53 protein-coding genes (2 of these 53 cut by a window edge) are annotated in these 57,671 nt (G+C 64.1%); 24 read left to right on the plus strand and 29 right to left on the minus strand.

All coding sequences use genetic code 11. The features are described 5' to 3' along the window. On the plus strand, positions 1–51 hold the final stretch of the coding sequence (locus tag M1D97_RS13105; protein WP_456268171.1) for a SlyX family protein. Its footprint begins 186 nt before the window's first position; 51 of the gene's 237 nt are visible here — the last part of the coding sequence; its start codon lies off the left edge, out of view; its stop codon occupies positions 49–51. A gap of 83 nt (positions 52–134) precedes the next feature. Here the strand turns inward: M1D97_RS13105 and trxB are convergent, their stop codons facing one another. Together trxB and M1D97_RS13115 are read right to left on the minus strand one after the other, a co-directional pair. Further along, the gene (gene trxB, locus M1D97_RS13110; RefSeq protein ID WP_456268172.1) at positions 135–1,112 is read right to left on the minus strand and encodes a thioredoxin-disulfide reductase; all 978 of its coding nucleotides are present in this window, start codon (positions 1,110–1,112) and stop codon (positions 135–137) included. 161 nt (positions 1,113–1,273) lie between these two features. Then, positions 1,274–1,426: a CPXCG motif-containing cysteine-rich protein gene (locus tag M1D97_RS13115; protein WP_456268173.1), complete on the minus strand. Its 153-nt coding sequence runs from the start codon at positions 1,424–1,426 to the stop codon at positions 1,274–1,276. A 308-nt stretch (positions 1,427–1,734) separates the two neighbouring features. Here M1D97_RS13115 and acnA point away from each other — a divergent pair, with 308 nt between their 5' ends. Then, positions 1,735–4,473: an aconitate hydratase AcnA gene (gene acnA / locus M1D97_RS13120; protein WP_456268174.1), complete on the plus strand. Its 2,739-nt coding sequence runs from the start codon at positions 1,735–1,737 to the stop codon at positions 4,471–4,473. Positions 4,474–4,548: 75 nt separating this feature from the next. On the opposite strand, the gene M1D97_RS13125 is transcribed toward acnA, so the two are convergent. Together M1D97_RS13125 and M1D97_RS13130 are read right to left on the minus strand one after the other, a co-directional pair. Further along, positions 4,549–5,196, minus strand: a complete 648-nt coding sequence (locus tag M1D97_RS13125; RefSeq protein WP_456268175.1) for a hypothetical protein — start codon at positions 5,194–5,196, stop codon at positions 4,549–4,551. 165 nt (positions 5,197–5,361) lie between these two features. Then, entirely contained in the window at positions 5,362–6,579 is a 1,218-nt protein-coding gene (locus tag M1D97_RS13130) for a YeeE/YedE family protein (RefSeq protein ID WP_456268176.1), read from the minus strand. 181 nt (positions 6,580–6,760) lie between these two features. Between M1D97_RS13130 and M1D97_RS13135 the strand changes: the two genes are divergently transcribed. Continuing rightward, positions 6,761–8,779 (plus strand): S9 family peptidase, encoded by a 2,019-nt coding sequence (locus tag M1D97_RS13135; RefSeq protein ID WP_456268177.1) that lies wholly within the window; start codon positions 6,761–6,763, stop codon positions 8,777–8,779. Between the two features lie 108 nt (positions 8,780–8,887). Here M1D97_RS13135 and M1D97_RS13140 read toward each other — a convergent pair whose 3' ends face one another. Then, positions 8,888–9,469, minus strand: coding sequence for a bactofilin family protein (locus tag M1D97_RS13140; RefSeq protein WP_456268178.1), 582 nt, complete (start codon positions 9,467–9,469; stop codon positions 8,888–8,890). A 227-nt stretch (positions 9,470–9,696) separates the two neighbouring features. Between M1D97_RS13140 and M1D97_RS13145 the strand changes: the two genes are divergently transcribed. Beyond that, on the plus strand, positions 9,697–10,293 hold the full coding sequence (locus tag M1D97_RS13145) for a polymer-forming cytoskeletal protein (protein ID WP_456268179.1): 597 nt from the start codon (positions 9,697–9,699) through the stop codon (positions 10,291–10,293). 58 nt (positions 10,294–10,351) lie between these two features. On the opposite strand, the gene trpS is transcribed toward M1D97_RS13145, so the two are convergent. The 7 genes from trpS to radC form a co-directional block, all read right to left on the minus strand. Then, positions 10,352–11,365: a tryptophan--tRNA ligase gene (trpS, locus tag M1D97_RS13150; RefSeq protein ID WP_456268180.1), complete on the minus strand. Its 1,014-nt coding sequence runs from the start codon at positions 11,363–11,365 to the stop codon at positions 10,352–10,354. A gap of 111 nt (positions 11,366–11,476) precedes the next feature. Then, on the minus strand, positions 11,477–11,821 hold the full coding sequence (locus M1D97_RS13155; RefSeq protein ID WP_456268181.1) for a putative signal transducing protein: 345 nt from the start codon (positions 11,819–11,821) through the stop codon (positions 11,477–11,479). 7 nt (positions 11,822–11,828) lie between these two features. After that, positions 11,829–13,019, minus strand: coding sequence for a class I SAM-dependent rRNA methyltransferase (locus M1D97_RS13160; RefSeq protein WP_456268182.1), 1,191 nt, complete (start codon positions 13,017–13,019; stop codon positions 11,829–11,831). A 93-nt stretch (positions 13,020–13,112) separates the two neighbouring features. Next, positions 13,113–13,928 (minus strand): bifunctional DNA-formamidopyrimidine glycosylase/DNA-(apurinic or apyrimidinic site) lyase, encoded by an 816-nt coding sequence (gene mutM, locus M1D97_RS13165; RefSeq protein WP_456268183.1) that lies wholly within the window; start codon positions 13,926–13,928, stop codon positions 13,113–13,115. Positions 13,929–14,058: 130 nt separating this feature from the next. Continuing rightward, positions 14,059–14,214 (minus strand): 50S ribosomal protein L33, encoded by a 156-nt coding sequence (rpmG, locus tag M1D97_RS13170; protein ID WP_456268184.1) that lies wholly within the window; start codon positions 14,212–14,214, stop codon positions 14,059–14,061. Between the two features lie 64 nt (positions 14,215–14,278). Continuing rightward, on the minus strand, positions 14,279–14,515 hold the full coding sequence (gene rpmB, locus M1D97_RS13175; RefSeq protein WP_456268185.1) for a 50S ribosomal protein L28: 237 nt from the start codon (positions 14,513–14,515) through the stop codon (positions 14,279–14,281). Between the two features lie 184 nt (positions 14,516–14,699). Beyond that, on the minus strand, positions 14,700–15,374 hold the full coding sequence (gene radC, locus M1D97_RS13180; protein WP_456268186.1) for a RadC family protein: 675 nt from the start codon (positions 15,372–15,374) through the stop codon (positions 14,700–14,702). 137 nt (positions 15,375–15,511) lie between these two features. Between radC and M1D97_RS13185 the strand changes: the two genes are divergently transcribed. After that, a complete protein-coding gene (locus M1D97_RS13185; protein WP_456268187.1) occupies positions 15,512–16,528 on the plus strand; it encodes a zinc-dependent alcohol dehydrogenase family protein in 1,017 nt (338 codons plus the stop codon). 48 nt (positions 16,529–16,576) lie between these two features. On the opposite strand, the gene M1D97_RS13190 is transcribed toward M1D97_RS13185, so the two are convergent. Beyond that, positions 16,577–17,455: a 5'-nucleotidase, lipoprotein e(P4) family gene (locus tag M1D97_RS13190; protein ID WP_456268188.1), complete on the minus strand. Its 879-nt coding sequence runs from the start codon at positions 17,453–17,455 to the stop codon at positions 16,577–16,579. 120 nt (positions 17,456–17,575) lie between these two features. Between M1D97_RS13190 and M1D97_RS13195 the strand changes: the two genes are divergently transcribed. The 5 genes from M1D97_RS13195 to slmA all read left to right on the plus strand — a co-directional run bounded on the left by M1D97_RS13195 (position 17,576) and on the right by slmA (position 22,541). After that, positions 17,576–18,937: a bifunctional phosphopantothenoylcysteine decarboxylase/phosphopantothenate synthase gene (locus tag M1D97_RS13195; RefSeq protein WP_456268189.1), complete on the plus strand. Its 1,362-nt coding sequence runs from the start codon at positions 17,576–17,578 to the stop codon at positions 18,935–18,937. Beyond that, complete coding sequence (gene dut / locus M1D97_RS13200) at positions 18,934–19,419, plus strand: dUTP diphosphatase (RefSeq protein ID WP_456268190.1); 486 nt, start codon at positions 18,934–18,936, stop codon at positions 19,417–19,419. The genes M1D97_RS13195 and dut overlap by 4 nt, the downstream gene beginning before the upstream one ends. Before the next feature lie 23 nt (positions 19,420–19,442). Beyond that, the gene (locus tag M1D97_RS13205) at positions 19,443–20,825 is read left to right on the plus strand and encodes a phosphomannomutase/phosphoglucomutase (protein WP_456268191.1); all 1,383 of its coding nucleotides are present in this window, start codon (positions 19,443–19,445) and stop codon (positions 20,823–20,825) included. 123 nt (positions 20,826–20,948) lie between these two features. Next, positions 20,949–21,863 carry an acetylglutamate kinase gene (gene argB, locus M1D97_RS13210; protein ID WP_456268192.1) on the plus strand — a complete coding sequence of 305 codons (915 nt, stop codon included), beginning with the start codon at positions 20,949–20,951 and terminating at the stop codon, positions 21,861–21,863. A gap of 81 nt (positions 21,864–21,944) precedes the next feature. Beyond that, a complete protein-coding gene (slmA, locus tag M1D97_RS13215; RefSeq protein WP_456270226.1) occupies positions 21,945–22,541 on the plus strand; it encodes a nucleoid occlusion factor SlmA in 597 nt (198 codons plus the stop codon). Here slmA and M1D97_RS13220 read toward each other — a convergent pair. The 5 genes from M1D97_RS13220 to ftsY all read right to left on the minus strand — a co-directional run bounded on the left by M1D97_RS13220 (position 22,525) and on the right by ftsY (position 28,550). Beyond that, a complete protein-coding gene (locus M1D97_RS13220) occupies positions 22,525–24,030 on the minus strand; it encodes a putative bifunctional diguanylate cyclase/phosphodiesterase (protein WP_456268193.1) in 1,506 nt (501 codons plus the stop codon). The two genes, slmA and M1D97_RS13220, sit on opposite strands and share 17 nt — an antisense overlap. 183 nt (positions 24,031–24,213) lie before the next feature. Continuing rightward, a complete protein-coding gene (gene rpoH, locus M1D97_RS13225; protein WP_456268194.1) occupies positions 24,214–25,086 on the minus strand; it encodes an RNA polymerase sigma factor RpoH in 873 nt (290 codons plus the stop codon). A gap of 114 nt (positions 25,087–25,200) precedes the next feature. Further along, positions 25,201–26,196, minus strand: coding sequence for a permease-like cell division protein FtsX (ftsX, locus tag M1D97_RS13230; protein ID WP_456268195.1), 996 nt, complete (start codon positions 26,194–26,196; stop codon positions 25,201–25,203). Continuing rightward, on the minus strand, positions 26,193–26,861 hold the full coding sequence (gene ftsE / locus M1D97_RS13235; protein ID WP_456270227.1) for a cell division ATP-binding protein FtsE: 669 nt from the start codon (positions 26,859–26,861) through the stop codon (positions 26,193–26,195). The genes ftsX and ftsE overlap by 4 nt, the downstream gene beginning before the upstream one ends. A gap of 12 nt (positions 26,862–26,873) precedes the next feature. Beyond that, positions 26,874–28,550 carry a signal recognition particle-docking protein FtsY gene (gene ftsY, locus M1D97_RS13240; RefSeq protein ID WP_456268196.1) on the minus strand — a complete coding sequence of 559 codons (1,677 nt, stop codon included), beginning with the start codon at positions 28,548–28,550 and terminating at the stop codon, positions 26,874–26,876. Between the two features lie 199 nt (positions 28,551–28,749). Between ftsY and rsmD the strand changes: the two genes are divergently transcribed. Both rsmD and M1D97_RS13250 read left to right on the plus strand, forming a co-directional pair. Next, positions 28,750–29,373 (plus strand): 16S rRNA (guanine(966)-N(2))-methyltransferase RsmD, encoded by a 624-nt coding sequence (rsmD, locus tag M1D97_RS13245; RefSeq protein ID WP_456268197.1) that lies wholly within the window; start codon positions 28,750–28,752, stop codon positions 29,371–29,373. A 118-nt stretch (positions 29,374–29,491) separates the two neighbouring features. Further along, a complete protein-coding gene (locus tag M1D97_RS13250; protein ID WP_456268198.1) occupies positions 29,492–29,719 on the plus strand; it encodes a cell division protein ZapB in 228 nt (75 codons plus the stop codon). A 22-nt stretch (positions 29,720–29,741) separates the two neighbouring features. Here M1D97_RS13250 and M1D97_RS13255 read toward each other — a convergent pair whose 3' ends face one another. The 7 genes from M1D97_RS13255 to prfB all read right to left on the minus strand — a co-directional run bounded on the left by M1D97_RS13255 (position 29,742) and on the right by prfB (position 36,377). Next, a complete protein-coding gene (locus M1D97_RS13255; protein ID WP_456268199.1) occupies positions 29,742–30,194 on the minus strand; it encodes a GNAT family N-acetyltransferase in 453 nt (150 codons plus the stop codon). Further along, a complete protein-coding gene (locus tag M1D97_RS13260; RefSeq protein WP_456268200.1) occupies positions 30,184–31,086 on the minus strand; it encodes a hypothetical protein in 903 nt (300 codons plus the stop codon). Before M1D97_RS13260 ends, M1D97_RS13255 begins: the two co-directional genes overlap by 11 nt. 90 nt (positions 31,087–31,176) lie before the next feature. Then, positions 31,177–31,518: a BolA family protein gene (locus M1D97_RS13265; protein WP_456268201.1), complete on the minus strand. Its 342-nt coding sequence runs from the start codon at positions 31,516–31,518 to the stop codon at positions 31,177–31,179. Positions 31,519–31,598: 80 nt separating this feature from the next. Next, positions 31,599–32,996, minus strand: a complete 1,398-nt coding sequence (locus M1D97_RS13270; RefSeq protein ID WP_456268202.1) for a DHA2 family efflux MFS transporter permease subunit — start codon at positions 32,994–32,996, stop codon at positions 31,599–31,601. A 126-nt stretch (positions 32,997–33,122) separates the two neighbouring features. Beyond that, positions 33,123–33,506 carry a hypothetical protein gene (locus tag M1D97_RS13275; protein WP_456268203.1) on the minus strand — a complete coding sequence of 128 codons (384 nt, stop codon included), beginning with the start codon at positions 33,504–33,506 and terminating at the stop codon, positions 33,123–33,125. A 127-nt stretch (positions 33,507–33,633) separates the two neighbouring features. Then, a complete protein-coding gene (lysS, locus tag M1D97_RS13280; RefSeq protein ID WP_456268204.1) occupies positions 33,634–35,151 on the minus strand; it encodes a lysine--tRNA ligase in 1,518 nt (505 codons plus the stop codon). 127 nt (positions 35,152–35,278) lie between these two features. Further along, positions 35,279–36,377 (minus strand): peptide chain release factor 2 gene (gene prfB, locus M1D97_RS13285; protein ID WP_456268205.1). Its coding sequence is split into 2 segments (ribosomal slippage): positions 35,279–36,301 and positions 36,303–36,377, totalling 1,098 coding nucleotides; the frame shifts between segments, so codons are not numbered across the junction. 250 nt (positions 36,378–36,627) lie between these two features. Between prfB and M1D97_RS13290 the strand changes: the two genes are divergently transcribed. The 12 genes from M1D97_RS13290 (at position 36,628) to M1D97_RS13345 (ending at position 52,472) form a co-directional block, all read left to right on the plus strand. Continuing rightward, entirely contained in the window at positions 36,628–38,211 is a 1,584-nt protein-coding gene (locus tag M1D97_RS13290; RefSeq protein ID WP_456268206.1) for a peptide ABC transporter substrate-binding protein, read from the plus strand. A 218-nt stretch (positions 38,212–38,429) separates the two neighbouring features. Further along, positions 38,430–40,010 carry a peptide ABC transporter substrate-binding protein gene (locus M1D97_RS13295; protein WP_456268207.1) on the plus strand — a complete coding sequence of 527 codons (1,581 nt, stop codon included), beginning with the start codon at positions 38,430–38,432 and terminating at the stop codon, positions 40,008–40,010. 76 nt (positions 40,011–40,086) lie between these two features. Beyond that, positions 40,087–41,664 (plus strand): peptide ABC transporter substrate-binding protein, encoded by a 1,578-nt coding sequence (locus M1D97_RS13300; RefSeq protein ID WP_456268208.1) that lies wholly within the window; start codon positions 40,087–40,089, stop codon positions 41,662–41,664. 68 nt (positions 41,665–41,732) lie between these two features. Further along, positions 41,733–43,352, plus strand: coding sequence for a peptide ABC transporter substrate-binding protein (locus M1D97_RS13305; protein WP_456268209.1), 1,620 nt, complete (start codon positions 41,733–41,735; stop codon positions 43,350–43,352). A 42-nt stretch (positions 43,353–43,394) separates the two neighbouring features. Then, positions 43,395–44,321 (plus strand): oligopeptide ABC transporter permease OppB, encoded by a 927-nt coding sequence (gene oppB, locus M1D97_RS13310; RefSeq protein ID WP_456268210.1) that lies wholly within the window; start codon positions 43,395–43,397, stop codon positions 44,319–44,321. Between the two features lie 12 nt (positions 44,322–44,333). After that, positions 44,334–45,299 (plus strand): ABC transporter permease subunit, encoded by a 966-nt coding sequence (locus M1D97_RS13315; protein WP_456268211.1) that lies wholly within the window; start codon positions 44,334–44,336, stop codon positions 45,297–45,299. 10 nt (positions 45,300–45,309) lie between these two features. After that, on the plus strand, positions 45,310–46,908 hold the full coding sequence (locus M1D97_RS13320) for an ABC transporter ATP-binding protein (protein ID WP_456268212.1): 1,599 nt from the start codon (positions 45,310–45,312) through the stop codon (positions 46,906–46,908). A 141-nt stretch (positions 46,909–47,049) separates the two neighbouring features. Next, positions 47,050–47,358, plus strand: a complete 309-nt coding sequence (locus M1D97_RS13325; RefSeq protein WP_456268213.1) for a hypothetical protein — start codon at positions 47,050–47,052, stop codon at positions 47,356–47,358. A 17-nt stretch (positions 47,359–47,375) separates the two neighbouring features. After that, positions 47,376–48,533 carry a porin gene (locus M1D97_RS13330; protein ID WP_456268214.1) on the plus strand — a complete coding sequence of 386 codons (1,158 nt, stop codon included), beginning with the start codon at positions 47,376–47,378 and terminating at the stop codon, positions 48,531–48,533. Between the two features lie 141 nt (positions 48,534–48,674). Continuing rightward, a complete protein-coding gene (locus tag M1D97_RS13335) occupies positions 48,675–49,121 on the plus strand; it encodes a MerR family transcriptional regulator (RefSeq protein ID WP_456268215.1) in 447 nt (148 codons plus the stop codon). Further along, on the plus strand, positions 49,114–51,897 hold the full coding sequence (locus M1D97_RS13340) for a heavy metal translocating P-type ATPase (RefSeq protein WP_456268216.1): 2,784 nt from the start codon (positions 49,114–49,116) through the stop codon (positions 51,895–51,897). Before M1D97_RS13335 ends, M1D97_RS13340 begins: the two co-directional genes overlap by 8 nt. Positions 51,898–52,040: 143 nt before the next feature. Then, the gene (locus M1D97_RS13345; protein ID WP_456268217.1) at positions 52,041–52,472 is read left to right on the plus strand and encodes a VOC family protein; all 432 of its coding nucleotides are present in this window, start codon (positions 52,041–52,043) and stop codon (positions 52,470–52,472) included. Positions 52,473–52,500: 28 nt separating this feature from the next. On the opposite strand, the gene M1D97_RS13350 is transcribed toward M1D97_RS13345, so the two are convergent. From M1D97_RS13350 to M1D97_RS13365, 4 genes are all read right to left on the minus strand, one after another. Then, positions 52,501–53,115: a YitT family protein gene (locus M1D97_RS13350; RefSeq protein ID WP_456268218.1), complete on the minus strand. Its 615-nt coding sequence runs from the start codon at positions 53,113–53,115 to the stop codon at positions 52,501–52,503. A gap of 118 nt (positions 53,116–53,233) precedes the next feature. After that, positions 53,234–55,036: a single-stranded-DNA-specific exonuclease RecJ gene (locus M1D97_RS13355; protein ID WP_456268219.1), complete on the minus strand. Its 1,803-nt coding sequence runs from the start codon at positions 55,034–55,036 to the stop codon at positions 53,234–53,236. Between the two features lie 117 nt (positions 55,037–55,153). Then, positions 55,154–56,551, minus strand: a complete 1,398-nt coding sequence (thrC, locus tag M1D97_RS13360; protein ID WP_456268220.1) for a threonine synthase — start codon at positions 56,549–56,551, stop codon at positions 55,154–55,156. Between the two features lie 17 nt (positions 56,552–56,568). Continuing rightward, positions 56,569–57,671, minus strand: partial view of a homoserine dehydrogenase gene (locus tag M1D97_RS13365; protein WP_456268221.1) — the 3' portion only. Its footprint extends 214 nt past the window's final position; only the last 1,103 of its 1,317 coding nucleotides appear in the window; its start codon lies beyond the right edge, outside the window; the stop codon is at positions 56,569–56,571.

Consider the following 57,671-nt stretch of genomic DNA (forward strand, 5'->3'; position numbering starts at 1 on the left):
CTCGAATCCCTGCAGGCCGACAGTGCCGAAGAGCGCCCGCCCCACTATTGAATCGGACATCGGGGCAATGGACACAAAAAAGGGGAAGGCCGAAGCCTCCCCCCTGATCACATCGCGGTCGTGACCGCTGTCACTTACCAGGCCGAATGCGGCACGCTCGGGTCGAGCCCGTCGAGATAGCGCTCGGCATCGAGCGCCGCCATGCAGCCGCTACCGGCCGAGGTAATCGCCTGACGATAGATTTGGTCGGCCACGTCACCGGCGGCAAAGACGCCCGGAATGCTGGTGGCGGTCGCATTGCCATGAAGGCCCGACTTGACCGTGATATAGCCGTCCTTCATGTCGACCTGCCCCTGGAACAACTCGGTATTGGGGCGATGCCCGATGGCCACGAACAGTCCCGGCGCCTCGAGCTCGCGCGTACTGCCATCCGTCATGGATTTGAGCCGGACACCAGTGACGCCGGAGTCATCGCCGAGCACTTCCTCGACCGTGGTGTTCCACTCGATCGCCATGTTGCCATTGTCGACCTTGTCGAACAGCTTCTGCTGCAGAATCTTCTCGGCCCGCAGGCTGTCGCGGCGGTGCACCAGCGTGACCTTCGAGGCAATGTTGGAGAGATAGAGCGCCTCTTCAACCGCGGTGTTGCCACCGCCCACGACCACCACTTCCTTGTTGCGATAGAAGAAACCATCGCAGGTGGCACAGGCGGAGACGCCCTGCCCCTTGAACCGCTCCTCGGACTCGAGACCGAGATACAGCGCGCTGGCGCCGGTGGCCACAATCAGGGCATCACAGGTATAGCTGCCGTTTTCACCCTTCAAACGGAAGGGGCGTTCGGTCAGTGTCACTTCATTGACGTGGTCGATGCGGACATCGGTATCGAAGCGTTCGGCATGACGACGCATGCGCTCCATGAGCTCGGGGCCCTGCACACCGCTGTCATCACCCGGCCAATTGTCGACATCCGTGGTGGTGGTCAGCTGCCCCCCCATCTCCATCCCGGTCAACAGCATCGGAGACAGATTGGCGCGGGCCGCATAGACCGCCGCGGAATAGCCGGCCGGGCCGGAGCCCAGAATAATCAGCGGATGATGGCTGGCATCACTCATGACATACCTCGGTAGAAATCGACAGGAATTGAATGGCGCCCAGTGTAACACTAGCCATGACGTGCTTCAGTGCCCGGGCGAACATGATGAAATGTGGCGTATTGTGGGCCCCCGTGCGGCCTGCAGCCAATCGGCGATGGCAATGACATTCATTGCCCGGCTCAGGCATCGTCATCACGTCCGAGCGTGACCGACTCCAGGGTGTCATCAAAGGGGGATATCGTCACCGTGACGACCATCGGTGCGCAGCACCATTGGCAGTCCACCCAGGTCACGTGAGAGCCCTGACTGGTGTCGATATCGATATCGTTCATGGCGTCGCAGTAGGGACAATCGTCCTGCCATGATATTAGCCATTGGTCGTACATAAAGGGCTTTCGCCTTGAAATACTTGAACGAAACGCGCGCTGAACTGTTATGCTGATACCATGCAGTTTGTCGACAATGTAGGCAGGCCGACACAAGGTCATCTTGCAGGTATGCTTACTATACTCATCAGGAAACCGATGGAACGCCCATCCGTTTTCTGATGCCGCGTACCGGCCATGCGGTATCCCCTTTTGATGGCGAAGGTGATGCGGTCGCATGGCACGGGTCCGGAATACGATGATGAGGAGGCCTCATGAGCCCTGATAACAGCAACGGCACGCTCAGCGAGCTGAAGGTAGGTGACAACACCTACCACTACTATAGTCTCAAAAAGGCGGCGGAGCAGTACGGCGATTTTACGCGTTTGCCCTTTACCCTCAAGGTGCTGCTTGAAAACCAGCTGCGCTTTCAGGACGGCGAGACCGCCACTGAAGAGGACATCCAGGCGCTGGTGGACTGGCAGAAGGAAGGTCGCTCCACGCGCGAGATCGGCTATCGCCCGGCCCGCGTTCTGATGCAGGACTTTACCGGTGTTCCCGGTGTCGTGGATCTTGCTGCCATGCGCGATGCGGTGGCCAAACTGGGTGAAAAGCCCTCCCGCATCAATCCTCTGTCGCCGGTGGATCTGGTCATCGACCACTCGGTCATGGTGGATGATTACGGCAACCCCCAGGCGTTTGAAGATAACGTCAAGATCGAGATGCAGCGCAACCTCGAACGCTACGAGTTCCTGCGCTGGGGCCAGCAGGCCTTTGACAACTTCAGCGTCGTACCGCCGGGTACCGGCATCTGCCACCAGGTCAACCTCGAGTATCTGGGCAAGTCGGTCTGGACCAAGGAAGAAAACGGCAAGACCTTCGCCTTCCCCGACACGCTGGTCGGCACCGACTCCCACACCACCATGATCAACGGTCTGGGCGTTCTGGGCTGGGGCGTTGGCGGTATCGAGGCCGAAGCCGCCATGCTGGGCCAGCCGGTCTCCATGCTGATTCCCGAGGTCATCGGCTTCAAGCTCGACGGCAAGCTCAGGGAAGGCATCACGGCCACCGATCTGGTGCTGACCGTGACCCAGATGCTGCGTCAAAAGGGTGTGGTCGGCAAGTTCGTCGAGTTCTACGGCGACGGGCTCAAGGATCTGCCGCTGGCCGATCGCGCCACCATCGCCAACATGGCCCCGGAGTACGGCGCGACCTGCGGCTTCTTCCCGCTGGACGAAGAAACCCTGAACTACATGAAGCTCACCGGGCGCAGCCAGGAGCAGATCGAGCTGGTCGAGGCCTATGCCCGCGAGCAGGGTCTGTGGCGCGAGCCGGGCCACGAGCCGATCTTTACCGACACGCTGCAGCTCGACATGAACGACGTCGAGGCGAGCCTGGCCGGCCCCAAGCGTCCGCAGGACCGCGTCGCCCTGACCGACATGAGCGCCACCTTCGAAAAGCTGCTGTCCGATCAGGAAAAGGATGCGCCGGCGAAGGAAGAAGGCCGCTGGCAGAGCGAAGGCGGCAACACGGCGCCCTTTGTCGACAACAGCTTCAGCGAAGATCCCAACATCGAGCACCGCGGGCACAGGTTCCGCCTGCAGGATGGTGCCGTGGTCATCGCCGCCATCACCTCCTGCACCAACACCTCCAACCCGAGCGTGCTGATGGCTGCCGGTCTGGTGGCCAAAAAGGCCGTCGAGAAGGGCCTGACCAGCAAGCCGTGGGTCAAGACTTCACTGGCACCGGGCTCCAAGGTCGTCACCGACTATCTGGCCACGGCCGGTTTCCAGGAGCCGCTCAACGAGCTGGGCTTCAACCTGGTGGGCTACGGCTGCACCACCTGCATCGGCAACTCCGGGCCGCTGCCCGAGCAGATCGATCAGGCCATCCAGGACGACAACCTGACGGTCGCCTCGGTCCTGTCGGGCAACCGTAACTTCGAAGGCCGCATTCATCCGCTGGTCAAGACCAACTGGCTGGCGTCACCGCCCCTGGTGGTCGCTTATGCGCTGGCCGGCAACGTCCGTCTGGACCTGTCGCAGGAGCCGCTGGGCAACGACAAGAGCGGCAACCCGGTCTATCTCAAGGATATCTGGCCGTCCCAGAAAGAGATCGCCGAGGCCGTCGAGCGCGTTCGCAGCGACATGTATCGCAAGGAGTACGCCGAGGTCTTCGACGGTGATGAAGCCTGGCAGTCCATCGATATCACGCCCGGCGAAGTCTACGAGTGGTCGAAGGACTCCACCTACATCCAGCACCCGCCCTTCTTTGAAGGCATGGGTCGCGAACCGGAGCCGATCCAGGACGTCGAAAACGCCAGCGTACTGGCCAAGCTCGGCGACTCGGTGACCACCGACCACATCTCCCCGGCCGGCGCCATCAAGCCCGACAGCCCGGCGGGTCGTTACCTGCAGGACAACGGGGTCGAGGTCAAGGACTTCAACTCCTACGGGTCGCGCCGCGGCAACCACGAAGTGATGATGCGCGGCACCTTTGCCAACGTGCGTATCCGCAACGAGATGCTCGACGGCGTCGAAGGCGGCATGACCCGCCACGTGCCTTCCGGTGAAGAGATGGCCATCTACGATGCCGCCATGAAGTACGCCGAGGAAGGCACCCCGCTGGTCGTCATCGCCGGCAAGGAGTACGGCACCGGGTCATCGCGTGACTGGGCTGCCAAGGGTACCCGTCTGCTGGGCGTGCGCGCCGTCATCGCCGAATCCTACGAGCGTATTCACCGCTCCAACCTGATCGGCATGGGCGTTCTGCCGCTGCAGTTCCCCGAAGGCGAGGATCGCAACTCGCTGGGCATGACCGGTGAAGAGAGCGTCAGCATCTCGGGTCTGGCGGATCTGGCACCGGGTGCCAGCGTGACGGTCTCCATCACGTTTGCCGACGGCAACACGAAGGAGCTCGACGCGCTGTGTCGTATCGACACCGCCAACGAGCTGGAGTACTACCGTCACGGCGGTATTCTTCACTACGTACTGCGCAGCATGCTGCCCAACTAAGCGGCGGACCCTGCGACACCAAAAGGCCCCATCCTCGGATGGGGCCTTTTTCATGATGCCCTGTCAGAGCACTGCTCAGGCGTATGCAGTTACCTGCCGCCGCGCCCAGAGCCACAGCTCGACAATCGCCAGCAGCATCAGCGCATAGCCCAGCGTCTCGATACCCTCTTCCACCGTGGACTTGATTTCGTAGATGTACTGCGCCTTCATGATGGCCTCCCAGAAGATGCCGCGACCCATCAGGCGCGAGAAGACGTAAAGCGTCAGCATACCGCTCAGAAAAAGGCCAAAGGACATCTGCTGCATATAGCGGCAGCATTCATCCAGCACGCGCAGGCGGTGGCGGATCAGATAGACCAGAGCCGGTACCAGCACCAGCGTCACCAGCCACTGCCACAGCCCGTCGAACACGCGCTCAAGCAGAAAATCCTGCTCGCGGATCAGGGATGCCAGCAAAAAGGCAAACATCAGCACAACACCGTGGCGATAGACGCCCATCGCGCGGACTTTCCAGAGCAACACCAGACTGACCATCAGCATGACGGTCTGGGAAATTTCGGCAAAGGAGGCTTCACTGAACTGATCATCCAGCGCTCTGGGCAGGGCATCCCAGTACATGCACTGACAGATGAAGGCGATGAAAAAGAGGTAGGCAACAAAACGATAGATGCTGTTGAGCGTCTGCCGACGTTCAGCAGGGGTCGACAGGATGGGTTCTGACATTGGGCTTCCAGAAATCATAAGCGTGTTAACGAGTCATTATAACGCTTCCTGCATCAGGAAAGGATGAAAAATTCATATCGCTGTAACATGAATAAACAAATCAGTGGCCGACCGACCCATGAGAAGGCCCCGGGCATCCCCGGGACCCCTTTGGGCGACGCCGTCTCAGCAGCCGCTGACGGCCGGTCGGGCGGGCCTTTCAAAAAAGAAGGGACGCAGCTTCACACCGACCATGTTGCCGGCGAAGGCAAAGACCATCCAGACCCAGCCGTGCAGACTGCCCGAGGCGATGCCGCTGAAATAGGCACCGATGTTGCAGCCAAAGGCGATGCGCGCGCCGTAGCCCAGCAGCACGCCGCCAATGACACAGGCGGCCAGCGAGCGCGCCGGAATCCTGAGGCCGGGGCGAAACCGGCCGGCCAGCGCCGCCGCCAGCATGGCCCCCAGGATGATGCCGATGTTCATGACGCTGGTCACGTCATGCCACACACTCTGGCTCAACGCCTGCGCGTTGCCGGGCTGTTGCCAGTAGCTCCACTGCCCCGGATCGATGCCCAGCGCCTGAATGACCTTGGCGCCCCAGAGCGCAAAGGCCGACGTAATGCCCCAGGGGCGGCCGGCCAGGGCCAGGGTGGCAAAGTTGAGCAGCGCCAGCGCGACGGCACCAAAGATCAGCGGCCAGGGGCCACGCAGCCAGCGCGCCGTACCGCGTCGCTCGGCCGGGACGGCCGCCGCTTCCAGATTGCCGTGCCGACGCCGCTCCAGCCAGACGGTGACGGCAGCGATCGCTGCAAACAGGGCCAGGCTTGTGGCGATACCGCCACCGGCGCCCAGCTCGACCAGTGATACCGGCTCAAATGCCGGCAGCGACGCCCACCAGTCAAAGTGGATGGTCGCCAGCACCGAACCGACAATGAAAAAGAGCAGGGTCACCATCATGCGGGCGTTGCCACCACCGGCGGTAAACAGCGTGCCCGAGGCACAGCCGCCCCCCAGCTGCATGCCGACGCCAAACATGAAGGCCCCCACCATGACCGACAGGCCGATGGGCGAAACAAATCCCGCTACCGGCTGGCCGAACAGCGTGCCGGCCGACAGCGCCGGAAAGAAAAGCAGCACTGCCACGGCCAGCAGTACCATCTGCGCGCGCAGCCCCCGGCCCCGTCGCTCGGTAATAAATACCCGCCAGGCTGATGTGAAGCCGAAGGCGGCGTGATAGAGCACCAGCCCCAGCGCGCCGCCGACCAGCAACAGGGCGCCCTGCGTTGCGCTGATGATGCTGCTCACCATCAGTATTGCGACCAGCAAGAGTGCGCCCGCCCCCCAAGCGATCGGAGATTGATGCAGCAGCTTGTGCTGCCCTTCTGCCGTTATCTGCGCCATACATTGTCTCCAGAAATAAGAATGCTTTTATCCATATTCTATCGACATAAGCGTCTTGCCTGAAATAAATGCGGGCCATCGGATTCATCGGGTCGGGGAGAGACACGTACGTTATGATGTCGAATTCGCAATAACACCGTAGACCGCTACGGTCACCGGCTTTCGGTACAAGGAGTTCATGATGCGCTGGATCAATGTAGCGCTGGCGGCCGTGCCGGCCAGCCAGACCCCTTCGGCAGGCGCCGGCCGGGCAGACGATGGCGCACTTATCGAGCGTCAGCGCCTGTTCGGCAACCCCAGTCGCGTCCAGGGCCGCCTGAGCCCTGACGGGCAGTGGCTCTCCTGGATTGCCCCGGTCAATGATGTGCTCAATCTCTGGGTGGCCCCTGCCGACCGGCCCGATGAGGCCCGCGCCCTGACGCAGGAGGATACCCGCCCGATCCGCAGCTATTTCTGGTCACCGGACAGCCGGCAGCTGTTGTACGTCAACGACCAGGGAGGCGATGAAAACTTTCGCCTGTATGGCGTCAGCGTGACGAGTGGCGAACAGCGCATCCTGACCCCGCAGGAGGGCGTTCGTGTACAAGTACTGGGCGTCAGCCGCCATGTCAGGGGCCACATCATGGTCGGCATCAACGACCGCGATCCGCGCTGGCACGACGTCTATCGGCTCAACCTCGACAGCGGCGAGCTGTCGCTGGTACTGGAAAACGAGGGCTACGGCGGCTTTCTGCTGGATGAGGACCTGGAGATTCGTCTGGCCGAAAAGCCCCGCGCCGACGGCGGCGAAGACTTCTTTCGCGTCAACGGCCTGACCGTCGAAAGCGAGCCGTTTACCTCCGTCAGCTTCGAGGACAGCGCCAATACCGGGCCGGCCGGCTTCACCCGCGACGGCCGTACCATGTACTGGATCGACAGCCGCGGCCGCGACACGGCCGCCCTGACCGCGCAGGACTGGGACAGCGGCGAGTCCCGCGTGATCGCCCAGTCACCCAAAGCCGATATTACCGGTGTCATGGCCGACCGCGACAATCATGATATTCAGGCCTTTGCGGTGGATTATCTGCGCACCGAATGGACCGCCATCGACCCAAACATTGGAGAGGCGCTCACCTTTCTCGACGGCGAGCTCAAGGGCGACGTCAACGTCACCTCACGCACCGATGACGACCGGCGCTGGATCGTGGTCAATGACCCGGTGACCGCCCCGGCCGAGACCTGGCTGTTTGACCGTGACGCCCACACGCTGACCTCGCTGTTTGTCAGCCGTCCGGAGCTCGAAGGGGCACCGCTGGCCGGCATGACACCGCTGGAACTCACCTCGCGCGACGGTCTGACGCTGGTCTCCTATCTGACCCTGCCCCGGGGCAGCGACGCCGATGGGTTTACCCCGCCCACCGAGCCGCTGCCCATGGTACTGCTGGTGCATGGCGGCCCCTGGGCACGCGACAGCTACGGCAGCAACGGCTATCACCAGTGGCTGGCCAATCGCGGCTACGCGGTGCTCTCGGTCAACTACCGCGGCTCGACCGGCTTCGGCAAGTCCTTTACCGCCGCCGGCGACGGCGAATGGGGCACCGCCATGCATGACGATCTGATCGATGCCGTCAACTGGGCCATCGACCAGGGCATTGCCGATCCCGACCGGGTCGCCATCATGGGCGGCTCCTACGGCGGTTACGCCACCCTGGCCGGGCTGACCATGACGCCTGAAACCTTCGCCTGCGGGGTGGATATTGTTGGGCCCTCGAACCTGACCACCCTGCTGGAGAGCATTCCGCCCTACTGGGAGGCCGGCCGCCAGCAGATGTATCGCCGCATGGCCGACCCCAATACCGAAGAGGGCCGGGCATGGCTGGAGGCGCGCTCGCCGCTGACGCATACCGATCGTATTCAGCGCCCGCTGCTGATCGGTCAGGGCGCCAACGACCCGCGTGTCAAACAGGCCGAAAGCGACCAGATCGTCGACGCCATGCGGGAGAAATCGATTCCCGTGACCTATGTGCTCTTTCCCGACGAGGGTCACGGCTTCGCCCGACCGGTCAACAACATCGCCTTCAACGCAGTGACCGAGGCCTTTCTGGCCGAAGCGCTGGGCGGCCGCTTCGAGCCGATCGGCGATGCCCTGCAGGCCTCCTCCATCACCGTTCCCCACGGCGCCGAGTATGCTTATGGACTGAGTGACGCCCTGAGCCGCTGATGCCCTCCGGCCCGGCGACATGGTTCATGCGCCGGGCCCGTGCATCACCCTGCGAAGGCATCGCCCTGACCATCGCCCACTCCATGACTGCGCTGGTCCGGCACCGGCTCAGCGTGAGGCGGGCGCCTCGTCATCATCGAAGGTTCCTGTTTCCGTGTCGTCAAGCGCCTCATCATCCAGTGAATCACCCGGCAAGGCACCGGTCGGCACCTGACGCCCCTGCGCTGCCGGCGCCGCATCAAACAGCTGCTCGAGCAACGGATTGTCGGGATTCATGTCGACCGTGCCCTGGAATTCGGCGCCCTCTTCGATCACCAGCCCCGGCGCGTGAATTTCCCCGCTGACATGGGCACCGGCCAGTACCCGGACACTGCCTGAGGCGATCAGACGCCCGCGGATGGTGCCCCCCACGGTCATCGACTGCGCCACCACATCCCCCTCGACCGATCCATCGACGCCGATATCAACGCCGTGGCGCGTAAACGTGACGCAGCCGACGATATGGCCCTCGATATGCAGATCCTCTTCACCGGTCATGTCCCCCGTCACACGGGTTTGCGCGCCGATCAGCGCCCGCCTGTCGAGACGTGTCGAGCGATCCTCCGCGGCACCGGTGTCGGGAGGCGTCACCGACGCCGGGGCCGCGTCACGACTGCCGGTGTCATCCACACCCCTGGTCCTCTGAAACATGGTTATCTCCACTGGCCATACACTGCAGCCCCCGCAAGAGCCTCTGGTACCATCATTGAAAAGTATGTAACCCTCTAATATCGGCAGCATATCCTTAATCCTTCACGCCGTGGGATAAAGAATAACGATGAATCGCCGATAGCATCACTCTGATCATGTCCAGCAGATACTCGCCACACAGCAGGCACCGATCTGCAAGTGTGGCCTTCACGTTTCGGGATGACGGCATGAATACAATGGGATGGCTGCTGATACTGGGCATTGCGGCAATAGTGCTGATCCTGTACGACGGTCAGCGACGGGCGCGCAAGGCACGGGGCAGCGACAATGAAACCACCGTGGCGACTGCCGCGCCACTGGCGCCCTCATCCTCCTTGCTCCCCGCCCAAAGGGTCGAAGAGAGCAGCGAAGAAAGGGTCGAGGTGGTGCCGGGGCCGAGCCAGGTGTCACCCGCCGGGACGGCGCCCCTGCCACAGGATCGGCACGGCCCCGACCGCGATGAGACCGTACCTGCCGGCAGCTTCATCGGACCGAGCATTCATGTCGTCGGCCGTGTCGAAGCCGCCCAGCCACTCACCGTGGCCGGACGCGTCGAGGGAGAGATTACGCTGCGTGATCACGGCCTTGCCATTCTCGGCAGCGGTGAGGCAGGCCCCAGCGTGACGGTGTGCCGGCTGGTGGTTGATGGGCGCCTCAGCGGTGCCGTGCATACCGCGCAGGGCGCCACCTTTCATGCCGGTGCCCGCTTCGAAGGCGATTTGAAGGCGAGACAGCTGCGCTGCGTGGCGGGCGCCACGCTCTCGGGACAGTTCAGCATCGGCTGACGCCACCGCTGGAGAACCGGCTGCGCCAGCGGCGTCAGTCGCGACCAATGGTCACGTATCAGACGAACCTGCCCAGCCCTACGGCCGGACGCAGGCGCTCCAGCAGGGCATTGGCTTCCCCGCGGGCGCGCTCGGCGCCCTTTTGCAGGACCGCTTCGATATGCCCCGGGTCCTGCATGAGCCGTTCATACTCGCCGCGCGGCCCCTCGAGCCGGGCATTGAGATGCTCGAAGACAACGTTCTTGGCTTCCCCCCAGCCGATGCCTTCGGCGTAGCGGCTACGCATGGCCTGCTCTTCACTTTCGCTGGCAAAGGCCGAGTAGATCTGAAACAGCGAGCAGGTCTCGGGATCCTTGGGCTCGCCGGGCTCCAGCGAGTTGGTCTTGATCTTTCGAATCAGCTTCAAAAGCTTCTTCTCGGAGCAGAACAGCGGGATGGTGTTGTCATAGCTCTTGGACATCTTGCGTCCGTCCAGCCCGTTGAGCGTCTGGACGCGCTCATCCACCACCGCCTCGGGCAATGTAAAGTAGTTGCCCTTGTAGACGTGGTTGAAGCGCCCGGCCATATCGCGTGCCATCTCGATATGCTGCACCTGATCACGGCCTACCGGCACGCGATTGGCGTTGAACAGCAGAATATCGGCCGCCATCAGCACCGGATAGCTGAAAAGCCCCATGGTGATGCCGCGGTCAGGGTCCGGGCTGCCCACCTCCTCATTGTCCGTCACCGCCGCCTTGTAGGCGTGTGCCCGATTCATCAGCCCCTTGGCACAGACGCAGGAGAGCAGCCAGGCAAGCTCGGTCGTTTCATGGATGTCCGACTGGCGATAAAAGGTCGCATTGTCCGTATCCAGTCCCAGCGCCAGCCAGGTCGCGGCGATTTCGAGACGTGACTGCTGGACCCGTTTGGGGTCACTGGCCTTGATCAGGGCGTGCAGATCGGCCAGAAAGTAGTAGGACTGAACGCTCGGGTCCTGGCTTGCGGCAATGGCGGGGCGAATGGCACCGACATAATTGCCCAGATGGGGGGTGCCGGTCGTGGTAATGCCGGTCAGTACTCGTGTGCTGGTCATGAACGCAACGTCTGCTCGGTAATGGAAAACGGCGCGAATGGGATCATCGCGTGAACATGCCTACAGTGTAACGCGCCCGGACAGGCCGGGCGACAGCCTCACCCACCGGCGCTATGGATCGGGACGCTCCTGACCACACTGCCAGCAGGTGTCAAAGTGTGCGTCGTGCCACTCGCCACAGCGCTGGCAGCGCCAGCCCCGTGACAGCCGCGCGCCGGGAGACGAGTCGGCATCACAGGCCTGACGCCACTGCTCGATGATCATTCGGGCACGCGCCTCGTCTTCCGGGGCTACCCACAGCTCCGGCTCGCAGTCGATCGGAGCCAGATCCCCCATCCCGCCGGCCAGCGTCCAGTTGCGCAGATCGCATGCAACGCCCGCCCCTTCAAGCAGATTGCGCACATGCCCCACCATCAGGCTGTTGGGATGCTGAAAAACGCGAACCCGGCGCGCCATGGTGACCTCAGTCGCGAAAGATGCGCACGCCCATCGCCTTGAGATAGGCCGTTTCCGGGATGGACGGATGAATCGGGTGGTCACCGGCCTGGTGACCCTGATGGATCAGCTGGGCGTGACGGTCCTGATGCCGCGCCGAGCCGCGCACGATATCGATCAACCGGTCGCTGGCCAGATGCATCGAGCACGAGGCCGACATCAAAAGGCCATCGCGACCCAGCAGGCGGATCGCTTCGCGGTTGAGCTTGCCATAGGCGCGCTCGCCGGCGGCAATGTCCTTGCGCTTGCGAATGAACGCCGGCGGATCGAGCACGATCGCATCAAAGACTTCGCCCTGCGCCTTGAGCTGTGCCAGCGCCTTGAAGGCGTCGCCCTCGAGCGTCGAGACCCGGTCCTCCACGCCGTTGAGCGCAGCATTGTGCATGACGCGATCGAGCGCCGGCGTTGACTCATCCACGCAGACCACGTCCGAGGCGCCATGCATGGCAGCCTGCACGCCCCAGCCGCCGGCATAGCTGAACACATCCAGTACCCGCTTGCCGGCCACCTGGGTGTTGAACCAGGCGCGGTTATCGCGGTGATCAAAGAACCAGCCGGTCTTCTGGCCGCCGACGACGTCGGCTTCAAAACGCACGCCGTTCTCTTCCAGCGCCACGGCGCCTTCCAGGTGGCCCTGCACGATCTCGACATGCTCGTCGAGCTTTTCCAGACGCCGCCCGGCGGTGTCCCCACGCAGCACGATCACGCGCGGCGAGAGCACCTTGTTAAGCGCATCGATGATCTCGTCACGCACCTTCTCCATGCCCAGCGTATTGAGCTGCGCCACCACCACGTCATCGAAACGGTCCACGACCAGCCCGGGCAGCAGATCGCCCTCGCCGTGTACCAGTCGATAAAAGGGGCGTGCAAAGAGCCGCTCGCGCAGGGACAGTGCCTGCTTGAAGCGATGCACCAGCAGGGAGCGCCCCAGCATCACATCAGTATCGCGCGACACGATACGGGCACAGATCAACGAATTGGGGTTGACGTAGGCCACCCCCATGGCGCGCCCGCTGGCCGCCTCGACGATGGCCTGGGCGCCCGGTTCGAAGCTCTTGAGCGGCGTTTCGGCGATATCGATCTCGTTGGAGTAGAGCCACAGGTGGCCCGCCTTGAGACGACGATCGGCGTTTTTCTTGAGACGAAGACGTTGGGTCACGACAGCTTCCAGCGTTGATAATAAAAGGGGCAGTAGCGTATTGCCCGCCATTCTATCAGCTGGGCACCGCTGCGGCAGTGTGTTGTCGGCTCGCTAGCGCTGACAGCGCGGACAGAAGACGCTGGCGCGCTGACCGATGGTCACCGAGCGAAGCTCGCGGTCACAGTGACGACACGGCTGGCCGCCGCGACCGTAGACGTTGAGCCGCTGGACGAAATAGCCCGGATCGCCGCGGCCGCTGACAAAGTCACGCAGCGTGGTACCGCCCTGCTCGATCGAGGCGGTCAGCACCGTCCTGATGGCCTCCGCCAGACGCCGATAGCGCTCAAGGGATACCTTCCCGGCCTCGACGCGTGGATCGATGCCGGCCATGAACAGCGCCTCGGCGGCGTAGATGTTGCCCACGCCCACCACCACGGCGCTGTCCATGATGAAGTTCTTGACCGCCACGCGCTTACCGCGCGAGCGCTGATGGAGATGACGGCCGCTGAAGGCCTCTCCCAGCGGCTCGGGCCCGAGCGTCACCAGGCGCCGGTCATCGAGCGGATCGCCTTCGATAAAATCCACCAGGCCGAAGCGGCGCGGATCGTGATAGCGCAGCACCAGCCCGGAGCTCATGACCAGATCGATATGATCATGCTTGCGCGGCTCGGTACCGACCTCGACCAGCCGCAGGCTGCCGGACATGCCCAGATGCCAGAGCAGATGACCGCCGGCCACCGGCAGCAGCAGATACTTGGCCCGCCGATCGATCGCGCCGACACGCTCGCCGGTCAGCCGCTCGACCAGACCTTCCGGCACGGGAATGCGCAGACGGTGATGACGAACGATGACTTCATTGATCTCGAACCCCGCGACCCACGGCGCAATGCCGCGACGGGTGGTTTCGACTTCAGGCAGTTCGGGCATGGCAATCCGATGTGTTGACGCTGGGTAGTGGTGTCAGGGGTGGGGGCGACGTGGCGCAGACGCAAAAGGACCCGGCCGGGGCCGGGTCCTTTCAGGCCACCCTGACGGGCGGCACGTCAAGCGCCATCAATTACTTGATCTTGGCTTCACGATAGGTGACATGCTTGCGTACGACGGGGTCGTACTTCTTGAACTCCAGCTTGTCAGGCGTATTGCGCTTGTTCTTGTCGGTCGTATAGAAATGACCGGTACCCGCGCTTGAAACCAGCTTGATCTTGTCACGCATGTTGTTGCTCTCCGCAGTCAAGCGCCCGGGGCGCTCGAGGTGTGATCACGAAACGGTCGTCGTCTCAGACGCTCAGGCCGTTGGCACGCAGATCCTTGAGGACCACTTCGATGCCTTTCTTGTCGATGATGCGCATGCCCTTGGAGGACAGACGCAGGCTGACAAAGCGCTTTTCGGACTCGACCCAGAAACGGTGCGTATGCAGGTTGGGCACGAAGCGACGACGCGTCCTGCGCTGAGAGTGGGAAACGTTGTTACCAGTCACCGGACGCTTGCCGGTAACCTGACAGACTTGTGACATGGAAGCCTCCAGCCGTGAGCCCGAATGGGCCCCACATGAGTGTCTATTAAGTATCGGGCAAACCGGTGAGAAGTGGCAGGCGATACGCCTCCCTGCCCCCTGTTCATAACCCGCAGAAAGTCAAAGGGCGTACTTTATACCAGAGCCCCCCGTGATCGGCAAGCACAACCCGGGATAATTGCTTCTACAGCCAGCCTTTCTCGGCAAAGGAGGCCACCTCGCCATCGCCCACCACGAAATGATCCAGCACCCGGATGTCAAAAAGCCCCAGCGCCTCGACCAGACGCGTGGTGATGCGACGGTCGGCGTCGCTGGGGTCGGCCACCCCGGAGGGGTGATTGTGGGCAAAGATGACCGCGCCGGCATTGAGCGCCAGCGCCCGTCTGGCCACCTCGCGCGGATAGACGGCGGCGGCATCCAGGGTGCCGGTAAAGAGCTTTTCAAAGCGCAGCACGCGGTGCTGGCTGTCCAGAAAAAGCGCCGCGAACACTTCATGGCCCAGATCGCGCAGATGGGCACTCAAAAAGCGCCGCACCATGGGTGGCGAGGTGAGCGCATCCCCGCGCATCAACAGCGCCTCCAGATGACGCCGCGACAGCTCGAGCGACGCCTGCAGCTGCACATACTTGGCATCGCCCAGTCCATGCGCCCGGCAGAAGGTATCGCGATCGGCCTCCAGCAGCGGTCGAAGCCCGCCAAAGTCGCTCAGAAGATCGCGGGCCAGATCCACCGCGGAGCGCCCCTTGACGCCCACCCTCAGAAAGATCGCCAGCAGCTCGGCATCCGACAGCGCCTGGGCGCCCAGATTGATCAGCTTCTCCCGCGGCCGTTCGCCCTCCGGCCAGTGACTGATACTCACACGCGCCCCTTTCAACAGGATATTCTGATAAACACTTAACGGCACCGGTTGCCGAAACTGAAACCACATCCGGCTTTTGCCAACCCCCCGGCACCCGCTACGCTTGAGCTGTTACCCGGTTAATTTTAAGGAGGCTCATGATGCGTCTTTATACCCTGCCCAAAACCGATGGCATCAGCGATCTGACCCTTGTCGAACGCGATACCCCCCGCCCGGCCCGCGGCCAGGTACTGGTAAAGATGCGCGCGGCGTCACTGAACTATCGTGATCTGATGATCGTGACGGGCAACTACAGCCGCGGCGGCGTAGCACCCGACCGCGTGCCGCTGTCCGACGGCGCCGGTGAGGTGGTCGAGATCGGCGAGGACGTGACCCGCTTTGGCGTCGGTGACCGCGTCGCCGGCATCTTCATGCAGAACTGGCTGGGTGGCGAGGTCAATGACAGCCACCCGGGCTCGGCGCTGGGCGGCGCCGTTGATGGGGTACTCAGCGAGTACGTCCTGTTCGATCAGCAGGGGCTGGTCACGCTGCCCGAACACCTCTCGTTTGAAGAGGGCGCCACCCTGCCCTGCGCCGCCGTCACGGCCTGGAACGCCCTTTATGCCGGCAAATCGCCACTCAAGGCCGGCGACAGCGTTCTGCTGCTGGGTACCGGCGGCGTTTCCATGTTCGGCCTGCAGTTCGCCCGCGCCGCCGGTGCTCACGCCATTCAGACCTCCTCCAGCGACGACAAGCTCGCCCGCGTGCGTGAGCTTGGCGCTGACGACACCATCAACTACCGCGAAACGCCCGAATGGCAGGACGAGGTCAAGCGCCTGACCAATGGGCGCGGTGTGGATCACGTGGTGGAAGTCGGCGGTGCCGGCACCCTGCCGCGCTCGATTGACGCCTCGCGCCTGGGCGGTCAGGTCAACCTGATCGGCGTGCTGACCGGCGGCGAGATCAACCCGACCGCCATCATGCGCAAGAGCGTGTTGATGCGCGGCATCTTCGTGGGCTCGCGCGAGATGTTCGATCAGATGAACCGCGCCATCACCCAGCACCGGATCAAGCCGGTCATTGATCGTACCTTCGCCTTTGATGATGCCCGCGCCGCGTTTGAACACCTTGAAAGCCAGCAGCACCTGGGCAAGGTCGTCGTCACCATCGACTGAGATGCCCCACCAGGGGAGAGGGGCCCATGAGGTGCCCCTCTCCTTCTCTCATGGCGTGTCATCGGGCCCGGACCAGGTGCGCAGCGCGGCCCGACGGTGCTGGCTCTTCTCCTGCGGCGACAGCGAATAATCCCCGTCGTAGAGCGCCGCCTCCCAGCCACCGTAGGTCGGGTTGGGCAGCACGATATAGCGCTCGCCGAACTGGGCGCGATCCTGAATGACCTGCGCATTGCGCGTGGCCACATCGTCGGCGTCGTAGCGGCTGTCGAAATCGGCCAGGTTATCGCCGATCAACAGTGCGACATCATGTGTGGCCATGACCGCATCCCGGCGCGGCTGCTTGTCGCCGGTGTCGGTGCGCAGCATCATGTGGCGCTCATCGACCCACGGAAAATCAAGCGCTCTCAGATTCTCCATGGTGGCCTCAAGGCCGCTCTCCCGGCGGTTAGTGACGTAGAAGACCTCCACCCCGCGCGATTGCGCGTAATCAAGAAACTCGCTCGCACCGGGCATCGCGCGGGCCTGAGCATCCTCGACCCAGGCATTCCAGTTGGCGCTGGAGTACTGCGCATCGCGCCCGATCAGCCAGGCCTGGAAGGGCGTGTTGTCGATCACCGCCTCATCGCAGTCGACGATGACCGCCAGCGGCCGATCGTCGGACTGTCGCTCATCCAGCGCCTGATCAAGACGCAGACGCGCCACGTTGAAGGCCTGGTAAGAGAGCGCCCGGTATTCGGCCGCGCTCTGCATCCAGGCCGTGGCCATGACGAGCTGTTCGTTGAGGTCGGCATTGCTGTAGGCCGCAGACGTTGACGGCTGCTGGCCGGCACAGCCGCTCAGGGCGACCCCGATGGCCAGCGCCGAGAGCATCGGTGCCAGCCGGCGCCGGTACAGGGAAGGGCGTGTGAGGGCATTTCCCGGGGACATGGCAATATCCTTCTCAAGCGGTCGTTGTGGTTGTTGCAGGCCTGCCTGATGCTACGCACGTCAGGCACGCAGTGGTAAGGTAGCACCCCCTTGATTTCCGTTATGCTCATGGAGCCCTGCATGTCACGACTGGCTGGTCAACGCATTGTTCTAGGCATCAGTGCCGGCATCGCGGCCTACAAGAGTGCGGTGCTGGCGCGGCTGTTGAAAAAGACCGGCGCCGAGGTACGGGTGGTCATGACCGAGGGTGCCCGGGCCTTTATCACCCCGCTGACCCTGCAGGCCCTGACCGGCGAGGAGGTACGCACCTCGTTGCTGGACCCACAGGCCGAGGCCGGCATGGGCCACATCGAGCTGGCCAAATGGGCCAACATCGTGCTGATTGCGCCGGCCACGGCCGATCTGATGGCACGCCTGGCCGCCGGCATGGCCGATGACCTGCTCACCACGCTGTGTCTGGCCACGCGGGCGCGCTGCCTGCTGGCGCCGGCCATGAACCAGGCCATGTGGTCACACCCCGCCAGCCAGCGCAACGCCGCCACCCTCCGAGAACTGGGCTGGCAGCAGCTCGGCCCGGATGCCGGCGAACAGGCCTGCGGTGACGTCGGCGGCGGACGCATGCTGGAACCGGAAGACATTGTGGCCGCACTGGAAGCGGCGCTGTCGGATCCATCATCGACGCCGGAGGCGCTGCCGCTGGATGCCACCCCCGAGCATGACGATCACGCCCCGGCACCTGATGCCTTCATGACCACCAACAACGATGCGGCAAGCGGCGCCCTTGCCGGACACCATGTGGTGATCACGGCCGGCCCCACCCGTGAGGCGATCGATCCGGTGCGCTATCTCTCCAACCACAGCTCGGGAAAGATGGGCTTTGCCCTGGCCGGGGCGGCGCGCAACCTGGGTGCCCGGGTGACCCTGATCGCCGGGCCGGTATCGCTTGCCACGCCCGAGGGCATCACGCGCGTGGATGTGATCAGTGCCATGGAGATGCTGGAGGCCGTGGACGCCACCCTGGCCAACTGCGACCTCTTCATCGGCTGTGCGGCGGTCGCCGACTATCGTCTGGCCGAGGTGGCCGAGCACAAGCTCAAGAAGGTCGCCGACAGCCCCGCCCTGACGCTGAACCTGATCGAGAACCCGGACATCATTGCCACCGTCACGCATCGCGACGACCCGCCCTTCACGGTGGGCTTTGCCGCCGAAACCCGCGAGCTGGCGCGTCATGCCCATGACAAGCTCGTGCGCAAGCGCCTCGATTTGATCGTGGCCAACGACGTGGCCACCCCCAACCTGGGCTTCGGGGCGGATGACAATGCTGCCGTGCTGTATCATCTCGCCGCCGACCGACCGGATGACCCGGTCATCGCGCATACGCTGTCGCCGCGTGCCAAGCACGAGCTGGCGCGCGCCCTGTTTGACTACCTGCTGCCCCTTTACCGGGCGCATCCACCAACGCGGAGCCCTGCTGCCCCATGACTGTCCCTTCCGACCGGCCGCGCCTGCAGGTCAGAATCCTTGATGAGCGGGTACGCGACTACCCCCTGCCCCATTACGCCACGCGCGGCAGTGCCGGCATGGACCTGCGCGCCCTGCTGGATGCCCCGCTGACGCTCGCCCCCGGCGACTGCGAGCTGGTCCGCACGGGGCTGGCCGTGCATATTGCCAACCCCGCCTGGGCCGGCATGATCCTGCCGCGCTCGGGGCTGGGTCACAAGCGCGGCATCGTGCTGGGCAATCTGGTCGGACTGATCGATGCCGACTATCAGGGCGAGCTGATGATCTCGGTCTGGAACCGCGGTCAGGAAGACGTCACCCTTGAGCCGTTCGAGCGCATCGCCCAGTACGTGCTGGTCCCGGTCATTCAGGCCGAACTCGACGTGGTCGACGACTTTACGCCCGGTGACGAGCACGACGATATTCGTGGCGCCGGCGGCTTCGGCCACTCGGGACGACACTAACGCGGACTGACAGGAGTCTCGCCATGACACAGGTAAGTGCTGCCATCTTTCGGGCCTATGACATTCGCGGCGTGGTCGACGAACAGCTCACTCCCGACACCGTGCGCCTGATCGGCCGCGCCATCGGCAGCGAAGCGCTCGCCCGCGGGGAAAGTGGCATCGCCGTGGGCCGCGACGGCCGACTCTCGGGGCCGACGCTGTCGGCGGCCCTGATCGAGGGCCTCTGCGCCGCCGGCTGCGAGGTGGTGGATATCGGCATGGTGCCCACGCCGGTCCTCTACTTTGCCACCCACGTACTGGACGGCATCACCTCGGGGGTGGCCGTCACCGGCAGCCACAACCCCTCGAACTACAACGGCTTCAAGGTCGTGCTGGGCGGCCACGCCCTGTCGCGGGACGATATCACCGCCCTGCATCGCCGCATCGAGCAGAACGATCTGTCCACCGGGCAGGGCAGCTGCCGCGAGCATGACCTTCGCGAGACCTATCTGAACCGCATCCTCGACGATGTGGTCCTCGAGCGGACACTGCACGCCGTGGTGGACTGCGGCAATGGCGTCACCGGCGAACTGGGGCCCGAGCTGATCCAGCGCCTGGGGGCCGGGGTGACCCCGCTGTTTGACGAGATCGACGGCCGTTTCCCCAACCACCATCCCGACCCCGGCAAGTTTGAAAACCTCGCCGACCTGATTACGAAGGTCCGGGAGACCGGCGCCGACATCGGGCTGGCCTTTGACGGCGATGGCGACCGGGTGGGCGTGGTGACACCCAGGGGTGAAATCATCTATCCCGATCGTCTGCTGATGGCTTTCGCCCGGGACCTGCTCGAGCGCCAGCCCGGCGCGCGCATCATTTTCGACATCAAAAGCACCGGCAACCTGATCCCGATCATCGAGGACGCCGGCGGCACCCCCGAGATGTGGTACACCGGCCACTCGCTGATCAAGGCACGCATGAAGGAAACCGGTGCGGCGCTGGCCGGGGAGATGAGCGGCCACATCTTCTTTCAGGAGCGCTGGTACGGCTTTGATGACGGCCTCTATGCTGCCGCCCGGCTGCTGGAAATCCTGTCGCGTCAGTCCGGTGACGCCGATCACTACTTCAGCCGCTTCCCGCAGGACGAAAGCACCGCCGAGATCAATGTGCCCGTGACCGATGACAACAAGTTCGCTATTGTCGAACGCTTTATCAGGGAAACCGACTTCGGCGAACAGGCCACCCGAACCACGCTGGACGGCATTCGCGTGGACTATCCGGACGGCTGGGGGCTGTGCCGCGCCTCCAACACCACGCCCATGCTGGTGTTTCGCTTTGAAGGCAAGTCCGCAGAGGCGCTCGAGCGCATTCAAAACCGCTTTCGCCAGGCGCTGCTGGCCGTCGACCCGGACATTACCCCAACCTTCTAACGGCCATCACATCCTGAATTGACGAGCACCCCGCCGGCCGGGGTGCGTGACCATCGAATCCATGACGGCAGGGCCCGCTTCGCCAGCGGCCCTCCGATCCGCTTTACAGGAGCGTTTCGCCCCATGCATGACAGCGAATACAACCCGCGTCAGGTCGTTGAGATCCTGTCCGAGGCCCTGCCCTACATCCAGCGCTTCTCGGGCAAGACCGTGGTGATCAAGTATGGCGGCAACGCCATGACCGAGGACAACCTGATCCACTCCTTCGCCCGCGATGTGGTGCTGCTCAAGGAGGTGGGCCTCAACCCCATCGTGGTCCACGGCGGCGGCCCGCAGATCGGTCAGCTGCTGGAGCGTCTCAACATCGAGTCCCGCTTTGTGGACGGCATGCGGGTCACCGATGCCGAGACCATGGACGTGGTCGAGATGGTGCTGGGCGGGCTCGTCAACAAGAGCATCGTCAATCTGATCAACGGCGCCGGCGGCAAGGCGATCGGACTGACCGGCAAGGACAACGCCCAGATCCGCGCCCGCCAGCTGACCGTACAGCGCCAGAGCGCCGACATGACGGCGTCCGAGATCATCGACATCGGCCACGTCGGAGAGGTCGAGCACATCTCGACCGATCTGATCGAGATGCTCTCGGAAGCCGACTATATCCCGGTGATTGCACCCATCGGCGTGGACGGCGACGGGCACTCCTACAACATCAACGCCGATCTGGTGGCCGGGCGCGTGGCCGAGGCACTGGGCGCCGAGAAGCTCATGCTGCTGACCAACGTGGCCGGCCTCATGAACGAGCAGGGTGAGGTGATGACGGGGCTCACCACCGAGCAGGTTGATCGACTCATCGAGGACGGCGTCATCCACGGCGGCATGCTGCCCAAGATTCGCTGCGCGCTGGAGGCCGTCAAGCACGGGGTCAACAGCTCGGTGATCGTGGACGGTCGCGTGGAACATGCCATTTTGCTGGAGATCTTTACCCGCTCGGGCGTGGGCACGCTGATTACCGATCAGTCGAGCACGCCGGCGCCCTGATCCGGCACGCCCGGGGCGTGTTTTCATTCACGGGTGCCGGACGCCGCCGGCACCCCGGCAGGCGGATAACACACAATGGCCATGACCAGGGAACAAAAGCTCTCGCGACGCGACCAGATTCTTCAGGCACTGGCCCTGATGCTGGAACAGGGACGGGGGCAGCGCATCACGACGGCCGCGCTGGCGCGTGAGGTGGGGGTCTCGGAAGCCGCCCTGTATCGCCACTTTCCCAGCAAGACACGCATGTACGAGGCGCTGATCGACTACATCGAGCAGACGCTGTTCGAGCGCGTCACGCTGATCGTCAATGAGCCGGGCAGCGTCAGCGAGCGCTGTCAGCGCATTCTGACGCTGCTTTTGATCTTTGCCGATAAAAACCCCGGGCTGTGTCGCATCATGACCGGCGAGGCCCTGACCGGTGAACACGAGCGGCTGCAGGGCCGCATGACCCAGCTTTTCGAACGTCTTGAAACGCAGCTCAAACAGGTGCTGCGCACCGGTGAAATCGAGCAGCACTACCGCCCTGCCATCGGCGTATCGGCGCTGGCCAATCTGCTCATGGCCACCGTCGAAGGGCGCATCGGTCAATACGTTCGAAGCGGCTTCCGGCGCGCGCCCCAGACCCACTGGGAGGATCAGTGGCAGCTTCTGAGCACCCATCTCACGGCGGCGACGTAGGCCCTGAAACATCCGGATTGCGCTCCAGATAGCCACTGGCCGTGCCGGCCTCGACGCCGGCGCCAAACAGATAGCCCTGCAGGACCTCGCACCCCAGCTCGTTGAGCAGACGCTGCTGCCCGAGCGTCTCCACGCCTTCTGCCACCACCGACAGCTGCAGGGCATGGGCCAGCCGCACGATGGCCTCGATCATGGGGTAGCCGTGACTGGCGCCGGTCAGGGCCGCCACAAAGCTTCTGTCCAGCTTGAGCCGGTCCAGCGGCAGCTGCGCCAGCTTGTCCAGTGATGAGTAGCCGGTGCCAAAATCATCCAGCGAGAGTCTGACACCCTGCTGGCGCAGTCCCGAAAGCACGTGCCGGCAGGCGTCGACATCCTGCATCAGACGGCTTTCGGTGATCTCGAACTCCAGACAGGCGCCCTCCAGATTGTATGCAGCCAGCACCCGTTCGACATGTGCCAGCAGGGTTCGATCCAGCTGCAGTACGGAGATATTGAGGGCCACGAGCGGGACATGATAGCCCTGCGTCCGCCAGCAGCGGATCTGGCGGCAGGCTTCCTCGATGACCCACTGCCCCAGTGACGGCATGAGCCCCATGGATTCCGCCCGGGGAATAAAGGAGGCCGGAGCAATGCTGCCCCGCTCGGGGTGATGCCACCTCAGCAGGGCCTCGAAACCGGCGAGCTTCTGATTGTCGCCATGGACCTGGGGCTGATAGACCAACCGCAGCTGCCGGTCCGCCAGCGCTCGTGGCAACGCCTCGGCGATGGCCAACGGCGTACCGGGTGACGCCTTTCCGGCGCAGACGGTGTCATCGACTGGCGCGCCGTCATCCTCCCGCCGGGGCGCGGCCGCCGCCAGTGCCCTGCTGGCTTCTCCCGGTGGCGTACCCACCTCCTCGAGCTGGCTGATATCCATCAGGAAGCCGTGGCATTCGGGCTTTCCGCCGCGGCGCAGCACGATCCCCCGATCCAGCACCCGCTGTACGGACGTACCGTACATCAGGCGGTAGGTATGCTCGAAATACCCGCGCTGCAGCGCAAGACGCCGGGCGCGCTGCAGGGCCGCCCGATCGTCGGGATGCACCATGGCGTCAAAGGTTCTGCGCTTGAGCTGACAGGCCTGCTGCGACAGCCCCTTGATCGAGGCCGTTACGGTGCTCCGACAGCAGTACTGCTGCTGCGCGGGACAGTAGCAGTACACGACACCGGTAAGGTTGCTGACAGGGTGATCAAAATGAAATGGCGCTGCCCGCGTCCGGTCGAGGTGTTGATGGCACTTCAAGACAAGGGCCATGCATCGCTTTAGGCCCCAGAGCCAGAGCAGCAGCGCCAGCGCCAGGTCGCCGGCATCCATGTAATGCCCCCACCAGAGCAGACAGGTCACGATCAGAGAGCCAACGATCAGGCAGCGATGGATCGCGATCAGTCGCCGGGGCGTTTGGGACAGCGCGGTTTCGGATGGCTCGGGGATGGACGCAGGGCTCAACATCAATCAGCGCTCGGGCAGCGACAGACAGGCATATCATCAAAAATGAATGTAAATAATCTATATCATGAAACATCATTTTTTTTCATGGCGCATAACCATATAGCAAAAACCCCGGGCCTTGGGAGCCCGGGGTCAGCTTTTGCGTCAAAAACCATCTTTAGTATGAGAACGGCAGTGCCATGATCAGGCGGCTTCGACGGACTCCCCGATCGCCTGTTTGAGTTTTTTCATGGCATTTTTCTCGAGCTGTCGAATACGTTCGGCGGAGACACCATAGGTATCGGCCAGCTCGTGCAGGGTGGACTTCTGCTCGGCCAGCCAGCGACGCTGCAGGATATCCCGCGAGCGATCATCGAGGCGTGCCAGCGCGCCGCGCAGCTGCTGCGAGGAGCGATCCTGCCAGTCGGACTCTTCCAGCGACAGTGCCGGGTCGGAGCGGCCGTCTTCCAGATACTGCGAGGGCGACTGATAGCTCTGCTCGTCATCCTCGCTGCCCGGCGCCGGATCAAAACCGGCATCAAAGGCCGACAGGCGCCCTTCCATCTCGCGCACCGCTTCCGGCTTGACGTCCAGATCCTGGGCGATGGCATCCACTTCGTCGTTGTTCAGCCAGGACAGACGCTTTTTGGCGCTGCGCAGGTTGAAAAACAGCTTGCGCTGCGCCTTGGTGGTGGCGACCTTGACGATGCGCCAGTTGCGCAGCACGAACTCGTGGATTTCGGCCTTGATCCAGTGCACCGCGAAGGAGACCAGACGGACGCCCTGGGCCGGATCAAAGCGCTTGACGGCCTTCATCAGGCCCACGTTGCCTTCCTGGATCAGATCCGCCTGCGACAGGCCGTAGCCGGAATAGCTGCGGGCGATATGCACCACGAATCTCAGATGCGACATGACAAGGCGACGGGCGGCTTCAATGTCATTGTCGGTATGCAAACGCGTGGCGAGATCCTTCTCCTCGTCCACGGTCAGTACGGGAATACGATTAACGGCCTGAATATAGCCGTTCAGGTCATTGCCCGGCGAAAGATGACCAATAGGTTGAAGACTGGTACTCATGTTCAAACGGTCTCCCCTGGTCTCTGCTTGATAACTGTCAATCATTATAGACCATGGTAATGGTGCCTGGGTGCCTCTGTAATGACTTTTTCGAGGCACCTGCGTTGCGTCAGGTCAGCGCGGGCTGATATCTGCCAGATGGCGGCTCACGGCCAGCCATGCCCCGATAAGCCCCAGCAGGGTACTACAGATCAACAGCAAAACCGATCCGCCCGGGCCGATGGCCGGCAGGGAAAAGTGGCTGCCAAATCCCGAGGCCAGCATATCGATGGGCGCCGACAGCCAGCGCCGCCCCAGCGTCAATAGCACCAGCGCCAGCAGGCCGCCGCCCAGCCCGTACCAGACGCCCACGTAAAGAAAGGGGCGGCGCACAAAGGCATGTGTCGCGCCGATCAGGGTCACCACCTCGATCTCCTGGCGGCGGCTTTCGACCGCCAGCCGGATGGTATTGCCCACCACCAGCAGTACGCCGAGCGCAAACAGCACGCCGAAGGCCAGCACCACACGGCGCCCCAGCTCGCTGATCTCGCGCAGCCGCTCGAGCCAGGCCATGTCCAGACGCGCATCGGTCACCCCCTCGATCTGCCCGAGCCGCTCGGCCAGCGCCTGCGCCGCATCGGGGTCGCGCGAGCGCGGCTGGACCAGAATGGTCGCCGGCAGCGGATTGTCGTCCATCATGGCCAGGGCATCACTCATCCCGAGACGCTGCTGAAAGCTTTCCAGACCGGCCGCCGCCGTGATCAGCTCAATGGAGGCGATAGCCTCCTCGCCGCGCACCCGGTCGGTGACGTCCATGGCCTGCGACTCCGTCAGCCCCGGGTCGAGATACAGCGTCATGCGGGCGCTGTCGTCCAGATTGCTGTCCAGCAGCTGGGCGCTGCTCAGCGCCAGCCACAGGCTGGCCGGCAGCACCATGGCGATGGCGATCGCCAGCATGGTCATGAGACTCGACAGCGGCCGCCGGCGCAGCCGATGGAGACTGTCCACGGCCATCTGCGCGTGATGCCGCCGCCAGGCCCGCGAGCGGCTTTCAAAGGTGATCTGATGAGAGCGCGCGCCCCGTCGGGGCTTGCCGGTATCCGGCGGCGTGCGGCGCGGTGTCTGACTCATGCGGCCTCCTCATCGCCGACCAGCCGACCATCGCGCAGCTTGAGAACCCGGTGCCTGAGCCGGGCGATCAGTGCCAGATCGTGACTGGCCAGCAGCACCGTGGTGCCGATGCGGTTGAAATCCTCGAAAAGACGCATGATGTCGGCCGACAGCTGCGGGTCCAGATTGCCCGTCGGCTCATCGGCCAGCAGCATGGCCGGTTTGGTCACCACCGCGCGGGCAATGCCGACCCGCTGCTGCTCACCGCCGGACAGCTCGATGGGTAGCGCCTTTTCCCGGTGCAAAAGGCCGATCTTGTCGAGTGCGGCATGCACCCGACGCCGGGCGTCCTGCGGCGTGGCGCCCTGGATGATCAGCGGCAGCGCCACGTTGTCGAACACGCTGCGATCAAAGAGCAGCTGGTGGTTTTGATAGACCACCCCGATCTGGCGACGATAGAAGGGAATCTGTGACACGTGGAGACTGGTGATGTCGTGCCCGGCGACGGCAATGCGCCCCCGGGACGGCCGCTCCAGTGCCATGAGCAGGCGCAGTACCGAACTCTTGCCGGCCCCGGAGTGACCGGTGAGAAAGACCATTTCACCGCGCGCCACGGTGAAATTGAGATCGGCCAGCGCCTCGAAACGACCGCCATAGCGCTTGCCGACATGCGCAAACTCGATCATGGCCATGAGCGATCAGCTGCCGTCCCGGTCAAAGAGCGCGCTGACAAAGTCCTCGGCCTCGAAGGGCCGCAGATCATCCAGCGTCTCGCCGACCCCGATATAGCGGATGGGGGTGCCCAGCTGCTTGGCGATGGCAAAGATGATGCCGCCCTTGGCCGTGCCATCCAGCTTGGTCAGGGTGATACCGGTGACGGGCACCGCCTGGTTGAAGGTCTCCGCCTGGGAGATCGCGTTCTGCCCTGTACCGGCGTCGAGCACCAGCATCACCTCGTGCGGCGCCTGAGCATCCAGACGCGCCATGACGCGCTGCACCTTGCTGAGCTCATCCATGAGATGGTTCTTGTTGTGCAGTCGTCCGGCGGTGTCGGCGATCAGCACGTCGATGCCGCGCGCCTTCGCTGCCGATACCGCGTCATAGATGACCGAGGCGCTGTCGGCACCGGTATGCTGGGCGATGACCGGCACATCGTTACGCTCGCCCCAGACCTGAAGCTGCTCGACGGCAGCCGCGCGGAAGGTGTCCCCCGCCGCCAGCATGACGCTGCGGCCCTGACGCTGGAAGCGCTGGGTGAGCTTGCCGATCGTGGTGGTCTTGCCCACGCCGTTGACGCCCACCGTCAGGATCACGAACGGTCCCTCGCCCTTCGGCGGCAGACGCAGCGGCTTCGCCACCGGCTCGAGCATGCGCGACAGCTCCTGCTGCAGCGATTTATACAGTGCATCGACGTTTTTCAGCTCGCGGCGCGAAATCTGTCCCTCGAGGTTTTCCATGATTTCGCTGGTCGCCGCGACGCCGACATCGGCCATCAAAAGCTGGGTTTCCAGCTCTTCGAGCAGATCGTCATCGATCTCCTTGTGGCCCAGCAACAGGGTCGCCAGCCCGTCGGTCAGGTTGGAGCGGGTCTTGCCCAGCCCCTGACGCATGCGGGAAAACCAGCCCTTTTTGGCACTGGCCGTTTCGCCCTGCTCGCCGGCGGTTTCAGGCCCCACCTCGATGTCCGTGTCGTAACGGGCCCGACGCGGCTTGTCACGCCCGCGGTTGCGCGCCGGCGTCGTGACTTCCGAGGCCACGCCACCGGTCGTGGCGTCCTCGGGCGGCGCCTCTGGGGCATCCTCGGCCGGCGTCTCCGGCGGCGCCGGGACGTCAGCTGCCGGTTTTGACGACGTCTCTTCCGGCGTCACCTCCTCCGGCGCGCTCGGCGCCTCGGGCGGCTGCCTGTCGACGGGCTCGGGCACGACGTCCGGCTCGGCGCGTCGCTCGACGGAAGACTCGGGATCGGGCTCGCTGACCGGCGTCGTGTCACGCTCGACCGTCGGCTCGGCCTCGGGGCCACGCTCGATCACCGGCTCCGAGGCAACGTCTGACGCCGGCTCGGTGTCGCGAGGCGTCCGCGGCTCATCGTCAGCGTCTGTCCCGGGCGTCTGCGTTGACGGCCTGTCAGGCGACGGGGCCGGCGCGTCGCCACCGTGAGCGGGCTCGGGGGCGTCATCACGCTCGGGCGTCGGCGCAGGGGTCTCCTTCGGCGCCGGCGTCTCGCCCGGCCCTTCGCGTGACTCGACCGGCCGCTCACGAGCCGTCTCTTCGGTATCCTCCGGCGTCGGCGCCGAGTCCTGCTGTTCCGATTGCTGCTGTTCTTCGCGATCCTGTTGATCACGGCGATGCTTCTTGCGCTTCAAAAAACCAAACATGGGCACTATCGTCGCGATTGATCCATCGGGGAAAGGCGGCTGTTCCGCCGTTTGATACCGCATCCTACCACTCAAGCGCTGCTCGCCGGTACAATCCATGCACGCCATCCGGGGATGGCACACACCGCACCGACGGCAGATGCCCTGCCCGGCCTGCTGCCGGATCATCCATCGTCATCGACCGAGGCTTGCAGGACCCATGAGGCGACAGCGTCACGGCACATCAGGACACGACCATCGCCGGGGCAAGGCGAGCCGATCAAACAACGGCCGCCTGCGGCTGATCGGCGGCCGGTTTCGCCGGCGCCTGCTGCCCGTGCCCGACCATCCGGGGCTGCGTCCCACGCCCGATCGCATGCGTGAGACGCTGTTCAACTGGCTGGCGCACGACATTGATAGTCGCACCCGGGCCCTCGATCTTTTCGCCGGCACCGGCGCGCTGGGGCTCGAGGCGCTGTCACGCGGCGCCGGCGAGGTCCATTTCGTCGAGGCCGACCGACAGGTCGCCCGCCAGATCGTGCAGAATCTGGCCACGCTCGAGGTCACCATGCCGGTCCATCAACAGCCGGCCGATGGTTTTCTGGACACGCGCCCCGTGCAGCCGTTCCATCTGGTCTTTGTGGACCCGCCCTTCAGACAGGACCTGATCGCGACCTGCTGCCAGCGCCTGGAAGACGAGGGCTGGCTGGCAGAGGGGGCGCTGATTCATGTCGAGACCGAGGCCGAGCTGATCCCCCGGCTGCCCGCCACCTGGCGTTTGATCCGCGACACCCGGGCCGGCGACAGCCACGCCCGGCTGTATCGACGTGACAGCGGGCAATGACCCGGCCCCTCTTGCCGCCACGCGCCGGCGCGCGTAGTCTGGCCTGCGCGCGCGCCGGCACCCGACCCGGGCCCTGCAGGGCGGCCTTTCGCCTTATTATCCGTCTCAGGAGTACAGCATGAGCAATGAACTTTTCGAGCAGCTTGAACAGCGCGTCAACAGCGCCGTCGATACCATCGAGATGCAGCGCATGGAACTTGACGAGCTGCGCCAGGAAAACGAGCGCCTGAAAAACGAACGCCAGCAGTGGGAAAGCCGTCTGGGCAGCCTGCTGGAGCGCTTTCGTGAGCTCGACAGCAATACGGCGTCCGCACCCGACGCCCCGGCGACCAGCCCCTCATACTGAGCAGGCCTGCCGGCGCCCCGACTCAGCGTACGAGAGGACGCGACATCAATATCGCGTCTTCTCGCCGATCGGGCGCCAGCGGGTAGTACCCCGGCCGTTGCCCGTCCACGTCGAAACCGTAACCGACGTAGAGCCATCGCGCCGCGTCATTGCCGGCCCGCACTTCCAGCAGTATCCGCTCCATCCCCCGCCTTGCCCCCTCATCAATCAGGGTCTCGATCAGGCGACCGGCCAGCCCCTGCCGGCGATGGTCCGGGTCGACCGCGATCATTTCCAGCTCAAGATCAAAGGGTCCGAACGCCATCACGGCAAAGGCCAGCAGCGTGCGTGACGGCGCCTCCAGCAGGCCGATCAGGCGGTAGCGCTCGTCATGCGCCAGCGCTTCGAAACGCACCGCGGGCCAGGCCTGCTCGCCTCTGGCGCGGGCATCCAGGGCGGCCAGGGCCCGGCTGTCACTGACGGTTTCAATAATCATCGTCGTTCGGCGTGTCGGCCGGCGCATGCCACCACGTGCGCCACGTACCCATGGCCGCCCAGAGCGTCCGCCGCGACGACGCGTCATCCAGCGATTCCAGCGCCGGCCCCTGCCACAGCGGCAGCTCGAGCACGTGGCTCTGCCCGTCCCGGGCATCCAGTACCTGCTCCAGCACCGAGTGTCGACCAAACAGCAGGAGTCGCTCAGGGCGCCAGCCCCGCGCCCGGCGGCCGGCCAGAAAGGCCTTGAAGCCCTGGCGCGCCTCATCGAGGGCATCATCAACCGGCAGGCCCTCCATCATGGGCCAGCCAAAGCGCTGACAGGACAGCGGTGCAGAAGGCGCAACGCCGCCGGCCCGGAATATGGCTTCCAGAAGTCGTGTCTCCTGCTCGCTCGGCGCCTCATCGCGGGCCAGCATCACAAGCCAGCGACCGTCGAGCGCGCCCACCTGCAGCGAGAAGCGCAGCGGCGCGTCAAGTGCCTGCGCCGCGTCCGCCTCGATTTCCTGCACGGCCCCGGAGGGCACCTCCTCGGCGGTCGGAGCAGGCGACGCCGCTACCGGCTCGGGGGCCGGGGGCGCTGCCTCTTTCGCCTGGTCGATATCGAGCAGGGCCCGGATCGAACGCGCCGATGCCGTGGTCTCCTGCGGCGCGGCCCCGGAGACCGACGGCGAAGGCTCGGCTGCGGGCAGGGCGTCGGCTTCGGGGCGGTCGACCTCATCAATCAGGGCGTGCAGGCGCTGATGATGATCGCGCGCGTCCTCGCTGCTGTCAGCGGCCTCCTCCACGGCCGGCAGGGAAGACGCCAGCGCATTGGGCAGCGGATGACGGGCCACCCAGAGATCGACCCCCATCGCTTCGAGGTACTGTCGGCGCGCGCGCTCGGTCACCATGCGTTGCGTCCATTGACGGGATAGAGCGTAAAAGGCCTTCCCACAGGGAAGGCCAGAGACCGGCAGCGATGAATCATGAGTCGACGCGCTCTAGGCGCCACCGCCGCGGCAATTCGGTGAGTCGGGACGTTCATTGCCGCGTGCCACCCACTGCTCGGGCGTATACAGGTGCAGGGCCAGGGCATGTACGGGGCCTGCCAGCTCATCGGACAGGGCGGCATAGACCTGCTGATGCCGCTTGACCGGCATCATGCCCTCGAACTGTTCGGAGACCAGCGTCACCTTGAAGTGTGTCTGTGACTCCGGCGGCACGTTGTGCTTGTGGCTTTCGTTTTCGATGGTGAGCCACTGCGGCTCGAAAACGGCCAGTTTCTGCTCGATCAGCGCCGCAATGTCCGCACCTTCAAGCGAATCCACCGAAGAAATTGTCATGGGTTATCACCTCCGGCACGTCAGATATTGTTGGTGGGCCTGCCCGACGGCATCCGTTAATGCGCCGTTGCCCGGTCCGGTTACGGCCGGTTCAGCACGCGTATTCGCGACGCCGAAAGCCCCAGCGCCACAACAGCCGATGCCATGCCCATCCAGAGGGCCAGACTGACCGTCAGGGCGCTGTCCATCGTGGTATTCATTATTCCAGAAAGCACCAGTGCAACCAAGGCAGCGCCGACAGACTGACCAAAGGTTCGCACGCTGGCCAGCACGCCGGAGGCGCTGCCGCTGCGCGACTTGGGCAGTGACCCCATCATTTCACGGTTGTTGGGTGCCTGATAGAGGCCAAAGCCCATGCCGCACAGGGCGCTGCGCCACAGAATATCGATCGTCGAGGGTTGCTCCCCCAGCAGGGCCAGTGCCGCCAGCCCCGCAATGAGCAGCAACAGCCCGATCGAGGAGATGACCGGCGGGCTGAAGCGATCGGCCAGCCGTCCGCCCAGTGGCGCGCCCACCATCACGCCCAGCGGCCAGGGCGTAAACAGAAAGGCGGACTCCAGCGGCGTATAGCCCTGCACGCTCTGAAACAGAAACGGCAGGCTGATAAAGGCCATGCTCTGGGCCAGAAAGGAGAAAAACGAGGTCAGCACCGCCATGGTGAAGCGCGCTTCGCGAAAGATCACCAGCGGCAGCAGCGGATTGTCAAAATGGCGCTGACGCCGGATAAAGCCGAACAGTGCCACCAGGCTCACCACCAGCAGAATCGGCACGATTGCCGGGCGAGACAGATCGGCAATGCTGTCGAGCATGACAACAAAGGCGCCCAGCCCGATCGCCGACAGCACGGCGCCGAGCACGTCAAACCGGTAGCGGCTGCCCTGCTCTTTGGGCAGCGCCCGGATGGCCAGCCAGATGGCGGCGATCCCGAACGGCAGATTGATCCAGAACAGCCACGGCCAGCTCGCCACGGCCAGTATCAGTCCGCCGAGCGCCGGGCCGCCGGCTACCGCCAGCGAGACGGTCAGCGCGGTCAGTCCCATCGCCTGCCCCAGCAGCCGCGTGGGAAAGATGACCCGATACATGGACGGCCCGATGCTCATCATGGCCGCCGCGCCCAGTCCCTGAATGGCGCGAAAGGCGATCAGCCAGCCGAGCGTGGGCGCCAGCGCACACAGCACCGAGGTCAACACGAACGTGATCATGCCGCCGATGTAGAGCCGGTAGCGGCCGATGCGATAGCCCAGCGCGGCAAAGGTCAGCATGGAGGCGGCGCCCACCAGCTGATAGACATTGATGATCCACACGGAGGCAGCAGAGGAAACACCCAGCTCCCGGGCGATGGTCGGCAGGGCGATGTTGACGCTGTTGATGTTGAGCACCGCCATCAGCGACCCCGACATCAACACCATCATGGCCAGGATACGCTGGCGGGGCGGGAGGCCATCATCCCCTTCGCGCCAGGACAGTAGTGCTTTCAAGAAGAGTTACCGGTCGTGCAGGACTGCGCACGAACACAGGGGACAGGAGTGCAGGCGTCAGGGTCGGTCATGCGGCCGGGCGGTCACCGGCACATGTCGACCGCAAGGCATGTCGACCGCGGGATATCAGAGCTCATCGGTATCGAGCAGCAGATCATCCTCGAAATCGCTCTGCTCGAGTGACGCTTCCTCATCCAGATCCACACACAGATAGCTGTGCTCGACGCGCAGGAAAAATTCAAAGGTGACTTCATTGATGTCCGGCCAGTGACGGGAATCCTCCTCCCAGGCAGACAGCTCGTTTTCAAGGATATCGGCGAAGCGCTCGCGCAGGCAGGCGCGCAGCGCGTCTTCCGTATCCATTTCGGGAATGAGGTAGATGGTACTTTCGCGTTCGGCGTCCTCGAGCGTGAGATCATCCTCCCCCTCGGTCGCCTCCAGCGAATTGATCCAGTCTACAAAGGGCTGCCTGGGACGCACGCTGAGTGCAGAGCGGTTCACCAGTTTCATCGCGACTCTCCCGGTTCGGGCAGGTGGAAATCCTGTTCAGGCCATCCAGTATGGTCGCCCGGCGCCCCCATTGCCATTGATCATCCATGCAGGGCACCAGACGGCACAGCCCTTCCGCCGGGATGTTTCACTCCGTTTCCGGACGCATGGCCGGAAACAGCAGCACATCGCGAATGGACGGCGCATCCGCCAGCAGCATCACCAGTCGATCGATACCGATGCCTTCCCCGGCGGTCGGCGGCATGCCGTACTCGAGCGCGCGGATATAGTCGGCGTCATAGTACATGGCCTCGACATCGCCGGCGTCCTTCTCGGCCACCTGGGCGGCAAAGCGCTCGGCCTGATCCTCGGCGTCGTTGAGCTCGGAGAAGCCGTTGGCGATCTCGCGCCCGCCGACGAAGAACTCAAAGCGGTCGGTGACAAACGGATTGTCGTCGTTGCGCCGTGCCAGCGGGCTGACCTCGGCCGGGTACTCGGTAATGAAGGTCGGCCGCTCGAGGCGATGCTCCGCCACCTGTTCAAAGATCTCGGTCTGCAGCTTGCCAAGGCCCCAGCCCGGCTTCACCTCGATGCCCAGCCGCTCGGCCAGCGCCGTGGCGCGCTCGAGATCGTCCAGCTCTTCAGACTCGATGTTCTGACCGTATTTCAGAATCGACTCGCGCAGGGTGAGGCGATCAAAGGGACGGGACAGATCAAACTCGGTGCCCTGATAGGTAATCAGCGTCGTGCCCACGGCCTTTTCGGCGGCAAAGCGCACCAGCGACTCGGTCAGATCGATCAGGTCATGGTAATCGGCATAGGCCCAGTAGAACTCGAGCATGGTGAACTCGGGGTTGTGCCGGGTCGACAGCCCCTCGTTGCGGAAATTGCGGTTGATCTCGAAGACCCGCTCGAAACCGCCCACCACCAGGCGCTTGAGATAGAGCTCCGGGGCAATGCGCAGATACATGTCGATATCCAGCGCATTGTGGTGCGTCACGAAGGGCCGCGCCGTGGCCCCGCCCGGAATCGGCTGAAGCATCGGCGTTTCGACTTCCATGAAGTCGCGCTCGGTGAAGAACTGGCGAATGGCGCTGATGACGGCCGCGCGAATGCGGAAGGTGTCCCGCACCTCCGGATTCATGATCAGGTCCACATAGCGCTGGCGATAGCGCGCCTCCTGATCGGTCAGGCCGTGGAACTTGTCGGGCAGCGGGCGCAGGCTCTTGGTCAGCAGACGCGCGGTCGCCATCATCACGTAGAGATCGCCCTTGCCGGACTTGTGCACCGGCCCCTGGCCAAAGACGATATCGCCGATGTCCCAGCCCTTGATGTCCTCGAGCACTTCCGCGGGCAGCCCCTTCTTGTCGACATAGAGCTGGATCTGCCCCGAGGCGTCCTGAATGACGATAAAGGGGCCGCGCTTTCGCATGATGCGCCCGGCGACCGCCGCCTGACGACCCAGCGTCTCCAGTGTTTCCTTGTCGTGCTCGCCAAGCTCTGCCTGAAGGTCCGCGGCGAGACTGTCACGACGCAGATCGTTGGGAAAGGCGCTGTCGCCCCGCTCATCGGCCTGCTCGCGGCGAGCGGCAAGCTTGGCCCGCCGCTCGGCGATCAGATGGTTCTCTTCGTGTTCGCTGCCTGCCTGCTGATCCTGATTCGCCATTGCCCTGCCTATTGAAAATAACCGTCAAGGGCAGGCTCGCACCGGCCTGCGGTTCATGTCTGAAACACGCGATACCGGGCACCGAACCTGCCGGTCGGAAACCGTCTCTTACAGACGCCTCTTCCGATCAGAGTCCCTGCTTGAGACTGGCCTCGATGAACTGATCCAGATCGCCGTCGAGCACCCGCTCACAGTTGCTGGTCTGTACGCCGGTGCGCAGATCCTTGATGCGCTGATCGTCCAGCACGTAGGAGCGGATCTGGCTGCCCCAGCCGATATCGGACTTGGCGTCCTCGGCCTTTTGCTTCTCGGCGTTGCGCTTTTGCATCTCCAGCTCCCAGAGCTTGGCCCGGAGCTGTTTCATGGCAAAGTCGCGGTTGGCGTGCTGACTGCGCTGGGTCTGACACGACACCACCACGCCGCTGGGCTCATGGGTGATGCGCACCGCCGAGTCGGTGGTGTTGACGTGCTGACCGCCGGCACCGGAGGAGCGGTAGGTATCCACGCGCAGATCCGCCGAATTGATCTCGACCTCGAAGCTGTCATCGATCTCGGGCGAGAGAAACACCGAGGCAAAGGACGTATGACGACGACCACCCGAATCGAACGGGCTCTTTCTGACCAGACGGTGCACGCCGGTTTCGGTGCGCAGCCAGCCAAAGGCGTGATCGCCCTGGACATGCAGGGTGGCGGACTTGATGCCGGCCACATCACCGGCCGAGATTTCGGTGATTTCGGCCTTGAAGCCGTGATGCTCGGCCCAGCGCAGGTACATGCGCAGCAGGATATTGGCCCAGTCCTGCGCCTCGGTTCCGCCGGAGCCGGCCTGAATGTCCATCCAGGCGTTGTTGCCGTCCATTTCGCCGGAGAACATGCGCCGAAACTCGAGCCTTGCCAGCTGGGCCTCGAAGCGGTCGAGGTCGCGACGAATCTCCGCCACGGTGTCCTCGTCGTCCTCCATCTGCGCCAGCTCATAGAGATCGCCGTTGTCGCGGATACCGCTTTGCAGGGTATCCAGCGTGGTAACGATCTCCTCGAGCTGTGCGCGCTCGCGACCCAGCTTCTGGGCGTGGTCCGGGTCGTTCCAGACCTCGGGATTTTCCAGCTCGCGGGTTACTTCCTCGAGGCGATCCTTTCGCTCGGCATAGTCAAAGATACCCCCTCAGGACGTCTGTCCGTTCGGACAGGTCCTTGAGCAGGTGATGAATGGGCGTGAGTTCCTGCATGGTCGCTCGCTCGGCCAGGGCGCGGCGCCACCGGGGGCGCCGCACCGCATGAAGAGTTGAAAAACAAGGGCCGTTATTGTAGCCAAAGGCGCCCCTGCCCGTCACCCGCCGCCCGTGCCCTTTGGCGCATCCGGAATATAAATGGCAACAATGGTTATAGGCGCTGCTTTGACACCGTCGCGTCGTGCCGTAATCCTTCCTTCACGCCTGACCAAGGGCGAGCGGACAACAACACCTGCCGGGGAACGCCATGAAAAGGGAACTACTGCTGTCACTGATCGGTGCCGGACTGACGCTGAGCGCACCGCTGACCGTCGCTGCCACGCTCAACGTCGGCATCAGCGGCGACCCCGCCTCGCTGGACCCGGCGCGTGTGACCGGCGGTGTGTGGGAAGAGGACGTGCTGCGCGACATCTTCGAGGGACTGATCGCGATCGATGCTCAGGGTCAGATCATCCCGGGCGTGGCCACCGACTGGGAGACCAGCGACGATGGCAAAACCTACACCTTCCACCTGCGCGAGGACGCCCGCTGGTCGGATGGCGAGCCGGTCACCGCCGAGGATTTCGTCTTTGCCCTGCGCTATCAGGTCAATCCCGAAACGGCCTCCAACTACGCGCACCGCCTCTATCCGGTGGTGAATGCGCAGGCCATCAACGCCGGCGAGGCCGAGCCCGACACCCTGGGCGTGGAGAGCCGCGACGACGGCCGCACCCTGGTCATTCATCTCAACGAGCCCGCGGCCTACTTTCTCAAGACGCTGGTGCTGCCGTTTGGCTATCCGATCCCCGAGCACGTCGTGACCGACAAGGGCGAGCAGTGGAGCCGCCCGGCCAATATCGTGGTCAATGGCGCCTTCAAGCCGGTGCGCTGGGTCTCCAGCACCGAGCTCGACACGGTCAAAAACCCGGAGTTTCACGACGCCGACAGCGTCACGCTCGACGGCGTCAACTACTACCCCATCGAGGACAAGAACGCCGGCATCTCGCGCTTTCGTGCCGGCGAGCTCGACATCCTGCGCGACTTCCCCGCCGCACGCTATCAGTGGCTGGAAGAGCAGCTGCCCGAGGCGGTCAGGATCACGCCGTCGCTGGGCAGCTACTACTACGTCTTCAACCTGCGTGAGGGCTCGCCGGTGGCCGACAGGCGCGTACGCGAGGCGCTGTCATTGGCCATTCGGCGCGACGTCATCAGCGAGAAGCTGCTGGACGGCGCCGTGACGCCCTCCCATTCGCTGGTCCCGGAAGGCGTCAGCCACTATACCCCGGCCGCCCAGCCGGGCCTTGACGCCGACATGGACACCCGCATGAATCGGGCCCGCGAGCTCATGGCGGACGCCGGGTTTGGTCCCGACAACCCGCTCGACCTGACCCTGCGCTACAACTCCGGCGACGAGCATCAGCGCATTGCCGTGGCGGTCGCGGCGATGTGGAAGCCGCTGGGCGTCAACGTCGAGATGCGCAACAGCGAAGCCAACGTGCACTACTCGGAGCTGATGCAGGGCGATTTCCAGGTCGCCCGCGCCGCCTGGATCTCGAGCTACGACGACGCGCAGAACTTTCTGCAGCTGCTGTCGGCCGAAACCAACAACTACGGCGACTACGACGATGCCGACTATCGTCAGCTGATCCAGCAATCCGACCGCGAGCTCGACGGTGACGCACGCCGCGACATGATGCAGCGCGCCGAGAAGATGGCGCTGGCCGACTACCCGCTGGCGCCGATCTACACCTATGCCGCGCGTAATCTGGTCAATCCCGCGATCGACGGCTGGGACAACAACGCCCTCGACATGCACGCCTCACGCTGGATATCGGTCGGCGGCGACCGTTGATCCGTTTGCCCCCGAGTGACAGGCGCCCGCCCGTGCCTGTCACCTGCCCGCCCTGCGCCATCGACATGAGTCGCAGCCTTTAACGCTTTGTTAACTCTGGACACATCCCCCCGGCGCGGAGTAAGTTCACAAAATCGTCATAAGCGATATTTCAGTTCGCGCCGCTATCCCGGTCCGCGATAGCGATAAAAACAATGTCAATACCGTCAGGAACACTCATGCCCTCGATCCGTCCGCTGGTCAGCGCCGTTGCGCTTGCGTCCTCCCTGTTCGCTGCTTCTCCTGCTCTTGCCGATACCCTTCGCATCGCCATCATGGGCGAGCCCGCCTCGCTGGACCCGCATCAGGTCAGCGGTACGTGGGAAAACGATGTTGTCGGTGATCTCTTTGAAGGTCTGGTCACCGAAGACGCCAGCGTCGAAAGAATTCCCGGCGTGGCCGAATCCTGGGACATCAGTGACGATGGCAGGGTGTACACCTTCCACCTCCGGGAAGACGCGACGTGGTCGGATGGCGAGCCCCTGACGGCCGGAGACTTCGTCTTCTCCTGGCGGCGCCTGCTCGACCCCAATACGGCGGCCAATTACGCCTATCTGCTCTACCCCGTCCAGGGGGCGGAGGCGATCAACAAGGGGGAAGCCGAGGTCGACACCCTCGGCGTGCGCGCCATCGACGAGCACACCCTTGAAGTCACGCTGACCCACGCCACACCCTACTTTCTGGATCAGCTCTCTCACTACACGGCCTATCCCCTGCCCGAGCATGTGCTCAAGGAGTACGGCCGCGACTGGATTCGTGAGGGACACCTGGTCTCCAACGGCCCCTTCAAGCTGGATCAGTGGCGCTCGCAAAACCGCATCGAAGCCTCGAAAAACGAGCACTTCCATGACGCCGATAACGTCGCGCTCGATGAGATCATCTATTACCCGATCGAGGATCGTAACGCCGCCCTCAACCGCTTCCGCGGCGGCGAAGTGGATATTGCCCGCGAGTTCCCGACCCAGCAGTATCAGTGGCTTCAGGACAATCTGCCTGACGAGACCCATGTGGCCCCCTATCTGGGCATCTACTACATGGCGCTCAATGCGCGGGAAGGGCATCCCACCAGCGACGTTCGCGTCCGCGAAGCGCTGAATCTGGCCACCCGCCGTGACGTCATCAGCAACAATATCCTCAAGATCGGCACCATTCCTGCCTGGAGCATCGTGCCCGAAGGCATCCATCACTACGAGATTCAGGAGATGCCCGGCCACGACATGAGTGCCGATGAGCGCATGGCCCGCGCAAAAGAGCTTCTCGCCGAGGCGGGCTACGGCCCGGACAACCCCCTCAACCTGGTGGCGACCTATAACACGTCCGATGACCATCGCAAGGTCATGGTCGCGCTGGCTGCCATGTGGAAACCGCTGGGTATCAACCTGGATCTGCGCAATGCCGAGGTGGCCGTTCACTACGCCAACATGCGTCAGGGCGATTTTGATGTCGGCCGGGCCGGCTGGATCGGGGACTACAACGACGCGCAGAACTTCCTGAGCCTGTTTGAAACCGGCGTGCCCAACAATTACGGCGCGTACTCCAACGACGAGTTTGACCGGCTGATGGATCAGGCGGCCGGCACGCAGGACATGACAGAGCGCGCCGGCATCATGGCCAGCGCCGAGCAGGTCATGCTCGAGGACTTCAGCGCGCTCCCCCTGTATTACTATGTGTCGCGCAACCTTGTGAGTACTCGCCTGACGGGCTGGGAAGACAACATCGAAGACATTCACCGCTCTCGCTGGATCAGCATCGAGCAGTAAATGTCCCGGGTGCATCGGCCTCAACGCCGGTGTGCCCGCGTAATGGTCTTTTCATACTTTCAAGCAGGCACCGATCATGAACCGTCTTGTCTCCGGCTGCATGGCAGCCGCTCTGGCCTGGTCACTGTCGTCGACCATTCAGGCTGCCACGCTGGATATCGGCATCTACGGCGAACCCGCCTCGCTGGACGCCGCCCGCGTCACCGGCGCTGTCTATGACAACGACGTGCTGGGCGATCTGTTCGAGGGGCTGGTGACGCTGTCCCCCGACGGCGACTACCAGCCGGGCGTGGCCACCGACTGGTCGGTCTCCGACGACGGTCTGACCTGGACGTTCAACCTGCGCGACGACGCCCGCTGGTCCGACGGCGAGCCGGTCACTGCCGAGGATTTCGTGCTCGCCTTTCAGCGCGCGCTCGACCCGGACATCGCCTCCATCTACGCCAACCTGCTCTATCCGCTCGACAACGCCGCCGCCATCAACCGCGGTGACGCCGACGTCGATACCCTGGGCGTTCACGCCGTGACCGATCACCGGCTGGAGATTCAGCTCGAGCAGCCCACGCCCTATCTGCCCACCCTGATGGCGCACATCATCGCCGCGCCGGTGCCGGCCCATGTGGTGGCGCAGTACGGCAACGACTGGACACAGCTTGAGCATATCGCCACCAACGGCGCCTTCATGCCCAGCCGCTGGGTCTCGCACGACCACATCGAGGCGGTGAAGAATCCGCAGTTTCATGATGCCGAAAGCGTCACGCTCGACGGCGTCAACTATTACCTCGTCGAGAACCTCAACACCGGGCTGTCGCGCTTTAGAAGCGGCAATCTGGACGTGATGCGCGACTTTGATGCCAGCCGCTATCAGTGGCTGCAGGATAACCTCGGCGACGCCGTTCACCTTCACAACCAGCTGTCGACCTACTACTACGCGCTCAACAATCGCGAGGGACACCCAACCAGCGACGTACGCGTGCGCGAGGCGCTCAATCTGGCCCTGCGGCGCGACATCATCGTGGAGAAGGTGCTGCAGGGCGCGGCCAACGCCACCAGTGCGCTGGTGCCCGCCGGCATCAGCCACTACGAGGCGCAGACCATGCCGGGCGTTGATGCCCCCCTTGATGAACGCCTTGAAAGGGCGCGCGAGCTGCTCAAGGACGCCGACTACGGTCCGGAGAACCCGCTCGATCTGCGTCTGCGCTTCAACTCCCGCGACGATCACCGCCGCATCGCCGTGGCGGCGGCCGCCATGTGGAAGCCGCTGGGCGTCAACATCGAGATGGTCAACGCCGAGGCCAACGTGCACTACGCCGAGATCGCCCGCGGCGATTTCGACGTCGCCCGTGCCAGCTGGGTGGCGGATTTTGACGACGCCAGCAATTTCCTGGGCATTCTGGCCTCCGGCAACGCCAAGAACTACAGCGGCTACAAAAGCGCCGCGTTCGATGACCTGCTGGCGCAGGCCGCGGCTCAATCCGATCAGGACGAGCGCCGCGAGCTGCTCGAGCAGGCCGAGCGTCAGGCGCTCGGGGACTACGCCCTGGCACCGATCTATGCCGACGCCGCGCGCAATCTGGTCAATCCGGACATGACCGGCTGGGAAGACAACGCCATCAACCGCCATCTGTCGCGCTGGATCAGCATCAACCCGTAACCCTGTCATGTCGCGTGGACGCACAGGCCCGCGCGACGTGATGTAATGACATGCATCGGACAACAACAATGACCGACACGACCCAACGCTCGCGCCCCACGCGCGCTTATCGCCCTTTTGTCAAACGCGCCGTCCTGACGGCCTGTCTGCTGGCCATCGCCCCGCTCGGCATGGCGTCCACGCTGCGCATCGATAACAGCGCCGAACCCGGCACGCTCGACCCGCAAAAGACCAGCGGCGTCTGGGAGACACGCATCGTGCGCGAGCTGTTTGAAACCCTGGTCAGCCAGAACGCAGCAGGCGATCTGGTGCCGGGCCTGGCCAGCCGCTGGAACCTGAGCGATGACGGTCTGATCTGGACCCTTGAGCTGCGCGACGATGCGCAATGGTCCGATGGCCGGCCCATCACTGCCGGGGATGCCGTCTTCAGCCTGCGTCGATTGCTGCGCCCCGAGACAGCGGCCCATAACGCCAACCTCTATTACCCGATCGAGAACGCCCGGGCCGTCAATGCCGGCGACGCCGACCCGGAGACGCTGGGCGTGCGTGCGCTCGACGACCGCCATCTGGAGATCCGGCTCCACCGCCCCACCGCCTGGTTTTTGCAGGCCATCGCCATGCCCGAGGCCGCCCCGCTGCCCGAGCACGTATTAACGGGTGACAGCGAGCGCTGGGTGGTGCCGGGGGAGACGGTGGTCAGTGGACCCTTCACGCTGAGCGAATGGTCGCCGCAGGACCACATCACGCTGGATAAAAACGAGCACTATTACGATGCCAGTGACGTGGCCCTCGACAAGGCCATCTTCTATCCGCTGGAAGAGGCCACCGCCGCCCTCAATCGCTTTCGCACCGGCGCGCTGGATATCAGCTACACCAGTGTACCCGGCGGACGCTTCGAGCGACTGCGTCAGGAGCTGGGCGATGCCCTGCGGGTCAGCCCGCTGGTGGGGGAATATTTCTATATGTTCAACCTCAAACCTGACAGCCCGCTCAGCGACATTCGCGTACGTGAAGCGCTCAATCTGGCCACGCGACGCGAGGTGATTACCGATCAGCTGCTGGGCATGGGACAAACGCCGTCGTACTGGCTGGTCCCCCGGGTGACTGACGGCGGTGCCAAAGGCGAGCTGCCCCTGGCATCGATGCCGATGGATGAACGCATGGCGCGCGCCCGCGAGCTGATGCAGGCGGCAGGCCATGGCCCGGACAATCCCCTGACGCTGACGCTGCGCTACAACACGCTGGAAGATCACAAGAAAATCGCGGTGGCGCTGGCCGCCATGTGGAAGCCGCTGGGCGTGAACGTCACCCTGATCAACGCCGAGGCCGCGAGCCACTATGCCGCCGTCCGGGAAGGCGATTTCCAGCTGGCCCGCTACGGCATGGTCGCCACCATCAACGACCCCTATGACTTTCTGGGCAGCTATACCACTGGCGGGCCATCGGCGCTGAGCAGCGGCTATCACAATGCGGAGTATGACCGGCTGGTCGAGCAAAGCAGTGAAACCATCGACCCGACAGCCCGTGCCGAGCTGCTGACCCGGGCCCAGCAGCATCTGCTGGACAACTACGCCCTGCTGCCGCTTTACGATTACGTCAACACCGCGCTGGTGTCAGAGCGCGTCCGGGGCTGGGAATCCTCCCCGATGAACGTGCATCCCCTGCGCTATATCAGCCTCGAGGAGTAATCCCGTGTCCTGTATATCCATTCTGCACCGAGGTCGATCGGCATGCTGAGCTATATCGCCAGGCGTCTGGCCATGGCCATTCCCACGCTTTTGATCGTGATCACGGCCTCGTTCTTTCTGATGCGGGTCGCCCCGGGCGGGCCCTTTGACGGTGAACGCCAGCTGCCGCCGGAGATCGAGGCCAACCTGATGGCGGCCTATCATCTGGATGAGCCGCTGCCCATGCAGTATCTGCGCTATATGGGCAACCTGTTGCAGGGCGATTTCGGGCCGTCGTTCAAGTACAAGGACTTCTCGGTCACCGACCTGATCGCCCAGGGCTTCCCGGTCAGTCTGGAACTCGGCGGACTGGCAATTCTGCTTGCCCTGCTTTTGGGCATTCCCATGGGGGTAATGGCGGCCCTCAGGCGCAACACAACGGTGGATTATCTGCTGATGGGGACAGCGCTGGGCGGCATCGCGGTGCCCAACTTCGTGATCGCCCCGCTGATGGCGCTCTTTTTCGGTGTCATCCTGGGCTGGCTGCCGGTGGGCGGCTGGAACGGCGGCGCCCTGCCCAATCTGGTGCTGCCGGTGGTGGCGCTGGCCATTCAGCAGATTGCCTACATTGCCCGAATGATGCGCGCCTCGATGATCGAGGTGCTGGGCAGTCACTTTATCCGTACCGCCCGGGCCAAGGGGCTCAACGAGCGTCAGGTGATCTGGCGCCATGCCCTGCGTCCGGCGATGCTGCCGGTACTCTCCTATCTCGGGCCGGCCATCGCCGGCATCATCACCGGCTCGGTGGTCATCGAGCAGATCTTCGGGCTGCCCGGCATCGGGCGCTATTTCGTGCAGGGCGCGCTCAACCGCGACTATACGCTCGTGATGGGCACGGTGGTGTTCTACGGCATTCTGATCGTGCTGATGAACCTGATTGTCGATCTGCTCTACTCGCTGTTCGACCCGCAAATTCGCTATGACGACTGACCGGAGCGCATCATGACCTCTTCCCACGGTGCTCATGACACCCACGCCGCATCCGGCTCGACCCCGGGCGACGGTGATAATCTCCAGGGCGGCGGTAGCCCCAACCCGCCCGAGGCACCGGTGGCCCAGCCCGGCGAGAGCCTGGCTCGCGAGGCCTGGCGCCGCCTGCGTCACAACCGGGCCGCCATGGCGAGCCTCATCCTGCTGGCGCTGATGACGATCATCTGTATCGCCGGGCCCTGGTTGCTGCCCTGGGGGCTGGCCGAGGTGGACTGGAACGCGTTCGGCGTGGCACCCACCCTGGAGGGCCAGCACTGGCTGGGCACGGACGCCAACGGCCGCGACCTTCTGACCCGCACCCTCTACGGCGGACGCGTATCGCTTTCCGTGGCGCTGGTGGCCACCCTGGTGAGTCTGGTGATCGGTGTACTCTACGGCGCGATTTCCGGCTATGTCGGCGGGCGTACCGACAATCTCATGATGCGCTTTGTCGACATCATGTACTCCCTGCCCTTCATGTTTCTGGTCATCCTGCTAATGGTGGTCTTCGGCCGTAACATCTTTTTGATCTACGCCGCCATCGGCGCGGTGGAGTGGCTCGACATGGCACGCATCGTGCGCGGCCAGACGCTGTCGCTCAAGCGCCGCGAGTTCATCGAGGCAGCCCACGCCCTGGGCGTGCGGGATTCAAAGATCGTCACCCGCCACCTGATTCCCAACTCGATCGGCCCGGTCATCATCTACGTGACGCTGACGGTGCCCAAGGTGATCCTGCTGGAGAGCTTTCTGTCGTTTCTGGGCCTGGGCGTTCAGGAACCGCTCACCAGCTGGGGCGTACTGATCAGCGAGGGCACCTCCAACATGCAGGGCGCGCCCTGGATGCTGATCGTCCCCGCCGCGTTTCTGGCCGTGACGCTGTTCTGTCTCAACTTTCTGGGCGACGGGCTGCGCGATGCCCTCGACCCGCGTACCCGCTAAGGAGTCCACCATGTCGACACCCCTGCTCGAGATCGACAACCTGAAGGTGGACTTTGAACTGCCCACCGGCACTGTTTCCGCCGTCAAGGGCGTGAGCTTCAGTATCCGCCCGGGCGAGACCCTGGCGCTGGTGGGCGAGTCGGGTTCCGGCAAGTCGGTCACCTCCACCGCCCTGATGCGCCTGCTGCCGGAGATGGCCAAAATCTCCGGTGCCATCCGTCTGGACGGCGAAGACCTGACACAGGTCAGCGCCGCGCGCATGCGCCGGCTGCGGGGCAACGAGTTCTCGATGATCTTTCAGGAGCCGATGACCTCACTCAACCCGCTGCACCGCATCGGGCGCCAGATTGCCGAAGTCCTGCATCGCCACCGCGGGCTTTCCGGCAGCCAGGCACGCACGCGGGTGCTGGAACTGCTGCACCAGGTCGGCATCCCCGAGCCCGAACGACGCGTTTCCAGCTACCCGCACGAGCTCTCCGGCGGCCAGCGCCAGCGCGTGATGATCGCCATGGCGCTGGCCTGCGAGCCGCGTCTGCTGATCGCCGATGAGCCCACCACGGCACTCGATGTCACCGTTCAGGCCCAGATTCTCGATCTGCTGCGTGATCTGCAACAGCGCTACGGCATGGCGATTCTGTTCATCACCCACGATCTGAGTCTGGTGCGGCGCTTTGCCGAACGGGTCTGTGTGATGCGCTACGGCGAGCTGGTCGAGTCCGGCACCACGCAGGAAGTGTTCGATCAGCCAAAGCACGACTATACCCGCATGCTGCTCGACGCCGAGCCCAGCGGCAGCAAGCCGGCCGTGGCAGAAGATGCGCCGGTGTTGCTCAGCGGTGACAACATGCGGGTGCGCTTTACCACCAAAAAGCGCCTGTTCGGCCAAAACGATTATTTCGAAGCGGTACGCGGGATCGACCTGACCGTCCGGCGCGGTCAGACCGTGGGTATCGTCGGCGAATCGGGCTCGGGCAAGTCAACGCTCGGCCGCGCCCTGCTGCGCCTTCTGGACAGTCAGGGACAGCTGCGCTTTGAAGACACCGACATCACGACATTCGACAAGTCCCATATGCGCCCGCTGCGCGCGCGCATGCAGGTGGTCTTTCAGGACCCGTTCGGCTCGCTGTCACCGCGTCTGACCGTAGGAGAAATCATCAGCGAAGGGCTCAGGGTGCACTTTCCCGAACTCGACCGGCGCGAGCGCGAGGCCCGGGTTATCGAGTCCCTCGAGGAGGTGTCGCTCGACCCGGCGATGCGCAAGCGCTATCCGCACGAGTTCTCCGGCGGTCAGCGTCAGCGCATCGCCATCGCCCGCGCGCTGGTGCTCAAGCCCGATTTTTTGCTGCTCGACGAGCCGACCTCGGCACTGGACCGCTCGGTGCAGATGACGGTCATCGAGCTTTTGCGCCACCTGCAGCAGAAATACAACCTGACCTATGTGTTCATCAGCCACGATCTGGCCGTGGTTCGGGCGCTGTCCGACACCGTGCTGGTCATGAAGGAGGGACAGGTCGTCGAGCAGGGCAGTGCCGAGACCATTTTTCGGGCACCGCAGAAGGAATACACGAAAGCGCTTTTGAAGGCCGCCTTTCTCGACACGGCCGCCTGAAATATCGAGGGGATATTAAAGGAACATGGCGGGCCCTTGCTGCCCGTCTGTCCGTGACGCCTTTTTCAGGGCGTTATGGGAGGCTTTTGCCTCATCAACGGGGCCAGCGCCCCTGAACGTGCAATAACAAGGGACACAACCATGCACAAACATAACAATGCTCTACGAGGTGGCCTGTTCGGCACAGCCCTGCTCACGCTTGCCGGCTGCACCGGCCCGCTGTTCGGCCCGGGCGGTTTTGACAACGCCGCTCTTGAGAATGGGGCACCGCCCGAGCTTGTAAAACGCTTTCACGAGGCAGACACCGATGGCAATGGTTTCATCGATCCAGTGGAAGCCAGAGCCGCCGAACTACAGGGACTTTTTACCACGCTGGATGAGGATCGGGATCGAAAGATTTCCAAAGCCGAGTTCATCAACGGTATGCAGCAGCTCGATAACAATCAATAAACGCGGAGCCTTCTCTCATGACCTTCAACCAAAAGGGCATCACGCTCTCCCTTTGCCTGTCGTCCCTGTTCGTGGCTCAGCAGGCCTCGGCGGTCATCCTGTACGAATCTCCCGATGATCGACTGGAGTTCAGCGGCCGACTGGCCGCAGCCAGTACCTGGGTCGACGACGTTCACGATGACCATGATCCGACCAACTTCGGCTCCCGTGTTCGCCTGATTCATGAACACAATTTCGAAGCCGGCTGGTCATCGATTCTGCGCACCGAATGGGGCTTCAACCCCTGGTTTGAAACCGGCAGCGACGAGCATTACAAGCGATTGCAGTATGCCGGTCTCAGCAACAGCCAATACGGCACCATCCTGATCGGCAAGCAGTACTCGCTCTGGTATGACATGGTCGGGGTCTGGACGGACTGGTTCTGGATCAACGGTGCCGCAGCACAGGGGTCGTTTTCAGGGCGTAACAGTGATGGCGGCTTTGAAGGTAACGGCCGTCCTGACCGCGCCATTTCCTATCAGAACAGCTGGGGAGACTGGTCATTCGGAGTGCTCTATCAGACCGAACGCGATGACAGCCACAGCGACAATGCCCCGATCTATGGCAATATCGGCGGCCAGCAGGTGGTGACCGGTTTTGAGCAGCGTGACACCGGCGTGGAGCGCAACTATACCGGTCAGGCCGCTCTCAACTGGTTACCCAGCGAGACCTTGTCGCTGGGGCTTGCCTACACCCATTCCAGCATTACCGATCATGACGATGACAGTAACCGTCACCCTGACGTCAATGCCACGCTGCTGGGCGCGCGCTGGACCCCGGGCAACTGGTATTTCGCGGCCATGGCCGGTGACTACCGTAACCTTGAGCGCAACAGTAAATTCGAGGGCTTGCCGGATAACGGCGCTGTAGAGCATGCCCGCGGTTATGAGCTGGTCGCCCTGTACAACCTTCGAGGCTATACCCCGGGCAGCGTACAGATCTATGGCGGCCTTAACCGACTGGAAGATCGCGACTCCGATGCCCGCAATGCCAACTATATTGCCGGTGTTGCCTGGCTTCTGGCCAACGACAACCTGGTGCTGGCACTGGAGCGTTCCGAGGATGACTCAAAGGATGCCGATGGCAGCAGTATCGGCAACGACAATACTGCCATTCTGGTGCGCTACGATTTCTAGACAGGCAGCAGCATGACCGATAACCCTCGCCCCGGCCGGCGGGGGTTTTTTGTGAATGCTCAATAGAAACCATCATCTTGACCCTGTGGCTACCCCAGGGTTTTATGCTGTGCCCATGACAGGCAACCGGCAGGCAATGACATGAAAATTGGCGAGCTGGCCCGCCAGGGCGACGTGACCCGTGAAACGATCCGTCACTATGTCCATCAGGGGCTGATTCATGCCGGGCGCGATCCGAACAACGGCTATCAGCACTTTGACGAGGAGGCGCTGCGGCGCGTGCGCTTCATTCAGCGCGCCCGGACACTGGGCTTCAGCCTCAGGGAGATCGGGGAGATCTTTGCCCATACCGATCACGGCGACTCCCCCTGCCCCATGGTGCGTGATCTCCTCAGCGCTCGTCTGCCACAGATTCGGGCGCAGATACGCGAACTGGAGCAGCTCGCCGATCGCATGGAACACGCGCTTCAGGCCTGGTCCGACATGCCCGACGGCGCACCGGACGGCCATACGCTGTGTCAGCTGATCGAGCACTGGAACGAGCCGAATGGCCCTGCCGCCAACGCTACCGGGAGGATCGATGAGTAACGCACGCACCTGGCATCTGACACTGGAAGGCCTGCACTGCGGCGGCTGCGTCAAGCGCACCCGGGCCGAACTGGAAGCGCTCGACCCGCAGGCGCAGATCGAGCTGGATACCGAGCGGCTGTCGATCATGACCCGACAGTCGCTGAAGGAGGTCATCGGCGCCGTCGAAGCGGCGGGCTATCGTGCCACGCCTGCTGACAGCACGCCCCATCACCATCAGCTGGCACTGGAAGGCCTGCACTGCGGCGGCTGCGTCAAACGTACCCGGGCCGAACTGGAAGCGCTCGACCCGGAGGCACGGATCGAGCTGGATACCGAGCGGCTGTCGATCACGACCCGACAGTCGCTGAAGGACGTCATCGGCGCCGTCGAGGCGGCGGGCTATCGTGCCACGCCCATCGAGGAGACACCCGGTTCGGCATCAAAGCCTGATGCCACGACAGGGGCCGATACTGAAGAGGCCGCCGCACCGGTCGATGCCGACAGACCGGCAAGCCCGACCGAGCCGCGCGGGGACGCCATCGAGCTGCAGCTCTCCGGCATCACCTGCGCCGGCTGTGTGCGCACCATCCAGAACGCGCTGGACCACGTCGATGGCGTTGATGATGCGCAGGTCAACTTCGCGACCCGCAGTGCCCGGGTGCGCGGCGATGCCAACCCCGCCACCCTGATCAGCGCGGTCGAACGCGCCGGCTACGGCGCCGAGGTGATCGAGAGCATCGAGCAGGGAGAGGCGCGCCGCGGCGAGCTGGAGCAGCAGGAGTATCGCCGCAAGGTTCGCGATACCTGGCTGGCGCTGGTGCCGGGCGCCGGCCTGATGGCCACCATGTTCTTTCACCACCCGCAGCTGCAGGGCGTGGAGCGCTGGGTGTGGGTGGCCATCGCGCTGGGCGTGCTGGGCATCATGACGGTGGCCGGACGCGGCTTTTACGATGCCGCGCTCAAGGCCGTGCGCCATCGCCTCGCCAACATGGACCTGCTGATCGCGATCGGCACGACCACCGCCTGGCTCTACTCCATGGCCGTGGCACTGATGCCAACGCTGGTCCCGGAGGCGGCCCGCTCGCTCTATCTGGAAGCGCCGCTGATGATCATCGGGCTGGTCAGCCTCGGCCAGGCGATCGAGACCCGATCGCGCGGACGCACCTCAAAGGCGCTGTCGCAGCTGGTATCGCTGCGCGCCAGCACCGCGCGGGTGATTCGAGACGGTGACGAGATCGATATCAACATCGACGAGGTGGTCCGCGGCGACCAGCTGCGTCTGCGCCCCGGCGAGCGGGTGCCGGTGGACGGCGAGGTGATCGAGGGGCGCAGCCATATCGATGAGTCGATGCTGACCGGTGAGCCGCTGCCGGTGGCGCGCGAAGCCGGCGATCGGGTGTCGGCCGGCACGCTCAACACGAAGGGCACGCTGACGCTGCGCGCCACCCGGGTGGGCAGCGAGACCGGCCTGTCGCGCATTATCGAGCAGGTGCGTCAGGCCCAGGGCTCGCGCCCGCCCATCAGCCGACTGGCCGACCGGGTCGCCAGCCTCTTTGTGCCGGCGGTCATGATCGCCGCCGTCATCACGGCGCTGATCTGGTTCAATCTGGGCCCCGAACCACGCATTACCCACATGCTGATCACTGCCACCTCGGTGCTGATCATCGCCTGCCCCTGCGCGCTGGGGCTGGCCACGCCCATTTCGACCATGATCGGCGTGGGCCGCGCCGCCAGCGCCGGCATCCTGATCCGCCACGGCGAGTCGCTGCAGCGCATCGGCGAGCTGACCGCCCTGGTGGTCGACAAGACCGGCACCCTGACCGAGGGCAAGCCGCGCGTCACCGACGTGCATCGACAGGGGCGCGATGCTCATGAACTGGCGCTGCTGGCCGGCCTCGAACGCGGCTCGGAGCATCCGCTGGCCGCCGCCGTGCTGGACTACTGCCGCGAGCAGCAGGCCGACCCGGTCGATGTCACCCAGTTTGAAGCCCTCTCCGGACGCGGCGTGACGGCCACCGGCCCGGGCGGCGAGCGGCTGGCGCTGGGCAACGCGGCGCTGATGGACGAACACGGCGTGGCCCTTGATGGGGTCAGCGCTACCATCGATGACTGGGAAGCTCAGGCCCGCAGCGTGCTGCATTTCGCCATCGATGGCCGGCTGGTGGCGCTGCTGGCCGTACAGGACCCGCTGCGCGAGGACGCTTTTGAGGCCGTCAAGCGACTGCATGAGCGCCATCTGCGCGTGGTGATGCTGACCGGCGATGCCGAGCCCACGGCGCGGGCCATCGCGGCGCAGGCCGGTATCGATGAGGTGCACGCCAATCTTCTGCCCGGGGACAAGCAGACCCATATCGAACGACTGCGCCGCGAGGGCCATGTGGTGGGCATGGCGGGTGACGGCATCAACGATGCCCCGGCACTGGCCGCGGCGGACGTCGGTTTTGCCATGGGCGCCGGCAGCGACGTGGCGATCGAATCGGCAGGGGCAGCGCTGATGCGCGACTCGCTGCACGGCATCAGTGATGCCATCGACCTGAGCCGCGCCACGATCAGCAACATCAAGCAGAACCTGTGGGGCGCCTTTGCCTACAACACCCTGGGCATTCCGGTGGCCGCCGGCGTACTTTATCCGCTGACCGGCACCCTGCTTTCGCCCATGGTCGCGGCACTGGCGATGGCGGCGTCATCGGTGACGGTGGTCACCAACGCCAACCGCCTGCGCCACTTCACGCCGGCGCAGGTTCCCTCCGCAGGCCGGAAGAAATCGGAAACAGACAGGGAGGCCGCCGCATGACGTTGTTGATCAATGCCCTGGGCATCGTACTGATCGCCCTGATCGCCTGGTGGTTTCTGGGCAGCCGGGACGACACATGACACCCCGGGCCTGCTGGCCCACACTGACGTTTCAGACCAGCGCATCAAGGGGAGCGTCCAACGATGGCTACACAGCAGGCACCCGCCATTCATGGCGTCATCGAAACCGTGCTCTACACCGCCGACATGGCGCGGGCCCGGGACTTTTTTGAAACGGTGCTGGGACTGTCACCGCACAATGCCGACCAGCGCTTTACCGCCTACCCCACCGGGCACTCGATGCTGCTGGTCTTCCAGCAGGGGCAGACCGATGACACCGTCCAGCTGCCCGACGGCATGGGCACCATTCCGCCACACGATGGCGGCGGCCGCCAGCATATCGCGCTGGCCATCGATCGTGAGGCGCTCGCCGACTGGGAGCATCATCTGGACCATCACGGCATCGCCATCGAGGGGCGCACGCACTGGCCGCCGGGCGGCGAAAGCCTCTACTTCCGCGACCCGGACGGCCATCTGCTGGAGCTGGTCACGCCCGGGCTGTGGCCCAACTACTGAGACCTCACTACCCGGTGGCTGCTGGTACCTAATTGCTGCTGGTGCCGGTATAGCGACCGGGCCGGTGGTTAAGGGTCAGAATCACGCCGAGCACCGCCGCGCCCACAATGGAGTAGATGACGTTGGTCACGGGCAGTACGAAAAAGGCCGCCAGCATGACCAGACCATCGAGGGCGAGCTGCACCTTGCCGGCGCTCCAGCCGCGACGGTCCTGCAGATAGAGGGCCAGAATGTTGAAACCGCCCAGACTGCCGCGGTGGCGAAAGAGCGCCAGCGCCCCCAGCCCGATGAGGCTGCCGCCCATGAGCGCGGCAAACAGCGGCGAGACCTCGCCGATATCGATCCAGTGCGGCATCTGCCAGCTGATCCAGGAGAGCAGCGCGATGGCCGCAAAGGTCTTGAGGGCGAACTGATGGCCGACCCGCTGCCAGGCGAGCCAGTAAAACGGCAGGTTCACGACGAAAAAGACCGGGCCGAAGTTCCAGCCGGTGACGTAGGTAATCAAAAGCGCAATGCCGGCGGTGCTGCCGATCAGGATCTGGGCGTGTTCGTACAGCCCGATACCCAGCGCGGCGCAGGCCGAGCCCAGCATGATGGCCATGACATCTTCATGCAGACGGTGTCGGCTCGCTGATGCATCCATCGATCATATCCTTCTTGTTGTGTGGCGATCGGGTAGATCGCGCATGGCATCCGGCGCTTGTGGCGCCTGAAGGTATTATCGACAGCCCCGGGGCAGGCGTCGAGTGCCGGACCGGCACTTACATCGCGGTCTGCTCGGCGTGCTCGATCATCAGCTGCAGGCTTTCCCGACCCCGATAGCGGTTGCGCGACAGGCGAAAGGCACAGCGAATCGCCTCCCCCGCCGCGACCGGCATGTTCTCGCCCGGTGTGACGGCGCGAAACCAGATCGCACGCACCATCTGCGCGCCGGCATCCAGCGTCATCATCAAATGGTTGCCCTCGCTGCCCACCAGTCGCGCCTGATCCACCACGAATCGGCCTTCAAAGATCGGCGCTTCGAACTCGCGGCCATAGGGCGCCAGCGCCTCGAGCTCATCGAGAATCGGCAGCGCCAGCTGGTCGGGCTCGAGCGTGCCGTCACTGAGAATCAGCGGGTAGAGTTCACGATCTCCCAGCTGCTCGTCGATGGCCGTTGCCAGCGCGTGCCGAAACGCCTCGAGTTCGGCGTGCGGCACACCCATGCCCGCCGCGCCGCTGTGGCCGCCAAAGCGCGGCAGGGCGCCGGGCGAGAGCTCGAAAGCGCGCTGCAGCGCATCGCGCAGATGCACGCCCTCCACCGACCGCCCGGAGCCGGTCAGCATGGCCGGGTCCGGCGCCTGGGTCAGCACCACGGCCGGGCGACCGAAGGCCTGCACCAGCCGCGAGGCGACAATGCCCTGCACGCCGGGATGCCCCTCGGGCAGATGCACCACCAGTACACGCGCGCCCTGTTCCAGCTGCTGATGGGCCACGGCGCGCGCCTGTTCGGCCATGTCGGCCTCGATGGCCTTGCGCGACTGGTTGTCGTCATCGAGTACGCCCAGATAGCGTCGCGCACTGGCGTCATCCTCGGCCAGCATGAAGTGCAGCGCCGCGTAGGGGTCATCCAGCCGCGAGCGGGCGTTGATGCGTGGCCCCATCTGAAAGGCCAGCGTCTCGGCATCAAAGGGCGTGCTGTCAGGCCCCAGTCGCTCGGCCATCATTCGCCAGCAGGGCGCCTCCATGCGATTAATGAGCTTGAGCCCGAGCGTCACCACCGCGCGATTGATGGCGCTATCGCCCAGCGACACGCAGTCGGCCACCGTCCCCAGCGCCACATAGGCCAGCCAGGGCGACAGCTTGGGGGTATCACTCGCCAGCCGACCGGCGTCGATCAGATGCGACCGGGTCAGCGACATCAACAGCCAGCACACCATGCAGCCGGCAATGGTGGCATCAGGGTAATCACAGTCGGCGCGCGACGGGTTGACCACCGCGAAGGCCGAGGCCGGCGGCCCTTCGACGGGCAACGCGTGGTGGTCGGTCACCACCACATCGATGCCGGCCTCTTTCAGGCGTGCCAGCCGTGGCTCATCGCTGGAGCCGCAGTCGGCGCTGATGATCAGCGACGGACGCGGCGAGAGCGCCAGCGTTTTGTCCACCAGCGCACTGCTGATGCCGTAGCCGTCATTGATGCGATGGCCGATGAGGCTATGGAGCTTTTCGCGCGGTACGCCAAAGAGCTCGGCAAACGTTCGCAGGATCACCACGTGGGAGGTAATGCCATCCACGTCATAGTCGGTGATGATGCCGATGTGCTCGCCGTCGATGACCGCCCGGGCGATGCGCTCGGCACCGCGGGCCGCGTCACACAGCTTCTCGGGGTGTTCGATATAGCGCAGGGCCGGTTCGACCAGCGCCGGGACCGGCGCCCGCGGGTCCTTGAGGCGTCCGGCCAGAATGCGTGCCTGCAGCTCGGTCAGGCCGGCGTCGATGGCCTCCTGATAGAGGCCGTCGTGACAGGGGCGCTGCAGGATCTTCCTGGTCAGCGATGGCACTGCAGGGGCAGGCGCGTTATCCAAGGTGGCTCCGGAGACTGAAAGGCTGCGCCGGCATCGGTGATGCCGGCGCAGCCCTGTGGGTGGATCGCGTGTTATGCCATCAGCTCAGAGAGGTCATGACCTGGCGGTAATCAGACATCAGCTGCCGGCCACCCGGTGCCCGGCGACAAAGCGTTGAACGTCCCCGACACTGGCCGGCAGTACATCGTAGCGCTCTTCACGGGTCATCAGATCGCTCATGGACTCCGGCAGCGCCGCGCCTTCAAAGCCGGCCCGGACCACGGCGTCCTCGAACTTGGCCGGGTGGGCGGTGGCCAGCGTGATCATGGGTGTGGCGGCATCGCTGCGCGCCGCTTCGGCGGCGCGATAGCCGGTGGCGGTATGCGGGTCGAGCAGCTCGCCGGTACGCCCGAAGGCCTCGCGGATCACCTCGAGGATGGTGTCATCATCGACGCGGTGGCTGGCGAACGTTTCGCGCAATCTGGCCAGCGGCGCCTCGGCCAGCGCGGCCGGCTCCTGCTGGAAGCGCTCCAGCAGTGAGCGCACCTGCTCGCCGTCGCGGTCGTAGGCGTCAAAGAGCAGGCGCTCGAAATTCGACGACACCACGATATCCATGGACGGCGCCAGGGTGGCGGCCAGCTCGCGTTTGGAGAAGTCGTTGTCGGTCAGCGTCCGGTGCAGGATGTCGTTGGCGTTGGTGGCGATCACGAACTGCTTCACCGGCAGGCCCATGCGGCTGGCGGTATAGCCGGCAAACAGGTTGCCGAAGTTCGCGGACGGCACCGTGAAGCTGACCTCACGATGCGGCGCGCCCAGCGCCACGCCCGAGGCGAAGTAGTAGACGATCTGCGCCATGATGCGCGCCCAGTTGATCGAGTTGACCGCGATCAGTCGAGTGCCGTTCAAAAAACCCTGATCGGCGAAGCTGGCCTTGACGATCGCCTGGGCATCATCAAAGTTGCCTTCGATGGCGATGTTGTGAACATTGTCAGCCAGCACCGTGGTCATCTGACGGCGCTGCACCGCCGAGACGCGCTGATACGGATGCAGGATGAAGATATCGAGGTTGTCGCAGTGGCGGCAGCCCTCGATGGCGGCCGAGCCGGTATCCCCCGAGGTGGCGCCCATGATGACCGCCTTCTCGCCGCGCTTTTTGAGAAAATGATCCAGCAGGCGGCCCAGCAGCTGCAGTGCCACATCCTTGAAGGCCAGCGTCGGCCCGTGAAAGAGCTCCATCAGCCAGTGATCATGGGAGAGTTGCCTGAGCGGCACCACGGCGTCATGCTTGAAGGTGGCGTAGCTGTCATCGATGATGCCGCGCAGGGTCTCATCGTCGATCTCGCCGCCGACAAAGGGCTTCATGACCCGAAAGGCGACTTCCGTATAGGGCTGGCCGGCCATCGCGGCGATCTCGTCACGGGAGAACTGCGGCAGCGTTTCCGGTACGTACAGGCCGCCGTCGGGAGCCAGCCCGGTCAGGACCGCCTCTTCAAAGTTCAGCGCGGGCGCGTTGCCGCGCGTACTGATGTAACGCATGGTCCGTGTGCTCCCGATCAGACGGTTTCGTCGAGATGTTCAATACGGATACGGGTCACCGGCCCGGCGATGTCCGCCAGCGCCTCGAGCTGGCGAATCGCTTCGTTCATATTGGCCTCGCGGGTGCGATGCGTGGTGATGATGATCGGCACCAGTTCCCCCTCGGTGGCTTCCTTCTGGATCAGGGCCTCGATGCTCACGCCCTGCTCGGCCAGAATGGTCGCCACCCGCGCCAGCACGCCGGGGCGATCCACCGCCTGCAGTCGCAGGTAGTAGGCGGTAACGATATTCTCCATCGGCGAGATCGGCAGGCTCTCGTCGCCTTCCACGATGCCGCTGAAGGCCAGATAGGGTGTGCGATGGTCATGATGGGTGGCCATGTCGCGCGCCACGTCCAGCAGATCGGCCACCACCGCCGAGGCCGTCGGTTCGGCACCGGCGCCGGCACCGTAGTAGAGCGTCGGCCCCACGGCATCGCCCATCACCTCGATGGCATTCTTGACGCCGTGGACGTTGGCCAGCAGCCGCTCCTTCGGGATCAGCGCCGGATGGACGCGCAGCTCGACGCCGTCCTCGGTGCGCCTGGAGATGCCCAGGTGCTTGATGATGTAGCCCAGCGCATCGGCCTGCTGAACGTCATCAAAGGTGATGCGCGAAATGCCTTCGGTATAGGCGCGCTCGAACTGCAGCGGTACGCCGTAGGCGATCGAGGCCAGGATGGTCAGCTTGTGGGCGGCATCGATGCCTTCAACATCGAAGGTCGGATCGGCCTCGGCATAGCCCAGCGCCTGCGCCTCGGCCAGTACGTCCTCGAACGCCCGACCCTCATCACGCATGTGGGTGAGGATATAGTTGCCGGTGCCGTTGATGATGCCGGCCACCCACTGAATGCGATTGGCGCCCAGCCCTTCGCGCAGCGACTTGATGACCGGAATGCCGCCGGCCACGGCCGCTTCGAAGGCGACGATGACGCCCTTTTCGGCCGCGGCGCGAAAGATCTCGTTGCCGTGCACGGCGATCAGGGCCTTGTTGGCCGTGACCACATGCTTGCCGTGGCGAATGGCTTCCAGCACCAGCTCACGCGCCACGTCGTAGCCACCGATCAGTTCGACCACGACGT

The sequence above is a fragment of the Kushneria sp. AK178 genome, assembly GCF_053903105.1.

Excerpts from the sequence above, each read along its gene's own strand:
- trxB (WP_456268172.1), bottom strand. The coding sequence starts at position 1,112 with ATGAGTGATGCCAGCCATCATCCGCTGATTATTCTGGGCTCCGGCCCG.
- M1D97_RS13115 (WP_456268173.1), bottom strand. The coding sequence starts at position 1,426 with ATGAACGATATCGATATCGACACCAGTCAGGGCTCTCACGTGACCTGG.
- acnA (WP_456268174.1), top strand. The coding sequence starts at position 1,735 with ATGAGCCCTGATAACAGCAACGGCACGCTCAGCGAGCTGAAGGTAGGT.
- M1D97_RS13125 (WP_456268175.1), bottom strand. The coding sequence starts at position 5,196 with ATGTCAGAACCCATCCTGTCGACCCCTGCTGAACGTCGGCAGACGCTC.
- M1D97_RS13130 (WP_456268176.1), bottom strand. The coding sequence starts at position 6,579 with ATGGCGCAGATAACGGCAGAAGGGCAGCACAAGCTGCTGCATCAATCT.
- M1D97_RS13135 (WP_456268177.1), top strand. The coding sequence starts at position 6,761 with ATGCGCTGGATCAATGTAGCGCTGGCGGCCGTGCCGGCCAGCCAGACC.
- M1D97_RS13140 (WP_456268178.1), bottom strand. The coding sequence starts at position 9,469 with ATGTTTCAGAGGACCAGGGGTGTGGATGACACCGGCAGTCGTGACGCG.
- M1D97_RS13145 (WP_456268179.1), top strand. The coding sequence starts at position 9,697 with ATGAATACAATGGGATGGCTGCTGATACTGGGCATTGCGGCAATAGTG.
- trpS (WP_456268180.1), bottom strand. The coding sequence starts at position 11,365 with ATGACCAGCACACGAGTACTGACCGGCATTACCACGACCGGCACCCCC.
- M1D97_RS13155 (WP_456268181.1), bottom strand. The coding sequence starts at position 11,821 with ATGGCGCGCCGGGTTCGCGTTTTTCAGCATCCCAACAGCCTGATGGTG.
- mutM (WP_456268183.1), bottom strand. The coding sequence starts at position 13,928 with ATGCCCGAACTGCCTGAAGTCGAAACCACCCGTCGCGGCATTGCGCCG.
- rpmG (WP_456268184.1), bottom strand. The coding sequence starts at position 14,214 with ATGCGTGACAAGATCAAGCTGGTTTCAAGCGCGGGTACCGGTCATTTC.
- rpmB (WP_456268185.1), bottom strand. The coding sequence starts at position 14,515 with ATGTCACAAGTCTGTCAGGTTACCGGCAAGCGTCCGGTGACTGGTAAC.
- M1D97_RS13185 (WP_456268187.1), top strand. The coding sequence starts at position 15,512 with ATGATGCGTCTTTATACCCTGCCCAAAACCGATGGCATCAGCGATCTG.
- M1D97_RS13190 (WP_456268188.1), bottom strand. The coding sequence starts at position 17,455 with ATGTCCCCGGGAAATGCCCTCACACGCCCTTCCCTGTACCGGCGCCGG.
- M1D97_RS13195 (WP_456268189.1), top strand. The coding sequence starts at position 17,576 with ATGTCACGACTGGCTGGTCAACGCATTGTTCTAGGCATCAGTGCCGGC.
- dut (WP_456268190.1), top strand. The coding sequence starts at position 18,934 with ATGACTGTCCCTTCCGACCGGCCGCGCCTGCAGGTCAGAATCCTTGAT.
- M1D97_RS13205 (WP_456268191.1), top strand. The coding sequence starts at position 19,443 with ATGACACAGGTAAGTGCTGCCATCTTTCGGGCCTATGACATTCGCGGC.
- argB (WP_456268192.1), top strand. The coding sequence starts at position 20,949 with ATGCATGACAGCGAATACAACCCGCGTCAGGTCGTTGAGATCCTGTCC.
- slmA (WP_456270226.1), top strand. The coding sequence starts at position 21,945 with ATGACCAGGGAACAAAAGCTCTCGCGACGCGACCAGATTCTTCAGGCA.
- M1D97_RS13220 (WP_456268193.1), bottom strand. The coding sequence starts at position 24,030 with ATGTTGAGCCCTGCGTCCATCCCCGAGCCATCCGAAACCGCGCTGTCC.
- rpoH (WP_456268194.1), bottom strand. The coding sequence starts at position 25,086 with ATGAGTACCAGTCTTCAACCTATTGGTCATCTTTCGCCGGGCAATGAC.
- ftsX (WP_456268195.1), bottom strand. The coding sequence starts at position 26,196 with ATGAGTCAGACACCGCGCCGCACGCCGCCGGATACCGGCAAGCCCCGA.
- ftsE (WP_456270227.1), bottom strand. The coding sequence starts at position 26,861 with ATGATCGAGTTTGCGCATGTCGGCAAGCGCTATGGCGGTCGTTTCGAG.
- ftsY (WP_456268196.1), bottom strand. The coding sequence starts at position 28,550 with ATGTTTGGTTTTTTGAAGCGCAAGAAGCATCGCCGTGATCAACAGGAT.
- rsmD (WP_456268197.1), top strand. The coding sequence starts at position 28,750 with ATGAGGCGACAGCGTCACGGCACATCAGGACACGACCATCGCCGGGGC.
- M1D97_RS13250 (WP_456268198.1), top strand. The coding sequence starts at position 29,492 with ATGAGCAATGAACTTTTCGAGCAGCTTGAACAGCGCGTCAACAGCGCC.
- M1D97_RS13255 (WP_456268199.1), bottom strand. The coding sequence starts at position 30,194 with ATGATTATTGAAACCGTCAGTGACAGCCGGGCCCTGGCCGCCCTGGAT.
- M1D97_RS13260 (WP_456268200.1), bottom strand. The coding sequence starts at position 31,086 with ATGGTGACCGAGCGCGCGCGCCGACAGTACCTCGAAGCGATGGGGGTC.
- M1D97_RS13265 (WP_456268201.1), bottom strand. The coding sequence starts at position 31,518 with ATGACAATTTCTTCGGTGGATTCGCTTGAAGGTGCGGACATTGCGGCG.
- M1D97_RS13275 (WP_456268203.1), bottom strand. The coding sequence starts at position 33,506 with ATGAAACTGGTGAACCGCTCTGCACTCAGCGTGCGTCCCAGGCAGCCC.
- lysS (WP_456268204.1), bottom strand. The coding sequence starts at position 35,151 with ATGGCGAATCAGGATCAGCAGGCAGGCAGCGAACACGAAGAGAACCAT.
- M1D97_RS13290 (WP_456268206.1), top strand. The coding sequence starts at position 36,628 with ATGAAAAGGGAACTACTGCTGTCACTGATCGGTGCCGGACTGACGCTG.
- M1D97_RS13295 (WP_456268207.1), top strand. The coding sequence starts at position 38,430 with ATGCCCTCGATCCGTCCGCTGGTCAGCGCCGTTGCGCTTGCGTCCTCC.
- M1D97_RS13300 (WP_456268208.1), top strand. The coding sequence starts at position 40,087 with ATGAACCGTCTTGTCTCCGGCTGCATGGCAGCCGCTCTGGCCTGGTCA.
- M1D97_RS13305 (WP_456268209.1), top strand. The coding sequence starts at position 41,733 with ATGACCGACACGACCCAACGCTCGCGCCCCACGCGCGCTTATCGCCCT.
- oppB (WP_456268210.1), top strand. The coding sequence starts at position 43,395 with ATGCTGAGCTATATCGCCAGGCGTCTGGCCATGGCCATTCCCACGCTT.
- M1D97_RS13315 (WP_456268211.1), top strand. The coding sequence starts at position 44,334 with ATGACCTCTTCCCACGGTGCTCATGACACCCACGCCGCATCCGGCTCG.
- M1D97_RS13320 (WP_456268212.1), top strand. The coding sequence starts at position 45,310 with ATGTCGACACCCCTGCTCGAGATCGACAACCTGAAGGTGGACTTTGAA.
- M1D97_RS13325 (WP_456268213.1), top strand. The coding sequence starts at position 47,050 with ATGCACAAACATAACAATGCTCTACGAGGTGGCCTGTTCGGCACAGCC.
- M1D97_RS13330 (WP_456268214.1), top strand. The coding sequence starts at position 47,376 with ATGACCTTCAACCAAAAGGGCATCACGCTCTCCCTTTGCCTGTCGTCC.
- M1D97_RS13335 (WP_456268215.1), top strand. The coding sequence starts at position 48,675 with ATGAAAATTGGCGAGCTGGCCCGCCAGGGCGACGTGACCCGTGAAACG.
- M1D97_RS13340 (WP_456268216.1), top strand. The coding sequence starts at position 49,114 with ATGAGTAACGCACGCACCTGGCATCTGACACTGGAAGGCCTGCACTGC.
- M1D97_RS13345 (WP_456268217.1), top strand. The coding sequence starts at position 52,041 with ATGGCTACACAGCAGGCACCCGCCATTCATGGCGTCATCGAAACCGTG.
- M1D97_RS13350 (WP_456268218.1), bottom strand. The coding sequence starts at position 53,115 with ATGGATGCATCAGCGAGCCGACACCGTCTGCATGAAGATGTCATGGCC.
- thrC (WP_456268220.1), bottom strand. The coding sequence starts at position 56,551 with ATGCGTTACATCAGTACGCGCGGCAACGCGCCCGCGCTGAACTTTGAA.